At 63.5% G+C, this 56,284-nt stretch carries 55 protein-coding genes and 1 riboswitch (2 of these 56 cut by a window edge); of the genes, 34 read left to right on the plus strand and 21 right to left on the minus strand.

Translation table 11 applies throughout. From position 1 onward, the window contains the following. Both YUO_RS0138635 and ugpB read right to left on the minus strand, forming a co-directional pair. Window positions 1-901 carry the 5' portion of an aminoglycoside phosphotransferase family protein gene (locus tag YUO_RS0138635; RefSeq protein ID WP_028351889.1) on the minus strand. The gene continues 53 nt to the left of window position 1, outside the view, so the window shows 901 of its 954 coding nt (coding positions 1-901); its start codon is at window positions 899-901; its stop codon lies beyond the left edge, outside the window. Window positions 902-922: 21 nt separating this feature from the next. Continuing rightward, on the minus strand, window positions 923-2,233 hold the full coding sequence (gene ugpB / locus YUO_RS0138640; protein ID WP_283806445.1) for a sn-glycerol-3-phosphate ABC transporter substrate-binding protein UgpB: 1,311 nt from the start codon (window positions 2,231-2,233) through the stop codon (window positions 923-925). 639 nt (window positions 2,234-2,872) lie between these two features. Between ugpB and YUO_RS0138650 the strand changes: the two genes are divergently transcribed. The 11 genes from YUO_RS0138650 (at window position 2,873) to YUO_RS0138700 (ending at window position 14,421) form a co-directional block, all read left to right on the plus strand. Then, window positions 2,873-4,882 (plus strand): sensor histidine kinase, encoded by a 2,010-nt coding sequence (locus YUO_RS0138650; protein WP_156908977.1) that lies wholly within the window; start codon window positions 2,873-2,875, stop codon window positions 4,880-4,882. Beyond that, a complete protein-coding gene (locus YUO_RS0138655; RefSeq protein WP_028351893.1) occupies window positions 4,852-6,597 on the plus strand; it encodes an ATP-binding response regulator in 1,746 nt (581 codons plus the stop codon). The genes YUO_RS0138650 and YUO_RS0138655 overlap by 31 nt, the downstream gene beginning before the upstream one ends. Next, window positions 6,594-7,331 carry a response regulator gene (locus YUO_RS0138660; RefSeq protein ID WP_028351894.1) on the plus strand — a complete coding sequence of 246 codons (738 nt, stop codon included), beginning with the start codon at window positions 6,594-6,596 and terminating at the stop codon, window positions 7,329-7,331. The genes YUO_RS0138655 and YUO_RS0138660 overlap by 4 nt, the downstream gene beginning before the upstream one ends. Before the next feature lie 347 nt (window positions 7,332-7,678). Next, window positions 7,679-8,290 carry a sigma-70 family RNA polymerase sigma factor gene (locus tag YUO_RS0138665; RefSeq protein WP_028351895.1) on the plus strand — a complete coding sequence of 204 codons (612 nt, stop codon included), beginning with the start codon at window positions 7,679-7,681 and terminating at the stop codon, window positions 8,288-8,290. Window positions 8,291-8,464: 174 nt separating this feature from the next. After that, window positions 8,465-8,665 (plus strand): hypothetical protein, encoded by a 201-nt coding sequence (locus tag YUO_RS0138670; RefSeq protein WP_028351896.1) that lies wholly within the window; start codon window positions 8,465-8,467, stop codon window positions 8,663-8,665. A gap of 226 nt (window positions 8,666-8,891) precedes the next feature. Then, window positions 8,892-9,860 carry a hypothetical protein gene (locus YUO_RS0138675; RefSeq protein WP_156908966.1) on the plus strand — a complete coding sequence of 323 codons (969 nt, stop codon included), beginning with the start codon at window positions 8,892-8,894 and terminating at the stop codon, window positions 9,858-9,860. 148 nt (window positions 9,861-10,008) lie between these two features. Next, complete coding sequence (locus tag YUO_RS0138680; protein WP_028351898.1) at window positions 10,009-11,418, plus strand: cytochrome ubiquinol oxidase subunit I; 1,410 nt, start codon at window positions 10,009-10,011, stop codon at window positions 11,416-11,418. After that, window positions 11,415-12,422, plus strand: coding sequence for a cytochrome d ubiquinol oxidase subunit II (gene cydB / locus YUO_RS0138685; RefSeq protein ID WP_028351899.1), 1,008 nt, complete (start codon window positions 11,415-11,417; stop codon window positions 12,420-12,422). Before YUO_RS0138680 ends, cydB begins: the two co-directional genes overlap by 4 nt. Before the next feature lie 29 nt (window positions 12,423-12,451). Beyond that, the gene (locus tag YUO_RS46940; protein WP_198028182.1) at window positions 12,452-12,550 is read left to right on the plus strand and encodes a DUF2474 domain-containing protein; all 99 of its coding nucleotides are present in this window, start codon (window positions 12,452-12,454) and stop codon (window positions 12,548-12,550) included. A gap of 176 nt (window positions 12,551-12,726) precedes the next feature. Next, the gene (locus YUO_RS0138695) at window positions 12,727-13,326 is read left to right on the plus strand and encodes a L,D-transpeptidase (RefSeq protein ID WP_028351900.1); all 600 of its coding nucleotides are present in this window, start codon (window positions 12,727-12,729) and stop codon (window positions 13,324-13,326) included. Between the two features lie 54 nt (window positions 13,327-13,380). Then, a complete protein-coding gene (locus YUO_RS0138700) occupies window positions 13,381-14,421 on the plus strand; it encodes an amino acid ABC transporter substrate-binding protein (protein WP_028351901.1) in 1,041 nt (346 codons plus the stop codon). 232 nt (window positions 14,422-14,653) lie between these two features. Here the strand turns inward: YUO_RS0138700 and YUO_RS0138705 are convergent, their stop codons facing one another. Together YUO_RS0138705 and YUO_RS0138710 are read right to left on the minus strand one after the other, a co-directional pair. After that, window positions 14,654-15,793, minus strand: coding sequence for an acyl-CoA dehydrogenase family protein (locus tag YUO_RS0138705; RefSeq protein WP_028351902.1), 1,140 nt, complete (start codon window positions 15,791-15,793; stop codon window positions 14,654-14,656). A gap of 139 nt (window positions 15,794-15,932) precedes the next feature. Further along, a complete protein-coding gene (locus YUO_RS0138710) occupies window positions 15,933-17,117 on the minus strand; it encodes an acyl-CoA dehydrogenase family protein (RefSeq protein ID WP_028351903.1) in 1,185 nt (394 codons plus the stop codon). A gap of 162 nt (window positions 17,118-17,279) precedes the next feature. Here YUO_RS0138710 and YUO_RS0138715 point away from each other — a divergent pair, with 162 nt between their 5' ends. Together YUO_RS0138715 and YUO_RS0138720 are read left to right on the plus strand one after the other, a co-directional pair. Then, window positions 17,280-17,825, plus strand: coding sequence for a carboxymuconolactone decarboxylase family protein (locus YUO_RS0138715; protein WP_028351904.1), 546 nt, complete (start codon window positions 17,280-17,282; stop codon window positions 17,823-17,825). A gap of 228 nt (window positions 17,826-18,053) precedes the next feature. Continuing rightward, window positions 18,054-18,548, plus strand: a complete 495-nt coding sequence (locus tag YUO_RS0138720) for a VOC family protein (protein ID WP_028351905.1) — start codon at window positions 18,054-18,056, stop codon at window positions 18,546-18,548. An 11-nt stretch (window positions 18,549-18,559) separates the two neighbouring features. Here the strand turns inward: YUO_RS0138720 and YUO_RS0138725 are convergent, their stop codons facing one another. Both YUO_RS0138725 and YUO_RS0138730 read right to left on the minus strand, forming a co-directional pair. After that, window positions 18,560-19,060, minus strand: coding sequence for a DUF2938 domain-containing protein (locus YUO_RS0138725; protein ID WP_028351906.1), 501 nt, complete (start codon window positions 19,058-19,060; stop codon window positions 18,560-18,562). Then, window positions 19,053-19,916, minus strand: coding sequence for a class I SAM-dependent methyltransferase (locus YUO_RS0138730; protein ID WP_028351907.1), 864 nt, complete (start codon window positions 19,914-19,916; stop codon window positions 19,053-19,055). The genes YUO_RS0138725 and YUO_RS0138730 overlap by 8 nt, the downstream gene beginning before the upstream one ends. 92 nt (window positions 19,917-20,008) lie before the next feature. Between YUO_RS0138730 and YUO_RS43485 the strand changes: the two genes are divergently transcribed. Further along, on the plus strand, window positions 20,009-20,485 hold the full coding sequence (locus tag YUO_RS43485; RefSeq protein ID WP_051379880.1) for a helix-turn-helix domain-containing protein: 477 nt from the start codon (window positions 20,009-20,011) through the stop codon (window positions 20,483-20,485). Here the strand turns inward: YUO_RS43485 and YUO_RS0138740 are convergent. The 4 genes from YUO_RS0138740 to YUO_RS0138755 all read right to left on the minus strand — a co-directional run bounded on the left by YUO_RS0138740 (window position 20,448) and on the right by YUO_RS0138755 (window position 24,172). Further along, window positions 20,448-21,680, minus strand: a complete 1,233-nt coding sequence (locus tag YUO_RS0138740; RefSeq protein ID WP_028351908.1) for an MFS transporter — start codon at window positions 21,678-21,680, stop codon at window positions 20,448-20,450. The genes YUO_RS43485 and YUO_RS0138740 overlap by 38 nt on opposite strands. A 244-nt stretch (window positions 21,681-21,924) precedes the next feature. Next, a complete protein-coding gene (locus YUO_RS0138745; protein ID WP_028351909.1) occupies window positions 21,925-22,284 on the minus strand; it encodes a nuclear transport factor 2 family protein in 360 nt (119 codons plus the stop codon). Window positions 22,285-22,298: 14 nt separating this feature from the next. Continuing rightward, window positions 22,299-23,543, minus strand: a complete 1,245-nt coding sequence (locus YUO_RS0138750) for an MFS transporter (protein WP_028351910.1) — start codon at window positions 23,541-23,543, stop codon at window positions 22,299-22,301. A 134-nt stretch (window positions 23,544-23,677) separates the two neighbouring features. Then, window positions 23,678-24,172 carry a type II toxin-antitoxin system HicB family antitoxin gene (locus YUO_RS0138755; RefSeq protein ID WP_028351911.1) on the minus strand — a complete coding sequence of 165 codons (495 nt, stop codon included), beginning with the start codon at window positions 24,170-24,172 and terminating at the stop codon, window positions 23,678-23,680. A 94-nt stretch (window positions 24,173-24,266) separates the two neighbouring features. Between YUO_RS0138755 and YUO_RS0138760 the strand changes: the two genes are divergently transcribed. Then, on the plus strand, window positions 24,267-25,136 hold the full coding sequence (locus YUO_RS0138760) for a protein-L-isoaspartate O-methyltransferase family protein (RefSeq protein ID WP_028351912.1): 870 nt from the start codon (window positions 24,267-24,269) through the stop codon (window positions 25,134-25,136). A gap of 14 nt (window positions 25,137-25,150) precedes the next feature. On the opposite strand, the gene YUO_RS0138765 is transcribed toward YUO_RS0138760, so the two are convergent. After that, window positions 25,151-25,837, minus strand: a complete 687-nt coding sequence (locus tag YUO_RS0138765; protein ID WP_028351913.1) for a DUF938 domain-containing protein — start codon at window positions 25,835-25,837, stop codon at window positions 25,151-25,153. A gap of 35 nt (window positions 25,838-25,872) precedes the next feature. Beyond that, window positions 25,873-26,262: an ArsR/SmtB family transcription factor gene (locus tag YUO_RS0138770; RefSeq protein WP_083754902.1), complete on the minus strand. Its 390-nt coding sequence runs from the start codon at window positions 26,260-26,262 to the stop codon at window positions 25,873-25,875. Between the two features lie 217 nt (window positions 26,263-26,479). Between YUO_RS0138770 and soxC the strand changes: the two genes are divergently transcribed. The 10 genes from soxC (at window position 26,480) to YUO_RS0138820 (ending at window position 34,234) form a co-directional block, all read left to right on the plus strand. Then, window positions 26,480-27,724 carry a sulfite dehydrogenase gene (gene soxC / locus YUO_RS0138775; RefSeq protein WP_083754903.1) on the plus strand — a complete coding sequence of 415 codons (1,245 nt, stop codon included), beginning with the start codon at window positions 26,480-26,482 and terminating at the stop codon, window positions 27,722-27,724. Beyond that, window positions 27,708-28,382: a c-type cytochrome gene (locus YUO_RS0138780; protein WP_028351916.1), complete on the plus strand. Its 675-nt coding sequence runs from the start codon at window positions 27,708-27,710 to the stop codon at window positions 28,380-28,382. The genes soxC and YUO_RS0138780 overlap by 17 nt, the downstream gene beginning before the upstream one ends. 59 nt (window positions 28,383-28,441) lie before the next feature. After that, window positions 28,442-28,762: a sulfur oxidation c-type cytochrome SoxX gene (gene soxX / locus YUO_RS0138785; RefSeq protein WP_028351917.1), complete on the plus strand. Its 321-nt coding sequence runs from the start codon at window positions 28,442-28,444 to the stop codon at window positions 28,760-28,762. A 42-nt stretch (window positions 28,763-28,804) separates the two neighbouring features. Continuing rightward, window positions 28,805-29,299, plus strand: coding sequence for a thiosulfate oxidation carrier protein SoxY (gene soxY / locus YUO_RS0138790; RefSeq protein ID WP_028351918.1), 495 nt, complete (start codon window positions 28,805-28,807; stop codon window positions 29,297-29,299). A gap of 20 nt (window positions 29,300-29,319) precedes the next feature. After that, window positions 29,320-29,631, plus strand: coding sequence for a thiosulfate oxidation carrier complex protein SoxZ (gene soxZ / locus YUO_RS0138795; protein ID WP_028351919.1), 312 nt, complete (start codon window positions 29,320-29,322; stop codon window positions 29,629-29,631). Next, window positions 29,628-30,494 carry a sulfur oxidation c-type cytochrome SoxA gene (gene soxA, locus YUO_RS0138800; RefSeq protein WP_028351920.1) on the plus strand — a complete coding sequence of 289 codons (867 nt, stop codon included), beginning with the start codon at window positions 29,628-29,630 and terminating at the stop codon, window positions 30,492-30,494. Before soxZ ends, soxA begins: the two co-directional genes overlap by 4 nt. Beyond that, window positions 30,491-30,808, plus strand: coding sequence for a hypothetical protein (locus YUO_RS0138805; RefSeq protein WP_430649597.1), 318 nt, complete (start codon window positions 30,491-30,493; stop codon window positions 30,806-30,808). The genes soxA and YUO_RS0138805 overlap by 4 nt, the downstream gene beginning before the upstream one ends. 26 nt (window positions 30,809-30,834) lie before the next feature. Then, window positions 30,835-32,583, plus strand: coding sequence for a thiosulfohydrolase SoxB (gene soxB, locus YUO_RS0138810; protein ID WP_028351922.1), 1,749 nt, complete (start codon window positions 30,835-30,837; stop codon window positions 32,581-32,583). Then, a complete protein-coding gene (locus tag YUO_RS0138815; RefSeq protein ID WP_028351923.1) occupies window positions 32,583-33,041 on the plus strand; it encodes a DsrE family protein in 459 nt (152 codons plus the stop codon). The genes soxB and YUO_RS0138815 overlap by 1 nt, the downstream gene beginning before the upstream one ends. A gap of 149 nt (window positions 33,042-33,190) precedes the next feature. After that, window positions 33,191-34,234, plus strand: coding sequence for an MBL fold metallo-hydrolase (locus YUO_RS0138820; protein ID WP_028351924.1), 1,044 nt, complete (start codon window positions 33,191-33,193; stop codon window positions 34,232-34,234). A gap of 119 nt (window positions 34,235-34,353) precedes the next feature. Here the strand turns inward: YUO_RS0138820 and YUO_RS0138825 are convergent, their stop codons facing one another. The 3 genes from YUO_RS0138825 to YUO_RS0138835 are packed head-to-tail and all read right to left on the minus strand — an operon-like array spanning window position 34,354 to window position 37,009. Continuing rightward, window positions 34,354-35,187: an ABC transporter substrate-binding protein gene (locus tag YUO_RS0138825; protein ID WP_051379881.1), complete on the minus strand. Its 834-nt coding sequence runs from the start codon at window positions 35,185-35,187 to the stop codon at window positions 34,354-34,356. Further along, complete coding sequence (locus tag YUO_RS0138830) at window positions 35,187-35,969, minus strand: ABC transporter ATP-binding protein (protein WP_028351926.1); 783 nt, start codon at window positions 35,967-35,969, stop codon at window positions 35,187-35,189. The genes YUO_RS0138825 and YUO_RS0138830 overlap by 1 nt, the downstream gene beginning before the upstream one ends. Next, on the minus strand, window positions 35,966-37,009 hold the full coding sequence (locus YUO_RS0138835) for a FecCD family ABC transporter permease (protein ID WP_051379882.1): 1,044 nt from the start codon (window positions 37,007-37,009) through the stop codon (window positions 35,966-35,968). The genes YUO_RS0138830 and YUO_RS0138835 overlap by 4 nt, the downstream gene beginning before the upstream one ends. Window positions 37,010-37,144: 135 nt before the next feature. Continuing rightward, window positions 37,145-37,345: riboswitch (cobalamin riboswitch) on the plus strand. Between the two features lie 113 nt (window positions 37,346-37,458). On the opposite strand from YUO_RS0138835, the gene YUO_RS0138840 reads away from it, so the two are divergent. From YUO_RS0138840 to YUO_RS0138850, 3 genes are all read left to right on the plus strand, one after another. Next, on the plus strand, window positions 37,459-39,726 hold the full coding sequence (locus tag YUO_RS0138840) for a TonB-dependent receptor (RefSeq protein ID WP_028351928.1): 2,268 nt from the start codon (window positions 37,459-37,461) through the stop codon (window positions 39,724-39,726). A 295-nt stretch (window positions 39,727-40,021) separates the two neighbouring features. Next, window positions 40,022-40,261, plus strand: a complete 240-nt coding sequence (locus YUO_RS43490) for a hypothetical protein (RefSeq protein ID WP_051379883.1) — start codon at window positions 40,022-40,024, stop codon at window positions 40,259-40,261. A 6-nt stretch (window positions 40,262-40,267) separates the two neighbouring features. After that, window positions 40,268-40,558, plus strand: a complete 291-nt coding sequence (locus tag YUO_RS0138850; protein ID WP_028351929.1) for a hypothetical protein — start codon at window positions 40,268-40,270, stop codon at window positions 40,556-40,558. Between the two features lie 30 nt (window positions 40,559-40,588). Here YUO_RS0138850 and YUO_RS0138855 read toward each other — a convergent pair whose 3' ends face one another. After that, the gene (locus YUO_RS0138855) at window positions 40,589-40,831 is read right to left on the minus strand and encodes a hypothetical protein (RefSeq protein ID WP_028351930.1); all 243 of its coding nucleotides are present in this window, start codon (window positions 40,829-40,831) and stop codon (window positions 40,589-40,591) included. Between the two features lie 452 nt (window positions 40,832-41,283). Then, entirely contained in the window at window positions 41,284-42,558 is a 1,275-nt protein-coding gene (locus YUO_RS43495; RefSeq protein ID WP_035728630.1) for an ATP-grasp domain-containing protein, read from the minus strand. Window positions 42,559-42,725: 167 nt separating this feature from the next. Between YUO_RS43495 and YUO_RS0138870 the strand changes: the two genes are divergently transcribed. Both YUO_RS0138870 and YUO_RS0138875 read left to right on the plus strand, forming a co-directional pair. Continuing rightward, on the plus strand, window positions 42,726-43,940 hold the full coding sequence (locus YUO_RS0138870; RefSeq protein WP_028351931.1) for an MFS transporter: 1,215 nt from the start codon (window positions 42,726-42,728) through the stop codon (window positions 43,938-43,940). Between the two features lie 100 nt (window positions 43,941-44,040). Further along, window positions 44,041-45,783 carry an N-acyl-D-amino-acid deacylase family protein gene (locus tag YUO_RS0138875; RefSeq protein WP_028351932.1) on the plus strand — a complete coding sequence of 581 codons (1,743 nt, stop codon included), beginning with the start codon at window positions 44,041-44,043 and terminating at the stop codon, window positions 45,781-45,783. A gap of 102 nt (window positions 45,784-45,885) precedes the next feature. Here the strand turns inward: YUO_RS0138875 and YUO_RS0138880 are convergent, their stop codons facing one another. Together YUO_RS0138880 and YUO_RS0138885 are read right to left on the minus strand one after the other, a co-directional pair. After that, window positions 45,886-46,545: a glutathione S-transferase family protein gene (locus tag YUO_RS0138880; RefSeq protein ID WP_028351933.1), complete on the minus strand. Its 660-nt coding sequence runs from the start codon at window positions 46,543-46,545 to the stop codon at window positions 45,886-45,888. 4 nt (window positions 46,546-46,549) lie between these two features. Beyond that, the gene (locus tag YUO_RS0138885) at window positions 46,550-47,836 is read right to left on the minus strand and encodes an MFS transporter (RefSeq protein WP_028351934.1); all 1,287 of its coding nucleotides are present in this window, start codon (window positions 47,834-47,836) and stop codon (window positions 46,550-46,552) included. Between the two features lie 258 nt (window positions 47,837-48,094). Between YUO_RS0138885 and YUO_RS0138890 the strand changes: the two genes are divergently transcribed. The 4 genes from YUO_RS0138890 to YUO_RS0138905 are packed head-to-tail and all read left to right on the plus strand — an operon-like array spanning window position 48,095 to window position 52,738. Next, a complete protein-coding gene (locus YUO_RS0138890) occupies window positions 48,095-48,781 on the plus strand; it encodes an ABC transporter ATP-binding protein (RefSeq protein WP_198028183.1) in 687 nt (228 codons plus the stop codon). After that, complete coding sequence (locus YUO_RS0138895; RefSeq protein WP_028351936.1) at window positions 48,778-51,240, plus strand: ABC transporter permease; 2,463 nt, start codon at window positions 48,778-48,780, stop codon at window positions 51,238-51,240. Before YUO_RS0138890 ends, YUO_RS0138895 begins: the two co-directional genes overlap by 4 nt. Next, window positions 51,230-52,315 carry a lipocalin-like domain-containing protein gene (locus YUO_RS0138900; protein WP_028351937.1) on the plus strand — a complete coding sequence of 362 codons (1,086 nt, stop codon included), beginning with the start codon at window positions 51,230-51,232 and terminating at the stop codon, window positions 52,313-52,315. Before YUO_RS0138895 ends, YUO_RS0138900 begins: the two co-directional genes overlap by 11 nt. 30 nt (window positions 52,316-52,345) lie before the next feature. Next, on the plus strand, window positions 52,346-52,738 hold the full coding sequence (locus YUO_RS0138905) for an MAPEG family protein (RefSeq protein WP_028351938.1): 393 nt from the start codon (window positions 52,346-52,348) through the stop codon (window positions 52,736-52,738). 164 nt (window positions 52,739-52,902) lie between these two features. Here the strand turns inward: YUO_RS0138905 and YUO_RS0138910 are convergent, their stop codons facing one another. Together YUO_RS0138910 and YUO_RS0138915 are read right to left on the minus strand one after the other, a co-directional pair. Continuing rightward, entirely contained in the window at window positions 52,903-54,096 is a 1,194-nt protein-coding gene (locus tag YUO_RS0138910; protein ID WP_028351939.1) for an ABC transporter substrate-binding protein, read from the minus strand. Window positions 54,097-54,241: 145 nt separating this feature from the next. Beyond that, a protein-coding gene (locus YUO_RS0138915) for an efflux RND transporter permease subunit (protein WP_028351940.1) crosses the window boundary here: on the minus strand, window positions 54,242-56,284 show its 3' portion. Its footprint extends 1,110 nt past the window's final position; the window shows 2,043 of its 3,153 coding nt (coding positions 1,111-3,153); its start codon lies off the right edge, out of view; its stop codon occupies window positions 54,242-54,244.

Genomic DNA, 56,284 nt, shown 5'->3' on the forward strand with positions numbered 1-56,284 from the left:
GCCAGTCCTCAATACAAATGTGCCTGACCGGATCGCTGGCCCGATGCAGCAGCATCAGCGCCATCAGCAGCCGCTTCAGCTCAGGGGTGATATCAGCGGCTGAATATCCGAAGCCCTCGAACAGGCTTCGCACCCGCCTCGGCATGCCTGCGGTCATGAAGGCGCTGGGACCAAGCAGGTCGTACTCGCGCCTACCCGTCATCACGTCGCCGAAATCGATCAGCCCCGCGAGCTGCCAACCCGGACCGCGGCGGCCGAGCAGGAAGTTTTCCGGAATGTACTCGCCAGTCAGGATCACCGCGGGCCCGTCCAGCGCGACCAGCGGGGCCGCATCGCGCAGCAATTCGTTCAGGCCGTCGAGAAGTTTCTGTGGCAATCCGAGACGCGCGTGCCGGGCGCGGCATCCTTCGATCTGTCCGCGCATGAAGACATCCCACCCCGGCTCGATCTGCCCAAGCGGCCCGACGGGAACGCGCTGCACCGCCGCGATGGTCTCGCCGATTTGTGCAAGCACGCGCTCCTTGTCCGCTTCCGGCAGCGATGGCCAGGCATCCGCCCCCAACACGCCTGCTAGCCGCGTGATGACGAGGTATGGCCAGCCGTCGCGCTCGCCTTCGACGACGATTTCGGGAATCGCGACACGAAGCCGTCCGCGAAGCTGCGCGAGCGCGCCACGTTCCGAGACGAATTGGGCGCGAAGAAATGACGGGAAGATTTTGAGGATGAGTTTCTCGTCGAGGGCAATGACGAGATTGGTGCCGGTGGAGAAGACGTGCGGCGCCGCGCATGCCAGGCCGTGGCCGCGGGCGATATCGCGCGCGATCGGCAGCCATTGCGCCGGATCGGCGCGCCAGGCGCGGAAGGGCTCGTACCTTGTAAATGGCGGCAAAGATGCGGCCATGCGGGCGCTGAACTTTGTTTGTCACCGATCCGGGTTGGCCCGTTCGAACTGGCGCAGCAGGCGGTTGCCGCGCTCGACGGCTGCGTCGAGTGCCGCCTGCGCCGACCGCTTGCCGCCAAAGACGTGCTCCAGCTCGTCCTCGATGGCGTCGCGGATCAGCACAAAGGACCCAAGCCGGATTCCCTTCGAATTCTCGGTCGGCGGCTTCAACGTCATCTGCTCGATTCCGATCGCAGCACCCGGATTGCGATCGTAGAATCCCTGCGTGCGGGTGAGATCGAAAGCGGCGCGGGTGATCGGCAGATAGCCGGTGTTCTGGTGCCAGGCGGCCTGAACCTCGGGCTTGGAGAGATAGGCGAAGAACCGCGCAACGCCGGTGTATTCGGCGTGCGGCCGGTCGCGCAGCACCCATAGCGTGGCGCCGCCGATGATAGAGTTTTGCGGGGCGCCGGCGATGGCGGGCCGGTGTGGGATCATGCCGTAGCCGACCTCGAATTTGGAATTGGCCTTGATGTCGGCGCGCGTCCCGGACGAGCCGATGAATATGGCGCATTCGCCCTTCTGAAAGCGCGGCTCGGCCGATTCTCCGCGGCCGCTATAGTCGAAAACTTTCGTCGCCTGCCATTCCGCGAGTTGCGCGATGTGCCGAACCACGTCCGGATTGTTGAAGGTCAGCTCGGCATCGAGACCGCCAAAGCCGTTGCCCCGGGTCGCCAGCGGCAGATTGTGGAAGGCGGAAAAATTCTCGACATGGACCCAGGACGGCCAGGATGTGGTGAGCCCGCAGGGCGAGCCGGCCGCACGCAGGCGCTTCGCCGCGGCGCCGACCTCAGGCCAGGTCTTCGGCGCCACCTCGGGGTCGAGGGCCGCGGCGCGGAACAGATCCTTGTTGTAGTAGAGGATCGGGGTCGAGACATTGAACGGGAACGAGAGCATGTTGCCGGCGACATCGGAATAGTAGCCGGTCACGGCCGGCAAATACGCCTCCGGCGAGAACGGCTCCGACTGGTCGCGCATCAATTCGAACACCGGATAGATCGCGCCTTTTGCCGCCATCATGGTTGCGGTGGCGATCTCGTTGACCTGCACGATGGCCGGCTGGCTTCGCGATCGGAATGCGAAGATCGCCGCCGTCACCGTCGCGGTGTAGTTGCCCTTGTAGGTCGGCACGATCCGGTAGTCGGACTGCGACGCATTGAAATCGGCCGCCAGCTTCTCGAGCTGCTTGCCGAGTTCCCCCGACATCGCGTGCCACCACATGATCTCGGTGGCGGCGTGGGCGGGGGACGCAAGCGCCATGGCGGCGAGCGCTGCGAGTTGCAAGAACCTCAAGCCCGATTTCACCGGTGATCACCCTGCTCTGCCGCACGAGCGATGTACCCGTTCGCCGCGCCCCTCATAAATCCCCGCGACCGCGGTTTCAATCCGCCGGCATCACCGCAATGCACAATTAAAGATTGCAACCGGCCTATCGGGATAACCCCAGGCTAGACCCCGCACCGCCATGCTACCAATAGCCAAGCATCGGCAAATTCTGCTAAAATTACGTTGAACCTTTTCTCCCCGCCGCAGACTCCATCTCTAAGGGGATTTGTCGCCTGTGTATCGCCGCGCCAACCTTTCGCGGACCTTGGTGCTTGTTGTCGCGCTGTTGCTTACGGCGGTTTCAACGGGCGTTTTTGCGCGCGGATTCCCTGCCGCCGATCCCCGAAACGACAGGCATCGGATCGAAATGTTCCATTCCCGCCCGTTCGGCGCGGAACAGGACCGTCCCGGACAGACCTGGACCGGAGCGATGGATCTCCACCGTACCAACGTTGCATTGATCGGGACGGTGGCGCCGTTATTGATCGGGCGCCTTCGCAGAGTGGAGTGGATTTGACCGGCGCGCCGCAACAGCAGCGACCAGCGCAACGGCCGGCGAGCCTCGCCGCGCGCGGGCGCTTTCGCGTCGTCCAATGGCTCCGCGCGGTGCCGATCCGATGGCGCATTCTGTCGATCGCGGGATTGAACTCCGCCGTCGTCATGGTGCTCGCCGTCTTGATCTGGAACGGCGCCAACGTGCTGGGCTCTGCATGGGACGACGTCCGGCAGGTGCGGGAATCAGACAAGATCCTGGCGCACCTCGAAAGCGAAACCAGCCGGCTGCAGAACCTGATCCACCGCTACATCAACCAGCCGAGCCCTGAGCTGTTCGCCGAGATCCTGCTGCTGCGAGAGGCCGTGCTGGGCACGCTCACAACGCGCGCCTCGAACGACCCGATGCTATCGGGATCAGTCGAGCGGCTCGAACAGGTCACCGACCGTTTCCTCAACGGCTTCGGCGAATTGCGCGCGGTGCAGGCCACCATCACCAAGACCTATGAGCAGCAGGTGCTGGGACCGGCCCGGGAGATGGCCGGGCTGTATTCGATCATCGAAGGCGCCACCGGGCATCGCGACGCGCAGATCTGGCCCGCGCTCGGCAGATCGCGCGAGGCGTTTACGGCCATGCTGGTTGCCGCCAACGCCTATTACCTGTCGCCCGCTTCAGGCTCCGCCGAGGACGCCCGCAGGAATACCGAGACGATCGAGAAGACCATCCCGGTGATGACCGATCTGGCAGATAATGATCTGCAGCGCATGGCGCTGACGCGGTTGCAGGCCCGGACCGTGGCGCTGCGCGAGGGCATGGCCAAACTGACCGAACAACTCGCGGTCAGGACCGAACTGTTGCGCAATACCATCGATGCCAGCCAGGCCGAGGCCATTGCTGTTATCGACGAGCTATCGGACAAGATGCGCCAGCGCGAGCAAAAGGCGCAGGAGACTTTTGACAAGACGCTGTCAGGCATCTCGCGCCGGGTGCTGTCGATCGCCGTGATGTTCCTCGGCATCATCCTGTCCGCCGGCGTCCTGATCGCGCTCTCGATCCGCCTACCGCTGCAGCAGATCCTGGCGGCGATGCATGCGATCACGTCGGGCAATTACGATCGCCGCGTACAGGGCACCACGGCCAGGGACGAGGTCGGCGCCATGGCGCGTGCGGTGGACGTCTTCCGCGAGAACGCCATCGCCAAGCGCAAGACCGAGGACGAACTGCGCGCCTCGAAGGAAAGAGCCGAGAGCGCATTGCTCGAGCTCAACACCGCGCAGCAGAACCTGATCGACGCCGAGCGGCTGGCGGCGCTCGGCGGGCTGGTCGCCGGCGTCGCCCATGAGGTGAACAACCCGATCGGCATCAGCCTGACGGTGGCGTCGAGCTTTGCGCGCCGGGCTGAAACCTTCGAGTCCGAGTTGCGGACCGAGCCGCTCCGCCGCTCCAAGCTCGACGAGTTCGTCAAGAGCTCGCGTGACGCAGCAGGGCAACTGGTGGCGAACCTGCACCGCGCCGGCGAGTTGATCCAGTCGTTCAAGCAGGTGGCAGTCGACCGCTCGCACGCCGAGCGCCGGCAATTCAACCTGAGCGAGGCCACCGACCAGATCGTCGCGAGCTTAAGGCCGGTGTTGAAGAAGGCGGCGATCACGCTGTCGGTCGAGGTGCCGGAAGGGCTCGTCATCGACGGCTATCCCGGCTCCTACGGCCAGATATTAACCAATCTTTTCCTCAATGCCGCCAATCATGCCTTTGCCGACGGCCGCTCCGGCGCGATCGCGATCTCGGCCCGGGCGCGGGGCGCCGACGACGTCGAGATCATCTTTGCCGATAACGGGGCCGGAATGACGCCGGACGTGCAACGGCAGGCGTTCGACCCGTTCTTTACGACGCGCCGCAACGAGGGCGGCACCGGACTGGGCTTGCATATCGTCTATAATCTTGTCACTCAACAGCTCGGCGGCCGGATGATGCTGGAGTCAAGGGTGGGACAAGGCACCACCTTCCGCATTATCATGCCGAAAGTCGCCAAGGGCGTATCCACTGGCGGATCCACGAGTACAGACCAGACAGCAGCAGCCGACGGAACCTCGCAATGGCCGAACAGGACGATGTCCTCCACCTGATCGACGATACCGGAATGGCTCCGGAGGACTCGTCCGCGCGCAAGTGGAAGATCGCCGTCATCGACGACGATGCCGCCGTTCACGAGGGCACGCGCTTTGCGCTCAGCGACTACAGTCTCAACGGCGCGACCCTGGAGATCCTGTCGGCCTATTCCGCGGCCGAAGGCCGCATCTTGATGCGCGACAATCCGGACGTCGCGGCCGTGCTGCTCGACGTCATCATGGAGACCGACGTCGCGGGCCTGGAGTTGGTCGAATACATCCGCAACGAGATCAAGAACGAGACCGTCCGCATCATCCTGCGCACCGGCCAGCCCGGACAGGCGCCCGAGCGCCGCGTCATCGTCCAGTACGACATCAACGACTACAAGGCCAAGACCGAGCTGACAGCCGACAAGTTGTTCACCTCGCTCACGGCGGCGCTGCGTAGCTACCAGCAGCTCGAGCGCATGGTGCAGACAAGGCGCGGGCTTGAAATCATCATCGACGCCGCCTCGACGCTCTACGACTTCAAATCGATGCAGCGGCTGGCGGAAGGCGTGCTGACCCAGCTCGCCTCGCTGCTCAATGTCGACTGCGCCGGCATCCTGGTGCTGCGCGACGACGGCGCCCCGGGGAGCGAGTTCTCGGTGCTGGCGGGCTCGGGCTGTTACAGCCGGTTCATCGGCACGACGAGCTCGAAGGCGCTCGATCCGGATTTGCGGCAAATGGTGGAGGCCGCCTTCCAGCGCCGCAAGAACGAATTCGCCGACCACCGCAGCGTGCTGTATTTGCGCACCGGCAGCGGCCGCGAAGTGGTGGTGCTGTTGCAGGCCGAGCGCCAGCTTTCCGACACCGACCGCGCACTGGTCGAGATTTTCTCCAGCCGGCTGTCGATCGCGTTCGACAATGTCATCCTCTACCGCCAACTGCATGAGGCCAACACCCAGCTCGAGGACCGCGTCGCCCAGCGCACCCGCGCGCTGATGCAGGCCAACCGCCGCCTTTCGGCGCAGTGGCTGCGGCTGCAGCGCGCCAACGGCTTCAAGAACGAAATTCTCGGCACCGTGGCGCACGATTTGAAGAACCCGCTCGGCGTGATCCTCGGCCGCACCGAGATGCTGACCGAATTGATCGGCGCAGGCTCGCCGAAGGAGAACGTTACCGCGCAGGTCGAGCACATCAGGGACGCCACCAAACGCCTGACCTCGATGGTCGATCACCTGATTTCGGATGCGATGGCGGATGCCTTCGACATCACCATCCGCCGCGAACCGGTCGATGTCGCCGCGCTCGTGACTGAGGTCGCCGATTCCAACCTGCCCTCGGCGGTCAACAAGCAGCAGGCCGTCACGGTGTCAGCCCCGCCGAACATCGTGACCATGTGCGACGCCGACCGGATCCGCGAGGCGATCGACAACCTCGTCAGCAATGCCATCAAATATTCGCCGATCGGCGGCAAGATCACGGTCACTGTGAGCCATGAAGGCAGCGACACGGTGATTCGTATCGCCGACCAGGGCGCCGGCCTTTCGCCGGAGGATCTCGGCCGGCTGTTCGGCCGCTTCCAGCGGCTCTCGGCAAAGCCGACCGCCGGCGAAAGCTCGACCGGCCTCGGTCTGTCGATCGTCAAACGTATTATCGACATGCATGGCGGCCATGTGACTGCGGAAAGTGCCGGACCCGGGCAGGGATCGACATTTACGGTTACACTGCCTGCGACAGAGACGACATGACCCAGAGCCCGCATATCTTCATCGTCGACGACGAGGCACCGGCCCGCGAGATGGTCGGCGATTACCTCAAGATGCACGGCTTCGGCGTGACCTTGTGCGACGGGGGAAAGAGCCTGCGCAAGGCGATCGAGAACGCCGTGCCCGACCTCGTCGTGCTCGACCTCAACATGCCCGAGGAAGACGGGCTTTCGATCATTCGAGACCTCAAGAGCCGCATCAACGTCCCCGTCATTATGCTGACGGCGACCGCGAGCCCGATCGACCGCGTCGTCGGCCTCGAACTCGGCGCCGACGACTACATCGCAAAGCCCTGCGAGCTGCGCGAACTGATGGCGCGCATCCGCTCCGTGCTTCGCCGCAGCACGCCGGCCAAGACGGCGACGCCCGAGCCCGCGGCGGCCAAGGCGGAGAAGGAACAACTGGTGCGGTTCGGCACCAAATGGCTCGACCTCGAAGCCCAGGCGCTCCGCGACGACGAAGGCAACGAGCATCCGCTGACGGCCTCCGAATTCGGCCTCTTGAAAGTGTTCGCGGCGAATCCGAAGCGGGTGCTGTCGCGCGAGCGGCTGTTGGAATTGGCCAATGCGCGCGACGCCGAAGCCTTCGACCGCGCCGTCGATCTGCGCATCATGCGTATCCGCCGCAAGATCGAAATCGATCCCACCAAGCCCGCCGTGATCCGCACCATCCGGGGTGGTGGCTATTTGTTCTCGCCGACGGGTGAGAAGGGTTAGCTTGCTCTGCGCTTCTGCTGTTGATCCTCATGGTGAGGAGCCGCGAAGCGGCGTCTCGAACCATGTGGCCCGTATGGGCCTGCATCCCCTTCGAGACGCGCGTTTCGCGCTCCTCAGGATGAGGGTCTACTGCGCGGAACAAATCCGCATCTGAAATCTTCCAATTTTCCGCATATTGAAATTACTGGCCTTTTATCCCCGAATGTTTCGTCGCGGGCCCGGCGACGAAACAATTCTCTCCGGCACGAAACCATTTTCCCCTTTTCGAGCAGACGTCCCGAAACGGAGGCTCATTAACAATTCTCCCAACGGAACGCCGCACCCTCGTGGCGCAATGGGAGCCTGTCATGTCGAACGTCATCGCCATCAACGCCGCAGCCAAGAAGTCGATTGCCGCCGCCCGCGCGACATCGGACGAAATGCTGCTGCAGAGTATTGCCAAGGGCGACCGCACGGCGATGCATGTGCTTTACTCCCGCCATAACGTCCGGGTGTACCGTTTCGTGCTGCGCATGGTGCGAGACACCACGATGGCCGAAGACCTCGTCAGCCAGGTGTTCCTCGACGTGTGGCGGACCGCCACCCAGTTCGAGGGCCGCTCGCAGGTTTCGACCTGGCTGCTGTCGATCGCCCGCTTCAAGGCGCTGACCGCGCTGCGCCAGCGCAAGCATGAGGACATCGAGCAGGACGACGTGCTGGAGATCGCCGACGAGGCCGACACGCCGGAAGCCTCGCTCGACCGCAACAACACAAGCGCCATCCTGCGCGCCTGCGTCGCCAAGCTGTCGCCGGCGCATCGCGAAATCATCAACCTGGTCTACTACCACGAGAAGTCGGTGGAAGAGGCCGGCGCGATCATCGGCATCCCCCAGAGCACGGTGAAGACCCGCATGTTCTATGCCCGCAAACAATTGGCCGAGTTGCTTAAGGGCGCCGGCGTGGACAGCATCGCCGCCTAAAGATAAGCGATTTCAGACAGTTAGATTGGAGTTAGGGACAGAAAAACGGGGCGGTTTCGACGGACAAAGGTTACTTCCGACGAAACAAATGAAACATTTCACAACATCACCCGGAAAAACTCACCCCCTATACCGATCATCACTGACACACCAACGCCGAACAGGAGAGCGAACATGCTGAAGCCGTCCTTCCGCTTTTTCATCGTCCCGCTCGGCGCCGTCGCAACCCTAGCCACCCTGTCGGCCCAGAACGTTCAGCCTCGCGCTCAGCGCGACGCCGGTTCGACGTTCGTGCGCGAACAGGTGGTCGATTGCGGCACCAAGAATCCCAAGGAGGTCTGTGTGATCTTCTACGACAGCGAGACCCCCCGCTGAATTCTTCTTTACCTCCCAAGCTACAGACCCCCAAGCGACCTCCAACGACCCGGCCGGGATGCCCCCCAGCCGGGTCGCTCTGCTTTGGAGGACCGCTGAACGCAACCTTTGCGGCGAGTAGCTGATCGCGAATAATCTGCCGCGAGGGCTACTCTCGCCTGCCGTATTTCAGCCGTACACTTAGCCGCTTAGGTGACCACGTCGGTCATGATGCTTGCCGCCATCGATGGTTGCTGCGACTAACGAGAATGAAGTCAGGCTACGCAAGGGCACGTCGCTTAACGAGCGGCTCGCTCTCGCAGGCGCTGCCGTAGTCCTGTGTTTGATTGCCTTGCCTGGCCTTAGCCACCTGCCGAACGAACATTGGCTTGGCATCGCCGCCCTTTTTGCACTGCTGTTCGGATGCCTCCTGCTGGGCGCAGCTCTACTTGATCGCAATGTCGTCTGGATCATTACATCAGGCGAAATCCTGATCGGCGAACAGCGTCCGTTCGGGAAGTTGCACAAAAAACTGATCAGGTACGATGAAATTTCGGGGATGCATGTTCGAAAGAGCAGCGGAAGATCAATCGAGTTCAGCCTCGTATTCGAGACCGAATCGGGAGATTTGCTCACCTCGCCTCCCCTGCCTGATATCACCCAGGTGCACCAGACCACCGTCCACATTGCCCGGTTGCTTCGGCTTCCTGATCCTGAACCGGCCGAGAACCCGCTCGACGCCGTCAATGCCGGGATACGACTAGGCAAGCCGGTCAATCCCAAAAGGGTACGAGGACTCAAGGTTCTCTTCGTGCTGCTCGCCGGCACACTGAGCCTTCCACTCATCTATGCACTGTGGAGCGGCAAATTGTCCGCCCTCGGGATCGCCGTCTGGTCGCTCGGCGCGATCGTGACCTTCATGCTGCTCAGATATCTGCATCGGATAAGTGCATGCTGGATCGCCCACGATGGCGCGATCAGGATCGAACGGCTTTCATGGAAAGGCACAACAGAGGTGGAGACGATCGGCGGTGACGATGTCGAGGCCATCGACGTGGAGAGCGGCGGTCGCAAGGATAGCCTCTACGTGATCACAATCCGACTTCGCACGGGAAAGAAAATCCGCAGCCCGCCGCTGGCCGGCAAGGATCAGACGCACGCCGTCCAGGCCGAGATCATTCGGCGGCTGAGACCAAACTCATCGGGTGACGCATAGGCTTGCACGCCTGTTCCGCGCGGCATGCAGGTACAATCGTCGCATCGGGCGTGGTAAGGGTACACGTCTGGTCCGGACGCAATTTTCGAAAACTGTAGTTCCGTTTTTGAACGATTGCATCCGGCGAAACTAGTGACGGGTGGTGTCGATGTTCGAAGGCTGGGATGCGGTCGTATTGGCCCGGGCGCAGTTTGCTTTCACGATGTCGTTCCACATAATCTTCCCGGCCTTCTCGATCGGGCTCGCCAGCTATCTCGCGGTGCTCGAAGCGCTGTGGCTCGCGACCGGGCGCGAGGTCTACATCAACCTGTTCAACTACTGGCTGAAGATCTTCGCCGTCGCCTTCGCGATGGGCGTGGTGTCGGGCATCGTGATGTCCTACCAGTTCGGCACCAACTGGTCGGCCTTTTCCGACAAGACCGGCCCGGTGATCGGGCCGTTGATGGCCTATGAGGTGCTCACCGCATTCTTCCTCGAAGCGGGTTTCCTCGGTGTGATGCTGTTCGGCCTGAACCGCGTCGGGCCAAAACTGCATTTTCTGGCGACGCTGATGGTCGCGGTCGGCACGCTGATTTCGGCGTTCTGGATTCTGTCGGCCAATTCCTGGATGCAGACGCCAGCCGGCCACACCGTCAATGAGGCCGGTCAGTTCATCGCCGCCGACTGGCTGAAAGTGATCTTCAATCCGTCGTTCCCATACCGTCTCGTGCACATGGTGCTGGCAGCGTATCTGACCACGGCGCTGGTGGTCGGCGCGGTCGGTGCCTGGCACCTGTTGCGCGATCGGCACCTCGCCGGCCCGCGCGTGATGTTTTCGATGGCGATGTGGATGGCGACGCTGGTGGCGCCGATTCAGATCATCGCCGGGGATCAGCACGGGCTCAACACGCTGGAGCACCAGCCGGTGAAGATCATGGCGATGGAGGGCCACTTCGAGAGCCACAAGCACGGCGCCCCCCTGATCCTGTTCGGCCTGCCCAATCAGAGCGCCGGCAGAGTCGACTACGCGGTCGAAGTGCCGAAGCTGGGCTCATTGATTCTCAAGCACTCCCTCGACGCGCCGATGGCTGGCCTCAACACCGTGCCGCGCGAAAACTGGCCGCCGGTTCCGCTCACGTTCTGGTCGTTCCGCATCATGGTCGGCCTGGGATTTCTGATGGCGGCGCTCGGCCTGTTCAGCCTGCTGATGCGCCTGAGTGGCAAGTTTTATGACTCGCGCCTGCTCCACATATTCGCGCTTCTGATGGGCCCGGCGGGCTTCATCGCGGTGCTCGCTGGCTGGATCACCACCGAAACCGGACGGCAGCCGTTCACGGTCTATGGACTGCTGCGCACGGCTGAATCGGCTTCGCCGCTGGCGGCCCCGGCAGTCGCCTCCTCGCTGATCGCCTTCATCATCGTCTATTTCGCGGTGTTCGCCGCCGGCGTGATCTATTTGCTGCGCCTGATGGCGGCCCCGCCGCATCCGGGCGAAGAGGGACCGTCACACGAGGTCCCGATCCGCACGGCCGGCATCACGCCGGCCGCAGGCGTGACCGCCGAGGGAGCCGCCCGATGATCCCGATCGACCTTCCCATCATCTGGGCCTTTATCATCGCCTTTGCCGTGTTCGTCTATGTCGTGATGGACGGCTTCGATCTCGGCCTCGGCATCCTGTTTCCGCTATTTCCGGAGAAACGGGATCGCGACGTCATCATGAACAGCGTCGCGCCGGTGTGGGACGGCAACGAAACCTGGCTGGTGCTCGGCGGCGGCGGGCTGATGGCCGCGTTCCCGCTGGCCTATGCCGTGCTGATGCCGGCGCTCTACACGCCCATGATCGCGATGCTGCTCGGCCTGGTGTTTCGGGGCGTCGCATTCGAATTCCGTTGGCGCACGACGCGCGCGCGCAACCGATGGGACATCGCCTTTTTCGGCGGATCGCTGCTGGCGACGCTGGCGCAGGGCATCGCGCTCGGCGCCATCCTGCAAGGCGTGCATGTCGGGGGCCGCAGCTATGCCGGTGGCTGGTGGGACTGGCTGACGCCGTTCAGCATTCTGACCGGCATCTCGCTGGTGATCGGCTATTCGCTGCTCGGGGCGACATGGCTGGTCATGAAAACCGAAGGCGAGTTGCGTGACCGCGCCTATCATCTGAGCTGGGTCCTGTTGCTCGCGATGCTCGCGGCCATCGCCGCGGTCAGTATCGCGACGCCGTTCCTCCATATACAGTACACCGAGCGCTGGTTCGCCTGGCCGAACGTCCTCATGACGGCACAGGTACCGATTTCGGTTGCTGTAGTCACCGCCCTGTTGCTGCGCAGTCTCGCCAACAAATACGACTACCAGCCGTTCTTCCTGACGCTGGCGTTGTTCGCGCTGTCCTATGCCGGCCTCGGCATCAGCATGTATCCCTATATCGTGCCGCAGAGCATCACGATCTGGCAGGCGGCGGCGCCGGAAAACAGCCAGCTCTTCATGCTGGTCGGCGTCGCCGGGCTGATCCCGCTGATCCTCGGCTATACCGCCTGGGCCTATTGGGTGTTCCGCGGCAAGGTCAAACCCGAGAGTGGATACCATTGAAGCCCAACGAGCGGTCCCCCCGTCCTCTCATGCAGCGCCTGCTGTGGTTTGCCGCGCTATGGCTCGGCGGCGTCGGCACCGTCGCGCTGATTTCGTTTTTGCTGCGGCTCTGGATCGCGCCGAAATAAGGCAGGCGGGATATCCCATGAATTTGGTGGACGACGAAAATGGACGACATTTCAGTCACGTATCCGCCGCATTCGCCCTAAACTTGCCATCAAGCCAGCCCTGAGATTTGATGGTTCCGCTGATTTGCCAAAGCGCCAACCATTTGGCCGCCGCGCCAACAAGGAGAATTTCTGCGATGAAAAAATTTCGGCACCTGATCTGGATGGCGATCGCCGCCGGCGGTCTGATCCTTTCGGCCTCTCAGAGCCAGGCGCAGATGCGGCAGCCCGATGTCGGCGACCAGCCCGGCCTGCTTCCCGACGAATCCGTCGAGCTGGATCCGCAGTTCAGGAAGACCGCGGTGCTCTATCGCACCAACGAACCGCCGGGCACCATCATCATCTCGACGCAGGATCGCCACCTCTATCTGGTGCAGGGCAATGGCCGCGCGTTGCGTTACGGCATCGGCGTTGGCCGCGAAGGATTTCAATGGCAGGGGCTGCTCAATATCACCCGCAAGGCGGAATGGCCGGACTGGACGCCGCCACCGGAGATGATCGCGCGCCAGCCCTATCTGCCGCGCTTCATGGCCGGCGGCCCTGGCAACCCGCTCGGCGCGCGCGCGATGTATCTCGGCACCACTGTCTACCGTATCCACGGCACCAACCGGCCCGACACCATCGGCACCGCCGTCTCCTCCGGCTGCTTCCGGCTGGTCAATGCCGACGTCGCCGATCTCTATGAGCGCGTGCCCGTGGGCACCAAGGTGATCGTGCGGCAGAAGCCGGAGCTTTAATTGCGACGCCGCTTCTCCCGCCGATCCATTCCTCCCACTTAGTGAGTTCAAAAAATGCTACGGACATTTCGAGGCGGCCTCCTCATTGGGCTGGCTGTCGCAATCGCGATTGCGGCTGGCGCGATCACCTATGAGCGTTACGACACCAAGACACTGAAGCGGACCATCCGCCGCGGCGAAGTGCTGTGCGGCGTCAACAAGGGCCTGCCCGGCTTCTCGATCCCCGACGACAAGGGCGACTGGACCGGATTCGACGTCGATTTCTGCCGCGCAGTGGCCGCGGCGATCTTCGATGATCCCAAGAAGGCGAAGTTCGTAGCGCTGGATGCCAACGAGCGCTTCAAGGAGCTGCAGAGCCGCAAGGTCGACATCCTCTCGCGCAACACGACCTGGAGCATGTCCCGCGAGAGCAACTACGCCCTCTATTTCCCGGCGGTCGCCTATTATGACGGCCAGGGCTTCATGCTGCCGCGCTCGCGCAACATCGATTCCGCGCTGGACCTCAACAACAGCAAGGTTTGCGTGCAGGAGGGGACGACGACGGTGCTCAATGTCGCCGACCATTTCCGTGCCAACAACATGAAGTATACCGAGGTCAAGTTTCCCAAGCTGGAAGACGTGCTCAAGGCTTATGAGGGCGGCAAGTGCGACACCTTCACCGCCGACGTTTCTCAGCTCTACGCGCTTCGCTTGAACCTGATCCAGCCGAGCGATCACGTCATCCTGCCCGACGTCATCTCCAAGGAGCCGCTCGCGCCCGTGGTGCGCCAGCGCGATGACGACTGGATGATGCTCGTGAAGTGGACGCTGTATGCAATGATCAACGCCGAGGAACTCGGCATCACCTCGAAGAACATCGACGAGGCGCTGAAGTCGAAGAAGCCCGACGTGATGCGGTTGGTCGGCACCGAAGGCGCCTATGGCGAAGATCTCGGCCTCCCGAAGGACTGGGCCGCCCGTATCATCCGCCACGTCGGCAATTACGGCGAGATGTACGACCGCAATGTCGGCGAGGGATCGAAGCTGAAGATCCCGCGCGGCCTGAATTCGCTGTGGAGCAACGGCGGGATTCAGTACGCCCCGCCGATACGGTAGATGTCTCCGCCGTCATTGCGAGGAGCGAAGCGACGAAGCAATCCATACCGCGACCGCGGCCCCATGGATTGCTTCGCTTCGCTCGCAATGACGGCGCTTTGTGACGAGCCACCACCGCCTCCCCTCATCCTGAGGAGCGCGCATAGCGCGCGTCTCGAAGGATGTGGCCCCCGTGGTGGCCTCATGGTTCGAGACGCCGCTTTCGCGGCTCCTCACCATGAGGGTATAAAAATCAATACCCCTTCATCCGCGCCAACTGATCGGCGTGGTAATTGCTGTCGCCGAACAATTCCTGGCAGACGCGGGCGCGCTTCATGAAGAAGCCGATGTCGAACTGGTCGGTCATGCCCATGCCGCCGTGCATCTGCACGCCTTCCTGCACTGCCAGCGTCGCCGTGGCGCCGGCGCGTGCCTTGGCGACCGCGACCGCGGCGCCAGCGTGCTCGAAATCGCCGTCGAGGGTCTGCAACGCCTTCAGAACGGCCGCGCGGGTGATCTCGATATCAACATAGAGCTGGGAGGCGCGGTGCTGCAGCGCCTGGAATTCGCCGATCAATTTGCCGAACTGCTTGCGCTCCTTCAGATACGTGACGGTGCGGCCGAACACTTCTTCGCTCAAGCCCACCATTTCGGAAGCTACCGCGCCGCGGCCGATATTGAGCACGCCCTCCAATAACGCGCCGCCCTGGTCGACCTCGCCGAGCACCTGATCGGCATCGACTTCAACGCTGCTGAACTCGATCCGCGCCGCGTTATGCGCATCGACCATCACCGTGCGTTCGATCGCAATTCCCTTGGCTTTTGGATCGACCAGGAACAGCGTCAGCCCATTGCGTTCGCCGGCCGCGCCGCCGGTGCGTGCCGCGACGATCAGGAGATCGGCGGTGTGGCCGTCGACCACGAGCGCCTTGGCGCCGTTCAGCTTGAAGCCGTTGCCGGAGCGCACCGCCTGCAAATTGATCTGCAGCGGGCGATGTTTTGCGCCTTCGTCGATCGCGAGCGCCGCCAGCAGCGATCCGTCGGCAATCTTGGGCAGATGTGCAGACTTTTGCGCGTCACTTCCACCGCGCAACAGCGCCGATACCGCCAGCACCGCGGTCGACAGGAACGGCGACGGCATCAAGGTGCGGCCGATTTCCTCCATGACGATGCCGGCCTCAACGCAGCCGAGCCCGCTGCCGCCGAAATTTTCGGGCACCAGCAGGCCGGAAAAGCCCATCTCGGCAAACGCCTTCCAGAGCTCACGGGAAAAACCCGTCTCGTCCTTGCTGTCGCGCAAGCTGCGCAGATGCGACACCGGCGCCTTGTCGCTGATAAGGCCGCGCGCGCTGTCGCGCAGCATGGATTGTTCTTCGGTGAGGACGAGGGGCATAGGGAAATTCCGGTTCAGAAACTATCGAATGTGCATGGTTGAGGTCGTCATTCCGGGGCGATGCGAAAGCATCGAACCCGGAATCTCGAGGTTCCGGGTTCGACGCTTCGCGCCGCCCCGGAACGACGGTAAGCGAAACTCACGCCCCCGGCAGATCGAGGATGCGCTTGGCGACGATGCCGAGCATCACCTCCGATGTGCCGCCCTCGATCGAGTTGGCCTTGGTGCGCAGCCAGGCGCGCGGGCGGGCGCCGCCTTTCGAGCGCTCGCTTTCCCATTCCAGCGCATCGATGCCGACGGCCGACATCAGGATTTCGTGGCGACGCTTGTTGAGCTCGGTGCCGTAATATTTCATCGCCGAGGAGAACGCCGGATGCGATTGCCCGGCTTTCGCGAGATCAACGGCGCGCTCAGCCACGGCCGCAAACGCCGCCTCGTCGATGTCGAACGCCGCAATCTGGCCGCGCAGCACGGCATCGTCGAGCCGGCCGAAATCATCGCTGCCGACGGAGTCGGCTGCGACCTGTCCGAGCGGACGGCCGATGCCGCGCTCTCCAGTGCCCGAGATCATCGCGCGCTCATGCTGCAGCAGATATTTTGCAACATCCCAGCCGCGGTTGACCTGGCCGACCACATGCGATTTCGGCACCCGCACATTGTCGAAGAAGGTTTCGCAGAACGGCGAATAACCGGAGATCAGCAAGATCGGCTTGGTCGACACGCCCTTCGAGGCCATGTCGAACAGGATGAAGCTGATGCCGTCATGCTTCTTCGCGGTGGGATCGGTGCGCACTAGGCAGAAAATCCAGTCGGCGTAGTTCGCATACGACGTCCAGATCTTTTGGCCGTTGATGATGTAATCGTCGCCGTCGCTTTCGGCGCGGGTCTGCAGCGAGGCGAGGTCCGATCCGGCGTTCGGCTCGGAATAGCCCTGGCACCAGCGGATCAGGCCGGCGGCGATCTTTGGCAAGTGCTCTTTCTTCTGCGCCTCGGTGCCGTATTTCAGCAGCGCCGGCCCAAGCATCCAGATGCCGAAGCTCGATAGCGGCGAGCGCGCGCCCATCGCCGCCATTTCTTCACGCAGCACCTTGTGCTCGGCGGGCTCCAGCCCTCCGCCACCATATTCCTTCGGCCAGTCCGGCACGGTCCAGCCCTTGTCGCGCATGCGCTCAAACCAGATGCGCTGCGGCTCGGAGGAGAATTTGGCGTTGCGACCGCCCCAGTAGGTATCGCTTTCGGAGGTCATCGGCCGTCGCATTTCCGGCGGACAATTGGCTTCCAGCCAGGCGCGGGTTTCACGGCGGAATGTTTCCAGATCGGACATATCAGGCGCTTCCATGTGGGATGTTTGGAAGCGACCTTAGTCCTCGCGTTGCGGAATTCAATATATGTCTGACATCAGCCCATGCTGCTCTGGCGGTGGTCACGCTGCCTGATCGGGTGTATGCGCAAAGCGGTAGCGATTGAAAAACAAGAGGAAACCGGCATGCGGCTGAAGTTGCTTTCGCCTGGCGAAATGAGCGCCGACCAGAAAGAAACCTACGACGAGGCCATCGCCGGCAAGCGCGGCGCCCCGCCGGCGCCGATGATGGCCTGGCTCAACAGCCCGGAGATGGCGCGGCACGCCACGCGGCTTGGCGAGCAGCTCCGTTTCAACACGATGTTTCCGGCAAAGCTTTCCGAAATTGCCATTCTCGTCACCGCGCGGCACTGGACCTCGCATTACGAATGGTATGCGCACAAGCGCCTGGCGCTGAAGGGCGGCATGGACCCGAAAATCATCGAGGACATCCGCGACCGCCGCACGCCCGTCTTCGATGACCCCAAGGGCCGGATGATCTATGATCTCGCCAAGTCGCTGCATGAGGGCCACGGCGTGTCGCAGGGACTGTACGATGAGGCGGTGAAGGTGCTCACCGTGCGTGGCGTTGTCGAGGTCATTGGATTGTGCGGCTACTACACGATGGTCTCGATGACGCTGAACACGTTCGAGTTCGGGCTGCCGGACGGCGAGGTATCGGATCTTGTGTGATCTCTCCTCCCCCTCTCCCCGTTCTTCACGGGGAGAGGGTTGGGGTGAGGGGCTCCCTCCGCGAAACGTGACCTCCGATAGATCTGTACCCCCCTCACCCGGATTTTCCGCTTCGCGTAAAACATAGCCGAAGCCTACTTCGGCGTTCTTTATTGGACAGCCGCCGAAGGCGGCCTACGCCTCTCCCCGCAAGCTGGGCGAGGTTGAGAACAACACGCGGAGAAGCACATGCCCTCACATCCACCCATCGTCGCCGGCACGCGGATCGGGCATGTCCATCTCAAGGTCGCCGATCTCGAACGCGCGCTCGGCTTCTATTGCGGCGTGCTCGGCTTCGAGATGATGCAGCGGATGGGTTCTGGCGCGGCATTCATTTCGGCCGGCGGTTATCACCATCACATCGGCCTCAACACCTGGGAAAGCAAAGGCGGCCACCCACCGCCCCCGGGCACCACCGGCTTGTTTCACACCGCCATTCTCTATCCCACCCGCGCAGCGCTAGCGGATGCGCTGTATCGTGTGATCCAGGCCGGCATCGAACTCGACGGCGCCAGCGACCACGGCGTCAGCGAGGCGCTCTATTTGCGCGACCCCGATCAGAACGGCGTCGAACTCTATCGCGACCGGCCAAAAGAAGAATGGCCCCGCGCACCCGACGGATCGCTCGCGATGTTCACCAAGCGGCTGGATCTGGAGGATCTGCTGCGGCAGCGGGAGGCGTAAGCCAATGCGATTCACCGTAGCACCAGGTGCGTAAGCCAGCCGCCGGCATAGAGACCGCCGCCAAACACCGCATGCGTGACGAGACTGTGTAGTCGGGCGGCTGCCGGATGCGACGTGCGGCTCGCGGCAATGCCGAAACCCATGGCGGGCTGCATCACCAGGAACGGCGCGGCCACGCTGCCGATCCCGACCAACAGTGCCGGGCCGATCGTCGGATCGCGCGCCCAATCGAGGCCGAAGAACGCAAGCAGCATGCCGGCAAACACAATCCCGATCAGGTAATGCGCTGACCAGCCGATCAGTCGCTCGCCCCGCAGCGGCGGCGACGCGGCAATCCGGTCGTGGCGCAAGCGCCCGCGTGCAAGGTGGCCGAGCCAGCGCCCTACCAGACCATAGTCCAGCGACGGAATGCCAAGCAGCCGCTGCCGGATCATCGTCCAGATGTCCATCACGACGGTTGCACCCGTCCCGATCAGAACCGCCGATGTCAGATAATTTGCCGCTTCAGTCATGCATGGCCTCCGCTGGAGCCTGCGCTGCCACCATCCAGCACGCCGCGGTGAAGGAGACCGCTGGCCCGCGTATATAGGGCTCGAAGGCCATGCTGACGGTTTCGATCACCCGTGCACGAGTGCCTTCATCCGCCCCCTGAAGGAACAGGCCGACCGGTCCAAGCCAGCCGACGTAGCGGGCGAGTTCGGTCTTCTGAAAGCTGCAGACGATATCGATCGGCCGGATGTCGATCGCTGTCCAGCCACTCGCCGCCAAAATGGTCTCGATCCGGCGCTGGTCGGCGAAGGCGAACTGCCCCGGCCCTTCGGGTCGACGCGCGGGAAGGTCGGGCAGCAGCGGCTTTGCCGCCCGCTCGGCCGTTGTCATGAATGGATTTTCCGCCGCACCCCGCCAGGCAATGAAGCGCAGCCTCGCGTCAGGCCGTGCCGCCTGGCGCAGATTAGCGAACGCCTGCACGGGGTCGGCAAAGAACATGACCCCGAGACGCGAAATGATCATGTCGAAACTTGCGGGCGCGAAGGCGTGTGTTTGGGCGTCGGCGCAGATGAAACTTGCAGGTTGGCCGTCCAGCGCTGCTCGGGCGCGTGCCACGGCGATCATCGGTTCCGAGAGGTCGATGCCCGTGCAGTATCCCTTGGTACCGAGTGCCCGGGCGGCGGCGAGCGTCGTGGCACCCGTGCCGCAGCCGACGTCGAGCACGCAGCTCGCTGCGGCCTCGGACACCACCTGGACCAGCAAATCCTCGAAGGGCCTGAACATCTCCTCGAGCACGTGCCGTGCCTCGACCCAGCCACGTCCGGCGGGGCCGTTCCATAATCTTGCCTGTTCGTCATCTGGCTGCTGCGCGACATTCATGATCTCTTCCTTTTGTTATCGCTGTTTCCTGCCTTGCCAAGTGGGCGCGGATGGCTGCACTCTGCCAGTTCAAGTCAACTTGAGGTCAAGGCATGAGAGACATCGATATCGCAGAGGCGGCTCGATTGTCGGGCGTTCGCGCCTCGACCCTGCGCTTCTATGAGGAGAGGGGGTTGATCGCCTCTCACGGAAGGCGGGGCCTTCGCCGGCTGTTCGATCCGGCCGTGTTGGACCGACTGGCGCTGATCGCACTCGGGCGGGCCGCCGGCTTCTCGCTCGATGAGATCGCCAGGATGTTCGCACCCGACGGCCGGCCGCGCATCGACCGGCGGATGCTGGCGGCCAAGGCCGATGAGCTGGAGCGGACGATCCGAAAGCTCAACGCCATGCGCGACGGCCTGCGCCACGCCGCCGCCTGTCCCGCCCCGAGCCACATGGAGTGTCCCACCTTCCGCCGCCTGCTGCGGGCCGCGGCGTCAGGCGCTATTGGCGAAAGGAAGACGCGGCGGCCGCCGCGCAAATCGTTCGCCGCTACTGGACGCGAGCAGGGCCGCGCCCGCGGATCATGATCAGCACCGCCGCCGTCAACTCCACGCCGATGCACCCGTAGAACGGCAGCGTGTAACTCCCGGACAGATCCCGCAACAGGCCGACCACGCCGGGACCGAACGCATACGTGATCTGGTTGATCGCCGTGATCAAACTGATCAGGACACCGAATGAACGCGGATCGAATTCGCGCTGCACGATCAGAGCCGGCAATGTGATGAGGTTGCCGACGGAAAAGCCGAACAGCGCGCAGGCCGCCATCAGCACGTAATCGTTATGCACATTGATGACAATGAGCAGCGCCACCGCCTGGCTGACGAACGAAAGCGAGGACGCCAGCCGCTGGTTCATCCGGTCGATCACGAAGGAAAACAGCACCCGACCAACCACTGCCATCGCCGTCAACAGCGCCACCGCAATCGCCGCCTGCTGCCGCCCGATCACCGAATCCAGGAATGCGATCAGGTGCACGATGAAGCCGACCTGCGCGAACAACACCAGTGCGAACGCCGACGACACCGAGAGAAAACCGATGTCGCGAAAGGCGCGTGCGCGAATTTGCGTCGGCGACGGCGCGTCGGCAGCCTCTAACCCGCCCGCACTCAGGTGAAGCGGCGGGCGCCCGACCAAGAGCAGGATCACCGGCACCATCAACGCAACCATTACGACGGCCGACGCCGTCATCGCGCCAGAGAAACCGAAATAGCCGATCGCGGTCACGAGCAGCGGCACGCCGACGATGCCGCCAAAGCTCGCGCCATTCAGCGCCAGGCTGATCGCCATGCCACGCTTGTTGTCGAACCACAGCCCCAGCGTGTTGGTGATGATGCCGAGGCTGGTGCCGGCCCAGCCGAACGCCAGCACGGCGTTCGCAAGGTAAAGCTGCCAGGGTTCGCGCACCTCGCCAATCGAGATCGCGGCCGCGGCCATCGCGAATGTCCCCGCGATCAGGCAATTGCGCGGACCGAACGCTTTGATCGCCTCGCTGACGAACGCGACCAGCGCTGCGCCGAACAGATAGAAGAACGTGGTGCCGGACGAAATCAGCGACGCCGGCCAGCCGTGCAGCCGCTGCAACTCGGCGACATAGACGCTCTGGCCGTAGAAGCCGAGCCCCCAGCCGAAGGTTGCCAGCAGGAAGCACACGACGACGATGCGCCAGCCGTCGTAGCGGATCGAGGTCTCGTCGATGGTGGCGTAGTTGCGAGCGTCCAACGTCGTTTGCTTCTCTTGCTATTTCTCACGTCGTCATGCCCGGGCTTGCCCGTCTTCGCTAAAGCTACGCCGGACTGATATCGTATGCCCGGCGAAGCCTTGGCGTAGCCGGGTCCCGGGGGTCCACGTCCTTCCTGCAGCGATCAAGACGTGGATGGCCGGGACAAGCCCGGCCATGACGATCACCATTAGCAGATCGGGAGTTTAATTGCTTCGGCGCCGGCCGAAATGTCAGCAGATGTCACTAGGCCGGTTTCGACGGATCGTAGAAGAAGCGTTCGCGCCAAACCTTGTCGCCGCGCCATTCCTGCAGCGCGACTTCGTCGAACCGCCCGGTCTTGCCGGAATGAAAGACAAAGTCGAAAATCCAGTGAATCGCGACATGGTCGCCCTCGACGACAGAGGTCACGCAGGTCGAGGTCACGCTTTTGACCCGCTCCAACACCGCGCGCTCATGCGCCACCAGCACGTCGCGGCCGACCCGTGGCGGAGCGGCGTTCTCCTGCATGCTGGCGTCCTCGGTGTAGAAGCGCTCGATGGCGCCGGCATGATCGCCGGAGACGACGGCGGCGATGAATTCATCGAGACGGGCGCGCGACGGCATGGGACCTCCGGTAATTAGACACTCGGACCTGGAATCTCGTTGACCGCCTGCAGCTTCACGCGACGCCTTGCAAATGACGCAAACGACAGCACTACAAGGCCGAGCAGCACCGGCGGGAACACCACCATGTTTACCATCGACCAGCCGTAATGCGCCAGCAACTGACCGGACGAGAACGACCCCAGCGCCATCATCCCGAAGATCAGGAAGTCGTTGAACGCCTGCACCTTGTTGCGCTCCTGCGGCCGGTGCGTCTCCAGCACCAATGCCGAGGCGCCGATAAATGCGAAATTCCAGCCCACCCCGAGCACGATCAGCGTCGCCCAGAAATGCAGTGCGGTGATGCCGGAAAGGCCGATTGCCGCCGCGGCAGCTTCCAGGGTCAGGCCAAGTGCCACAATTGTCGGTGCGCCGAAGCGCGCGATCAGCGAGCCCGTGAAGAAGCTCGGACCGTACATCGCCACGATGTGCCACTGGATGCCGAAATTGGAATCGCTCACCGTGAGCCCGCACATCTTCATGGCGAGCGGCGCAGAAGTCATGACGAGATTCATCATGGGGTACGCAACCACGCCGCACAGCGCCGCGGCAATGAAGCGCGGTTGCCGTGCAATCTCGAACAGCGGCCGCCCGCCATGCATGTCCGACGGTGCCGGCTTCGGCGCATCGACGCCCCACAGTACCGCTGTCGCCACCAGCGCGACGAACGCCTGCACCACGAAGCTGAACGCAAACAGATAAGGCGGCCAGATATCCATGGTCCACTGCACGAGTTGCGGGCCGAGCACGCCGGCGAACACTCCGCCGGCCATCACCCAGGACATGGCTTTCGGCCGGAACGCTGTGCTGGCGCCGTCAGCGGCGGCAAAGCGATAGGACTGCGCGACTGCGCCGTAGAGGCCGCCGAGGAAGGTCGCAAAGCAGAACAACCAGAACGAGGCATAGAGAACGGCGGCGGCGGCGAGCGCACCGGTGAGGATTCCACAGAAGGTACCAATGATGAACGCGACACGGCGGCCATAGGCGCGCGAGATCGCGCCCGTCGGCAGCGTGCCGGCGGCGAGCCCCAGCACGTACATCGACAGCGGCACGGTGGCGAGCGAGATGGTCGGCGCCAGCGTCGCGCCGACGATCGAGCCGGTGGCGAAAATCACCGCCGAATTGGCGCCGGTCAGCGCCTGCGCCGCGGCGAGCCGCAGCATGTTGGCGCGCACGCGGGCGTCGTTTGATAGCTCTTCGGTGGCTGTCGTATCCAGCATCGGCATTCCCGCCCGGCAGGCCCCGGGCCGGGAGCCTCATTGATTGATTCCGCAGCACTATGAAGACGCGGGGCGGCGCGATCAACCGACGCAAACGGGCGCGCGCCATGCAGGGGGCGCAAGCAGCTACCGTATCACGACCGCTTCTTGCCTGCTCGTTTGCCAGCTTGCACCGCGCCCGTCTTGTGGACCTTCGAGCGAGGATCTCCAAGGCCGGCATGCGAAAGGTGCGGACTCCAATCAAGTGCAATCGTGGCAGCGAAGCCGAAGAAGCTGGAACGACTCATACCAAGCTCCGTGGCGCGCTTGTCGATCCGCGTGATCAGGCTCTTCGGCAGATAGACGTTCACGCGTTCGGACGGATCGGGCGGGTCGACCCCGACGATGAAGTAGGCGACGACGTCGGCACCCCTCGGCAGCGCGATCTGTTCGATCGGCGTTGGCTCCGGTAGCGACCTGCCCTGCTCCGCCATTTCGTCCACCGCTCGCGCCAGCGCGGCCTCCGCTTTCTCGATCGCCGCTTCCTGCGATCGCCCGCCGGCGACGCAACCCGGAAAATCCGGAAACCACGCGCCGAGTGCGCCGCGCGGACCGCGTTCCAGCACTGCAGGATAGAGCCGCTTCTTCACCTTGGCCTCCCCATGGTGGTTGTGCTATTTAACACACAGACTGGTGTGTCAAATCACACATCAATGCTAGCATGATCCAAGAGGAGGGGCAAAAATGGATGCGCAAGCCGAACTCCGCATCATTCGTGCGGCCTACGCCAAGCAGGTTCTTGCTGCCGCAAGCGTTGTCGATGCGCGCCTGGCTCAGGCGTTTGCGACCATACCCCGCGAGGACTTTCTTGGGCCCGGTCCCTGGCTGGTGCGGCGCTGGCTACGCGACTACGTTTCGACACCCGACGCCGATCCCGTTTATCTCTATACCGACGATCTGGTCGCGCTCGTGCCCGAGCGCGGCGTCAACAACGGGCAGCCGTCGTTGCATGCCCATCTCATTCACCGGGCCACACCCGCCGTCGGCGAGCACGTGGTGCATGTCGGAACGGGCACAGGCTATTACACCGCCATCCTCGCGTACCTGGTCGGACCGTCAGGGCGGGTTACGGCGATCGAATATGATGGAGCCCTCGCGGCCCGCGCCAGAGCCGGCCTGGCGCCCTACGCGAATGTCGCCGTGATCGAGGGCGACGGCGCACAGGTGCCGTTCGATGCCGCCGACGTCATCTATATCAATGCCGGCTGCACACGGCCTGCCACGCGCTGGCTCGACAGCCTGGCCGATGGCGGTCGCCTGATCATACCGATAACGTCAGATCAGGGATTTGGCGGTATTGCGCCGGAGCGCATGGCGAGTGCCGGCGCAGTGTTCCGAATTGAGCGAAGGGCAGCGGACTATCTTGCAAACTGGATCTCGCCAGTTGCGATCTTCCCCTGCGCCGGCAGCCGCGACGAGGCGTCCGAACGAGCTCTAGCCGAAGCCTTCGCCCGTGGCGGCTGGCAGAAGGTCACGCGACTGTACCGCGACCAATCCATTCCGGATGAGCGCTGCTGGCTTCGCGGAGTTGGGTGGTGCCTCGCCTACAGTTGAGCTGCGGAAAGGCGTTATGCCGACGCGTCCGATCGTCCGAAGACGAGGATCATGTTGTTGGCGGGCATTTGCACGGTTTCGAGCAAGACAAGACCCACCGATGCTGCGAGCTTTTCGAGATCGGCGACGTCGCGCACGCCCCATTCAGCATCCTGCTCGCGCAGGCTGGTGTCGAACACGGCGTTGCTGATCGCGGTGTGCTTGCCGTCGCGCTTGAACGGGCCATAGAGAAACAGCCGCCCGTCATCGCGGAGATAGCGCGCCGCGCCGGCGAACAAGCCCTCGGCGACGCGCCAGGGCGCGATGTGGATCACGTTGGCGCAGAACACCGCCAGCAGTTTGCCCGGCCCGCTGCCGTCATGCATCGCCGGACACCAGGCCGGATCGACGAGATCGACCCGCAACACCGGGCGCATGTTCGGCAGGCCGGCATGCGCGCGCCACGCTTCGATGCTGTTGAGATGTCGTTCATTAAGATCGCTCGGCCACCAAATGATGTCGGGCGTGCGCTTTGCGAAATGCACCACATGCTGGCCGGTGCCGCTGCCTGCCTCCAGCACGTCACCGGATTTGCCGGTGAGGAATTTTTGCAGCACCGCCCAGATCGGTTCGTGGTTACGGTGGAATGCCGCCGCGTCGAGCCGGCCGTCGGGCTCGACCGGCCGGCCATCCTTGCCGAATTCCATCGCATGTTCAGCCATCGCAGTTCGGTCCCCGAAAAATCAGTGGCGCAGCGTCACTTCAGATCGCCGCAGAAGATCTCCTTCAACACCTCAAGTAGACGCAGTGTGCGCTGATCGGCGACGCGATAATGCAGCGTCTGCGAGGTTCGCCGGAATTCCACCAGGCCGTCGGCGCGCAATTTCGCCAGATGCTGCGACAGTGCGGACTGACTGAGATTCACGACAGTGACCAGCTCGCCCACCGTCATCTCGCCGCGCACGGCAAGAAAGCAGAGGATCAGCAGGCGTTTTTCATTGGCGAGCATCTTCAGGAGCTGCGCGGCGTCACCGGCCTGCTTCGCCAGCTTCTTCAGCGCCGCCGCGTCGTCGGCGCCGGGGACAAAGGCGGTCTCTTGCGTGGTCTGTTGCTCTGTCTCTTGGGCTGCCGGGGCGGCTGCTCTCATCGCTGCAAATCCGGTATCTTTTCCGCGCCTGCGAAGCACACATAACACACTAGCGCGTCAGCCTTTCTTTAGCATTGACTAAATTAGCAAATGTGGATAATCGTTGCAAAAAGCAAAAAATGATGCGGCGATGCGGCCGCAAGGGGAAGAAAACGTGCGGCCAGACCCGTTACGCAGCAAAGCTGTTCTCTCCGATCCCGCCGCCCCGGATATCCCGATGGGACGCCGCCGCTTTCTCGGCCTCGGCGCAGCCCTGACCAGCAGCCTTGCCGTCGGCGGCAAACAGGCCATAGCGGACCCGGCGCAGGAGTCTCCCCCCGCAGACGCGCCCTGGTCGCAATCGATCGGCGCCGGCGTGGTCGACCGGCCCTATGGCCGCCCCGCCGATGCCGAAGCTTCCGTCATCCGCCGCAACGTGCCCTGGTTGACCGCGAGCGCGGAATCGTCAGTGAGCTTTTCGCCGCTGCAGGACCTGCACGGCATCATCACGCCGAACGGGTTGTTCTTCGAGCGCCATCACGCCGGCCGCCCTGATATCGACCCGGCGCAGCACAAGCTGATGATCCACGGCCTCGTCGAGCGCCCGCTGCTTCTCACCATGAAGGACATCATGCGCTTCCCGTCCGTGTCGCGCATCCATTTCATCGAATGCCCGGCCAATGGCGGCATGAACTGGCGCGCCGCGCAGATGAATTCGCTTCAGTTCAGCCACGGCATGGTCAGTTGCGCCGAATGGACCGGGGTCAAACTGTCGACGCTGCTGGAGGAGGTCGGCATCAAAAAGCAGGCGAAGTGGGCGATGGTCGAAGGCGCCGACGGCGCGCATATGAATCGCAGCCTGCCGCTCGACAAATGCCTCGACGATTGCCTCGTGGTCTATGCGCAAAACGGTGAGGCGCTGCGGCCCGAACAGGGCTACCCGCTGCGGCTGGTGGTGCCGGGCTGGGAAGGCAACGTCAACATCAAATGGCTGCGCCGGATCAAGCTTGGCGAAAAGCCGTGGCACACCCGCGAGGAAACCTCGAAATACACCGACCTAATGCCGGACGGCACCTCGCGCGGCTTCACCTGGCTGATCGACGCCAAATCGGTCGTCACCTTTCCCTGCCCGGAGAAGCCGCTCGATGGGCCCGGCCTCTATGAAATCCGGGGACTGGCCTGGACCGGCAACGGCAAGGTCAAGCGCGTCGATGTCTCCATGGACGGCGGCGTCAACTGGCAGACCGCGCGGCTGCACGAACCGGTGCTGTCGAAGGCGCTGACGAAATTCACCGTGCCCTGGCGCTGGGACGGCCGGCCCGCGCTGGTCGCATCCCGCGTTATCGACGTGACCGGTTATGTGCAGCCGACAATTGCACAACTGCGCGCACAGCGCGGCTCAAACTCGGTCTACCACAACAATTCGATCCAGATCTGGCAGGTCAAGCCCGACGGAAGCGTCTTCAATGTACAGCTCGCGTAAGATTTGCCTGCCGATCGTAGCCATCCTGCTCGCCGGCGCCGCAGGCCTCGCCGGCGCGGCCGAACCCGGCTCGTTCGGTTACGGCAGCGTGGCCACGCCGGCGCAGATCGCCGGATGGGACATCGACGTGCGCGGCGAGGACGGAACGGGCCTGCCGCCCGGCAAGGGCACCGTCGACCGGGGCGCGGAGGTTTATGCCGAACAATGCGCGGCGTGCCATGGAACCTTCGGCGAAGGCGAGGGCCGGTTTCCGAAGCTGGTGGGCGGCATCGGATCGCTCCGGGACGAGCGCCCGGAGCCGACGGTCGGCAGCTACTGGCCGTTCGCCCCGACCCTGTGGGACTATATTAACCGCGCCATGCCGATGCAGGCGCCGCACACATTGTCAGCGGATGACGTTTATGCTTTGACCGCCTATATTCTGAACCTTAACGATCTCGTTCCCCATGAATTCGTTGCCGATCGCAACAGTTTGCCGAAAGTCAAAATGCGCAATCGCGACAATTTCATCTGGACCGATCCGCGCCCCGATACGATGACAAAACCCTGCATGAACGATTGCGTCAACGCCGCCGATGTCAGGATATCGTCGACGGCCGAGGGCAGGAATCTGACGCCGCGCACGACCGGGCCACTCGATACGATGCAACAGAAGTAGAAATTACGGAAACGCCTGTGACCGATCATTTCCCGACGAAATCCGCAAAGCTTCCGGCGTTGGCGCTGCTCGTCGCTCTGGCGTCCGCGGGCGCCGCGCAGGCGCAGTCCGCGGTGGATGAAGGCCGCAAGCTGGCCTTCGACCGCAGCAAGGGCAATTGCCTGACCTGTCATGTCATCAAGGGCGGCAACCTTCCCGGCACGATCGGTCCCGAACTGGTCGACATCAAGAGCAAATACCCCAATCGCGAGGATCTCGTCGCCATCCTCAACGACGAGACCCTGCGCAATCCGCTCACCGTGATGCCGCCCTTCGGACGGAACCGGCTTCTGACCGAGAAAGAAATCGAGGCGGTGGTGGATTTCCTGCAGACGTTGTGACGCAAGTTTGAGACGTGCTGACGCACGCTTAGGAGATTTTCGATGAATACGACTGACGTCAGATTTTCGGCCACCCGCCGCCTGATCCTGCAAGGGGCAGGCGCGGTCGCGCTGGTTGGCCTCGGCAACCTTCCGTTTGGCCTTACTCCGGCGCTGGCCGCGGCCAACGACAAATATCCGGAAGAGGCATTCAAGCAGAAGAGCGACGCCGACGTCATCAAGACGCTCTACGGCAAGACCGCCGAGCCCTCGGACAAGGTGAAGATGGATGCGCCTGAGATCGCCGAGAACGGCGCCGTGGTGCCGATCTCGGTCTCCACAACGCTTGCCGACGTAACCTCGATCGCGTTCCTCGTCAGCGAGAATCCGAACGTGCTGATTGCAAAGTACAACATTCCGGCTGGCACGCTGCCGAACGTCGCCAACCGCATCAAGATGGCCAAGACCAGCAACGTGACCGTGCTGGTGGAAGCCGGCGGCAAGCTCTACAGCGCTTCCAAGGAAGTCAAGGTCACCGTCGGCGGCTGCGGCGGTTAGGGCATCGAGGGAGAACTCACATGGCATCCACCATTCGCGTGCGCGCTTCTTCGAACGGCGACATCACCGAGGTGCAGGCGCTGATCCAGCACCCGATGGATTCCGGCTTCGTCAAGAACGCCAAGGGCGAGACCATTCCAGCGCACTTCATCCAGCAGCTCACCTTCGAGCATGACGGCAAGAACGTGTTCACGGCCGACTGGGGCGGCGGCATCTCCAAGGATCCCTACGTCAAGTTCGCGTTCAAGGGCGCCAAGAAGGGTGACGAGTTGAAGATAAGCTGGGTCGACAACAAGGGCGCGACCGACACCACCACGGCGAAGATACAATGAAGCTGCGATCCGCGATCTTTCTGGCATCCGCCGCGATTGCGCTGGCCGCGCTGACGCTGGCGGGCGCGCCGCTATTGGCGGCCGACGACAAGATCGATCCTGTCGCCGACGCCAAGGCGTTCCAGAAGTTCTTCAAAGACAAATTTCCCAAGGTAAAGTTCGAGGACTTCGTCAACGGTCCCTATTCGATGAACGAGGACCTTTATCGGCAATGGCAGGACAAGGAACAGTTCCCGCCCTACGAGTTCTCGCTCGAACTGGGCAAGGAGATGTTCTCCAAGCCGTTCAAGAACGGCAAGACCTATGCCGACTGCTTCCCGAACGGCGGCATCGGCATTCGCCAGAACTACCCCTACTTCGACGAGAAAGAAGGCAAGGTCATCACGCTTGAGTTGGCCTTGAACCGCTGCCGCGAGGCCAATGGCGAACCGCCGTTCTCCTATGTGAAGGACGAAATGGCGGCGCTGACCGCCTACATGGCCTTCACTTCGCGCGGCAAGCCGATGGACATCAAGATTCCGAACGATCCGCGCGCGCTCGCGGCTTACCAGAACGGCAAGGAATATTTCTACACGCGGCGCGGCCAGCTCAACTTCTCCTGCGCCACCTGCCACGTGCAGAGCCCGGGCGAGCGTATCCGCGCTGAGGTGCTCGCGCCCGCGCTTGGCATCGTCAACGCAATGCCGATCTACCGCTCGGAATGGAGCGGCATGGGCACCACCAGCCGGCGCTTCACCACCTGCAACAGCCAGATCCGCGCAGTGCCGCTCAACCCGCAGGACGACGAATATCGCAACGTCGAATATTACCTTTCCTATGTCAGTAACGGACTGCCGATTTCAGGTCCGGGAGCGCGGCCATGAGGAACCTGATGCAGAAATCCGCATTAGTTCTGGCGCTATTTGCTGCGGACGCTGCGCCCGCGCTCGCCGCGGGCTCCGAGGACGAATTCAAGGCGGCCTACGCCGCGGCTGAAGCCGCCAACAAGGAGGCCGGCAAGCTACGCAACCAATGGACCACCACGGCGAACACGCTGGCGGCGGCGAAGAAGGCGGCGGATGCGGGCGATTTCGACAAGGCCACCGCGTCGGCCAAGGAAGCGGAGGCGCTGGCCAAGGCTTCGATCTTCCAGGCCACCAGCGAGAAGACGCGCTGGAAGGATCTGGAAATACGCTGACACCGTTACGACGCGCGGAGACCCGCATGACCATCCGCCGCCGCGATTTTCTGACGCTAGCGGGCGCTGCCACCCTGTCCGGCAGCCTGCCACGGTTGGCGCGCGGCGCCGACAATGGGGGCGTTTACGATCTCGAGCGCTTCGGCAATGCACGTATCCTGCACATCACGGATACGCACGCGCAGCTTCGGCCGGTGTTCTTCCGCGAGCCGAGCGTCAATCTCGGCGTTGGACCGATGCAGGGCAACCCGCCGCATCTAGTCGGGCACGCCTTTCTCGATCGTTTCGGTATCCGCCCGGACAGCGCCGATGCCTATGCCTTCACCTACGTCGAGTTCGAGAAGGGCGCCGGCCGGTTCGGCAAGCTCGGCGGCTTCGCGCATCTGAAGACGTTGATTGATCGCATGCGAAGCGAAGCCGGCTCCGGCCGCTCGCTGCTGCTCGACGGCGGCGATCTCTGGCAGGGCACCGGTCTTGCCAATACCATGCGTGGCGTCGACATGGTGGAGGCCGCCAACCTGCTCGGCATCGAGGCGATGACCGGCCATTGGGAATTCACCTATGGCGAGAAGGCGCTGCGCGCCAACCTCGAACGCTTCAAAGGCGAGTTCCTGGCGCAGAACGTCTATCTCACTGAAGAAGCCGCCTTCAATGACGCCAAGGCGTTCGATCCGGCCTCGGGCCGCGTGTTCAAGCCGTCCGTCATCAAGGAAATCGGTGGCTATCGCGTTGCCGTGATCGGACAGGCGTTCCCCTACGTGCCGATCGCGCATCCGAAGCGCTTTACGCCGGACTGGAAGTTCGGCATCCGCGACGAGGAGCTGCAGAAACTCGTCGATACGCATCGTGGCACCGACAAGGTCGACGCCGTCATTCTGCTCTCGCACAACGGCATGGATGTCGATCTCAAGCTCGCCAGCCGCGTCACCGGCATCGACGTCATCCTTGGCGGCCACACCCATGACGCCGTGCCGCAACCGATTGCCGTCACCAACGCACGCGGCACCACGCTGGTCACCAATGCCGGCTCGAACGGCAAGTTTCTGGGCGTGCTCGATCTCGATATCGGCAAGGGCAAGGTCAAGGATGTCCGCTATCGGCTGCTGCCGGTGTTCTCGGAACTGCTAAAGCCCGATCCGGCGATGCAGGCGCTGATCGATGAGATCCGCGAGCCGCAGGCTGTTGCGCTCAGCGAGAAGGTCGGTGTAGCCGACCGTCTGCTCTATCGCCGCGGCAATTTCAGCGGCAGCATGGACCAACTCATTTGCGACGCGCTGCTCGGCGAATTGAACGCGGAGATCGCGCTGTCGCCGGGTTTTCGCTGGGGCACCACGGCGCTGGCCGGCCAGCCGCTGACGATGGAGGACGTGATGGCGCAGACCGCCGTCACCTATCCGGAGACCTACGTCCAGACCATGACCGGCGGCCAGATCAAGGACGTGCTGGAAGACATCTGCGACAATCTCTTCAACACCGACCCCTATTACCAGCAGGGCGGCGACATGGTCCGCGTCGGCGGGCTCGCCTACACCTGCACGCCGGCCGAAACCGTGGGAAGACGGATTTCCGAACTCAAGCTCGACAACGGCCGCGCGCTGGAAGCCGACAAGCACTATAGGGTGGCGGGCTGGGCTTCCGTCAACGAGCAGACCGGCGCGCCGGTCTGGGATATCGTCGCAAGGCATCTGAGGTCGGGCAAACCGCCCAACCGCTCGCCGCCGGGCGTGACACTGAAAGGCGTTGAAGGCAATCCTGGCATTGCGGGACAGGCATGATGGGCTTTTCGACCATGCTTCGCGCAACCGCCGTGGCGCTTCTGATCATAGCCGCCGCGCCACATACCCGCGCCCAGCAGGCACCGCTGCAGGACAAGCCGTTCGCCGAACACAAGATCGTGCTGCAGCTCTCCGACAACGATCCGCGCAAGCAGGGCCTCGTGCTCAGCGTCGCCAGCAACCTGATGAAGCATTACGACCCCGACAAGGTGGCGATCGAGGTCGTCGCGTTCGGCCCCGGCATCGACCTGCTGCGCCCGGAAAATCCCAACCGCAAGATGGTCGAGAGCCTGGTCGCGCAAGGTGCGCGTTTCGACGTCTGCCTCAACACCGTCGATACGCTCGAACGCGAGGCCGGCAAACGGCCGGAATTCATCGCCGCGGCAACGCCGGTGCAGGTCGGCGTCGCGCAGATCCTGTTTCTGACGGGGAACGGGTATACGTTGGTGCGGCCGTGAATTCATTGCGAGCGCTCCTCGCAATGACGGGGAGAGAGTCGTCCTAATTTCATCGCGCCCTCAGGCGTGGTAGAGTGATGGAATTGCAGGAGCAGGGCTGGAGCTACGTCGGGCCCTGACCCAACCTGAGTTAACGCGGACGTGTAGCCATGATCTTTCGTCAACTCTTCGACAGCGTATCCGGCACCTACAGTTATCTGCTGGCGAGCCGCGCCGGCGGCGAGGCGTTGATCCTCGATCCCGTGCTGGAAAAGGCCGATCGCTACTGCCAGCTTCTGCGCGAGCTGGATTTACGGCTGGTGAAGGCAGTCGACACCCATCTGCACGCCGACCACGTCACCGGCCTCGGCGAACTGCGCGACCGCACCCAGTGCATCACAATCATGGGCGAGCAGAGCAAGGCCGACGTGGTGTCGATGCGGGTGTCCGAGGGCGACAAGGTGACGATCGAGGGGCTCAGCCTGGATGTCATGTACACGCCCGGCCACACTGATGATTCCTATAGCTATTTGATGGGCGACCGCGTCTTCACTGGCGACACGCTGTTGATCCGCGGCACCGGGCGAACCGATTTCCAGAACGGCTCTTCGCGCGCACAATATGAATCGATCTTCAACCGGCTTCTGAAACTGCCGGACGAGACGCTGGTATTCCCCGCCCATGACTACAAGGGCGACACGGTTTCCACCATCGGCGAGGAGCGCCGCTATAATCCGCGGCTGCAGGTACGCAGCGTCGACGAATATATCGAGCTGATGGCGAACCTGAAGCTGCCGAATCCCAAGATGATGGACGTCGCGGTGCCCGCCAACATGCATGTCGGCCTGCACCAGGAGGAGCTTGCCAAGCAGGGGCTCGCGCTCTGTGCCCGCGATGCGATTGCGAGCCTTGGCCGGCCCGACATCCTGCTGGTGGACTTGCGCGAGACCAGCGAGCGCGCCAAACATGGCACCATCTCGGGCGCGCTGCATGCGCCCTACCCCGGCATCGCCGAGAGCCTCAAGCCCGGCGGCATGCTGCGCGAAGTCGCCGCCGCCACCGGCCGCCGGGTCGTGTTCTTCTGCGCCTTCGGCGAGCGCTCGGCGATGGCGGTGACCGCGGCAAAAAACGCGGGGCTCGCCAACACCGCCCATATCGAAGGCGGGCTGGACGCGTGGAAGAAGATCGGCGGGCCGGTGGTGCACGAGTCGTAGCTCGTAGCGGCCCGTAGGGTGGGCAAAAACGCGCAGCGCCGTGCCCACCATCTGTCAACGCATCGGCTCTGGATGGTGGGCACGCTTCGCTTTGCCCACCCTACAAAATCGAGCAAGCCTCACCGCCCCACCCGCTTCAACTCGGCCGTCAGCGCATCGAGCGCATCCGCCAGCGTGACGCCGCCGCATTCCGTGAGCCGCTCCGGAATCACGATGCGTCGCTCGGGCGGGTAGAAGCGCTGCAGCGCCGGATGGACCAGAAACGCCTGGCCGTCGTCGCGCGCATAATCACCGGCTTGCGAAACCACGATGATGTCGGGCCTCACGGACACGATCGCTTCCAGTGAGGCAAATCCGCCGAATGTAAAGCCGAGATCGCCGGCGGCGCTGCTTAGCCCGACTTCGCTCAGCAGCGAACCGAGAAAGCCGTCGCTGCCCGCCACCCAGCCGCGCCGCGACAGCGGCAGCACGCGATAATGCCGTTCAGCAGCGGCACGGCGGGCGCGCGCCAGCGCGGCGTCGAGCCGCGCGATTTCGGCGGCCGCGCGATCGGGGTGCCCGGTCATCTCGCCGACCTCGCGGATCTGCGCGCGGGCTTCTTCGAGGTTTCGCGGCACGGCGAGCTCGACAAGATGAAGGCCCTTCGCCTTCAACAGCTCCCGCGTCGAGCGCTTGTCGAACGCGCTGGCGATGACCAGGTCCGGCTTGAGCAAGAGCACGTCCTCAGCCGCGCCTGACAATACCGGATAACGGCTGATGTCGCCCGCCTGCGATTGCCAGCCGTCGCGTGCGAAGCGGCTGAGGCCCAAAATCTGCTCGGGGTCGGCCAGCGCCAGCAGCAACTGATCGCTGCAGACATTCATCGACACCATACGCGGAGGGCTGGCCGCGAATGCTGCGCCGCCTGACATCGCCAACGCGGCGATGGCGACAAGAAAGCCGAACCGGCGCATCAGATATCCGCCCAGGGGACGATGACTACCTCGCGCTGATACTCCGCGCGGTAGGCGCTGATCCGAAACACGTCCGCCATCACCTGCTCCGATAGCCCCTCGTCCGGCGTGCCCCACGACACTAGATTGCCTTCCTTCAGTACCAGCACATGGTCGGCAAACCGCGCAGCAAGCCCGAGATCGTGCGTCACCACGATGACCAGCACGCCCGTGTCCGCGGTCGCGCGCAAATTCTTCATGACGTCGATCTGGTGCCGCGGATCGAGCGAGGCGGTGGGCTCGTCGGCCAGGATGATCGGCGCCTCCACCGCCAGCGCGCGCGCCAGCGCCACGCGGCTGCGCTCGCCGCCGGACAGCTCGGTGACGCGGCGATCGCTGAACTCCATCACGTCGACCGCCTGCATCGCGCGCAGCACGGCCTCGGCGTCCTTCGGCGACAGCCGCGCCGGATCGGTTGCGCCATGCGGGTAGCGGCCGAGCGCCACGATATCGCGCGCCGGCAGCGGCCAATGCACGAGATGCCCCTGCGGCAGATAGCCGAAGCGTTTGGCGCGCTCGCGCAGCGGCAGCGAGGCCAGCGCATCGCCGCCGACCGCGATCTCGCCTTCGGAGGGGATCAGCCCGGCCAGCGCCCGCAGCAGCGTAGTCTTGCCGGCGCCGTTCGGGCCGACCAGCGCCACCAGATGTCCAGCCGACAGCGCCAACGAAACGTCCTTCAGCACGACGCGGCCGGCGAGCCGCACGATGATCCCCCTTGCGGTCAGTAGCGCCGTTTCGCTCATGCGACACCTCCGCCGAGCGCACGGCGTTCGCGCATGATCAGATAGAGGAAGAACGGCACGCCGATGATCGACGTCAGCACGCCGACCTTGATGTCCGACGTCGAGGGAATGATGCGCACCGCGATGTCGGCAGCGAGCAGCAGCGCCGAGCCGGCGAATGCGCTCGGCACCAGCAGCCGCCCGGGGTCATGGCCGATCAGGGGCCGCATCAGATGCGGCGCGACCAGGCCTATGAAACCGATGGTGCCGGTGACAGCGACCGCGCCGCCGACGCCGAGCGCGACGCCTGAAATCACGAACAACCGCAGACGCCCCACATCGACGCCAAGGCTCTGCGCAGTTTCCTCGCCCAGGCTCAGCGCGCGAAAGGCATGGCGCTGGCTGAACAGCATGATCGCACCGGCAATGATGAAGGGAAACGCCAGCATCACATGCTGAAAGCTGCGATCCTCCAGCGAACCGAGCAGCCAGAACGCGATCTCCAGCACCAAGAAGGGATTGCTGGAGAGGTTCATCACCAGCGCGGTGGCGGCGCCGGCAAAGCTCGATATCGCAAGACCGGACAGGATCAGGATCAACAGCCCGGCATTGCGGCCGGCGATCGAGAGCAGCACGAACACCGAAGCGAATGCCGCAATGATCGCCGCGACCGGCAGCGCATAAGAGCGCACATCGGCAAGCCCAAGCGCGATCACCAGCACCGCGCCGAACGCGGCCGATTGCGGCGCGCCGAACAGCGAGGGCGAGGCCAGCGGATTGCGGAGCAAACCCTGCAGCGACGCGCCCGATAGCCCGAGAATGGCGCCGATCGCGAGCGCCAGCAGCGTGCGCGGCAGGCGGATCTCCCGCACGATCACCTGCGCCACCTCGCTGCCGCCGCCGAACAGCGCTTCCGCCACCGCAAGCGGCGACAGCCGCACCGGCCCGATGCCGAGCGAGATCAGCATCAAGAACACCATGAGGGCGGCAAGCGCCGCGGTCGCGCCGATCCGCCGGCGCGCGGCTTCCTCATTGGTCAGGGTTACGGCCTCAACACTCATCGATCGTCCTAAAGCAGGTTTACCCGCCCCCGGTACAGGCGGCGGGCAGGCGTGCTCATGCGGCAAAAATAGCGCACTCGTCCAGTGAGGATCGCCGGACGCCCCGGGGCGCATTGACTCGGACTTTGACAAACTTCTACCATAGTTCCCGACGGTTCCCGTTTGGGGATCAAAAGGGAATGCGGTGCAGGGAAAATTCCCCAATTCCGCGGCTGCCCCCGCAACTGTAAGCGGCGAATCCTTCGTCATAAAGCCACTGGGCATCTCGGTCCTGGGAAGGCGACGATGGGGTAACGACCCGCGAGCCAGGAGACCTGCCGTCAGCCGTGGTCACACGCGAAGATGTCGGTCGGGGAGTACAGGCATTAGCTTCACCTGAGCTGCTGAGAGCACATGGTGATACTTGGTTCGCTGTGACGTGCCACTGACGTCATACCGAGGTCTGAACCATGTCTTCCAACAATAGAGCCACGCGGCAGCGCCGCCTTTGGCTCGCCTCCAGTTTCCTGCTGCCGATCGTATCGCTAGGTGTTTCCGGCGCAGCGGCGCAGCAGACACCATCCGAGCAATTGCCGCCGATTGAGATAACTTCGCCTACTGACCCGAACCGGACCCGCGCCAAACCGACCTACGATGAAGGGGCGACCTCGCGCCGCGTCGTGCCGGCAGCTGCACCGTCGACCGGCAGGCGGCCCGCATCCGGGACCGGCTCGGACGTTTCATCGCAAGGTGCGGGCGGCAGCGGCGGCCGGCAGTTCTCCGGCATCGTCGGAGCGTCGGCGACGGTGATCACGGCGGATGAAATTTCGCATTCGCCGGCCCAGACGCTGTCCGAGATCATCGCGCAGGTGCCGGGTGTGCAGTTGACCAGCCTTTATGGCGGCGTGAACGGCGCCAAGACCTCGGTCGATTTGCGCGGGTTCGGCGCGTTCGCCACCGCCAACAGCCTCGTCCTGATCAATGGCCGCAGGCTCAACGATATCGACATGGCCGGCGTCGATCTCTCGACCATTCCGCTCACTTCGATCGAGCGCATCGAAATCACCCGCGGCAACAGCGGCGCGGTGCTCTACGGTGACAACGCGGTCGGCGGCGTCGTCAACATCGTCCTCAAGAACGGCGTCGGCGGCCCACCGGTCACGATCCGCAGCGAAGCGGGCGTCGGCTCGTTCAACCAGCGGCTTGCGAATATCTCGGCCGCGACCAACTACGGACCTTGGTCGACGTCCTTCTATGGCAACGCCATCAAGTCTGATGGTTACCGGGTCAACAACGCCCTCGATCAACGCAACGGGATCGGCAATCTCAATTATACCACACCCGACCTCAAGGCCTTCCTTACAGTGACCGGTGACGACCAGAAGCTCGGTTTCCCGGGCGGACGTACCGTCGATCCTTCAATCGGACTAAATCAACTCGTCACTGATCGCAGGGGCACCAATACGCCGTTCGATTACGGCAACCAGCAGGGCGCCAGCGCAACCACCGGCTTTACCAAGACAATCATGAACGGCGTCGATCTGATCGTCGACGGCGGCGTTCGGAAGAAGGATACGCAAAGCGGCTTCTTCGGCGCGGTACCGTTTGCTTCGCCGCTGCCGAGCTTCTCCTCGACCTATAACGACGCATCATTGCAAACCTGGTCGATCACGCCGCGACTGAGCGTCAAGAACTCGATCTTCGGAATTCCCTCACAGATCCTGACCGGCATCGATTATTACGATGCGACGTTCAACCAGGAACGCGGGGCGTTCAAAGGCCTTCCGCCCACCCACATCTACGATCTGTCGCAACAGACGGTGGCGGGCTATTGGCAGCAAACCGTCGGTCTGTTGCCGACGACGGATTTCTCTTACGGCGCCAGGATTCAAAACACCAGCCTGAGTGCCCGGGATCGGTACGACCCCAACGCGCCCGGTTGCGCCATGTTCTTCAGTTGCAGCCCAGCGGCCTCTCCGTTGGACAGCAACGAAACACAATACGCGCTCCATGCTGGCCTCGAGCATCGATTCAACAGCGCGTTCTCGGTATTCGGCCGCGCCGCGCGCGCATTCCGAACCCCGACCGTCGACGAGCGCGTCTCCAGCGGCCCCTTCTTCGTTCCAGGGACTTTCCAGTTGAAGACCCAGACCTCGCACGACATCGAGGGTGGATTCCGCATCAAGAGCGGTGGCTTCCAGATGCAATCAAGCATCTACAACATGGACCTCGAGAACGAGATCCATTTCATCCCGGCGCTGTTTTTCAACGTCAACCTCGGTCCGACCCGCCGCTACGGCTCGGAGACCAGCGCTTCGCTGCGCGTCAGTGACACGGTGACGCTCCGCGGCGGCGCGGCCTACACCCGTGCCGCCTTCCGCGAGGGTGCATTCGCGGGCAATGACGTGCCGCTGGTGTCGCGCTACACCGCGAGCGGCGGCGTCACCTGGAACATCTGGCAGAACTATCTGGTGTTCGACGCCACGGTGCGCGCCTGGAGCGAACGCGTGATGGACAATGACCAGGCCAACACCCAACGGCGCATTCCGGCGGACGCCACCGTCGATTTGAAATTGAGCGGCGCCTACGATCGCTTCTTCTGGTCGGTGGGCGTGAACAATCTGTTCAACGCGCTCTATTACGACTACGCCATCGCGAGCTCGTTCACGCCTGGCCGTTTCTCGGCCTATCCGCTGCCCGGCCGCACCTTCATGGTAAAGGCCGGCGCGACGTTCTGACTAACGTTAGAGCGTTTTCAAGCGAAGTGGACACCGGTTCGCGTCAAGAAAACGCGTCAAAACAAGAATCTGGAGCCCGGTTCTGATTCAATCAGAACCGAAAAGGCTCTAGCCGGTTCGGCTTGCTGCCGGACCGGCTCGACCTGCCGTGTTCCCCGCCAACATTTCATACCAAGGCAGATTCTGTCAGAAACTGCGCCATTTTCGACCGAAAATAACATCCTCTGCGCGCCGATCCGTGGTAAATGGGCCACAGACCGCTCGACGATATCAGTCGTGATTTCAGAGGTATGACATGAATGATGAGCCGAAGAGCGCCGCCGAGCTGAAAGAAATGAGGCTCAACCGCAAGCGCGCCCAGGAAGTCGACGGCATCAAGGCGATGGCCGAGATCGCGGCTGCCGATATCGCGATCCGCCAGCGAACCGAGAAGCTGCGCGCGCTGCGCCTGGCAAAAGAAGCGGCCGACCGTGCAAATCCGCCGGAATCGAAGGTCAAGGGCAAGACCAAAGCCAGGATTGCGAAAAGAGGCTGACTTGAAATGACGAAAGAGGATCGCGATCGCGCCCAGGCGCGCTTCGACAAGGCGGCCAAGGCCGTTCAGGACGCAAACTCCGGCAAGGCCGAACGCGACGCAGCGGCGAAAGCCGTGCTCGACAATATGGCAAAGCTGAAGGCGTTACGGCTCGCGCGCGAAGCAGCCGAGCCGCAACGTGCGCCCGCCGCAAAGGCCGCAAAGAAGGCGCGCAGCAGCACAAAGCGGCCCAACGAGAAGCCGGTGGCCCTGTCTGAGTGGCTGGCGAGCCAGCAGAACGGCGGGCGGCGAACCTGAGATCGGCCGATCGAGCTCAAAGAGCCGGCGTTACGCCGGCCCCGGCCAATCGATCATCGATCGCGTCTTGTTCTCGGCATCGTAAACCTGCACCTGAAGCATCTGGAAGCGGTTCTTCAACGCCATGCCCGCTTCCTCAGCCGCCTCCACCGTATCGTGATGCGACTTGAAGTGGCCATCCACGACCAGCGAATAACCGGTGGTCGGTGCCTTGTCGGCGCGGAGGATCTTGCGCTGTTGCGGTTCATCGAGCGCAATGCGGGGCTTCTTCATACTGGCTCCATGTGATGCCCTTCGAGCTGAAGCCGCAAAAAGGGCGGGAAGAATCGTTTGACCGGCGCTAGGATACCTTCCGGCCGCGATTAGATTGAGGTCATGCCGTTACCCTGAGTCGGCATGCAGCGCAAACGCCGATTGATCCGGCAAAGATGCATCACTTTGGTGAAATCATATGGGCGGAACAGGCAGGAAGAACAGCGAGCCTCCGAAACAAGGCGATGCCAAACCGAAAAAGCCGCCGAGCCCGCCGGTTGAGGAGGAAGAGGACCACGAGGACGGCGACATCGCTACGCCGAAGCGGGACCGTTATGGCCCTGATGATGAGCCGTTGTAGCGCGGCACGCGATTTGTAGGGTGGGCAAAGCGAAGCGTGCCCACCATTCAAGACGAGATCGCGGTGCAAATGGTGGGCACGGCGCGAAGGGCGCCTTTGCCCACCCTACGATTCACCTCGCGGGCGATGACGGGCTCTGTTGGTAGAAGCCTTCGCTTTCAATCGCCCGAATACTCGCTGCATCGAGCAGATGCGCGCCAAAACCGCCGAGCGCTAGTTTGATCGCCAGCTTCGGCGAAGCCAGCAGCACGGCTGCCGTGATCGTCAGCGGCACGGCGCTGATCCAGTCCGACTGCACCGGGGTAAGTTCTTCGCTGCTGCCGGCATAAGGCCCGCGCGCCGCAGCGAGATCCAAACATTCCCTGAGAATGTCGGGCCGCGTTCCGCCGCGTGCCGCACATCCCAGGAACGCCTGCATCGCCAAGTGCGTGAGCACGCCCTCGCGGCTGGCAAGCAAGGGAGCCGGCGTCTCGCCCAGCGAGATCAGAAGCAAAAGTCCGACGAGGTCGACGCCGGAGCGATAGGCATTCATCGGCTCGACCAGCCGCGGATTGCAATCGATCAGCAATGGCGCGGTATCGACGTCCGGCATGATGTAATCGACCGACAGCGCGCCGTGCCAATCGAGCGCCCGGCCGACCTGCTCGACGTAAGCGCGAACGACCGGCCGGCTCACGCTCTGCTTGATCGCCTCGCCGCCACCAACACCCGCCGCGATCTGCCGATAGGCATGAAAGCCCAGCATCCGGCCGCGGCAGAACACCGATTGCGCCTTCTCGGTAGTGCCTGCGACGAGGTCTTGCACCAGCACCTCACCGACGAATGCGTCGCTGTCCTCGAGATCGTGCAGCGCGCGCATCAGGTCGTCCGCGCCGCGCACGAACCAGATGCCCCGGCTGGCGGTGCCGACTGAAGTCTTCACGACGGCCGGAAAGCGAACCGCATCGCGCACCCCTTGCGCGGATTGCACGATGCGCGTCGACGGCTGCGGCAATTTCAACCGATCGAGCAGCCGGCTGAAGCCGGCCTTGCTATGCGCCTCGCGGTAGCTCTCGAAGTTCGGCAGCGCGAGACCGGCGCGGCCTTCGATGCGCTGCGCGACCCGCGCAAACAAAAATCCCTGCTCATGCGTCGGCAGCAGCACGTCGAACTTCCCGCCGGCCAGTCGCTGCTCGACGAAGGCCAGGTAACCGGCTGGGTCGTCCCGCAGTCCAGGGCAGCGATGAAATTTGCGGACGAAGCGCGAGAACCGCGACAGACACCAGGGCGAGGGATCGCAGACCTCGACGTGATGGCCCGAAAGACCGAGAATCGTAATGGCCTCTCGGGCCGAGGTCGAGGAACCTTCGGAGACCAGTACCCGGAGCGGTGTTGCGGGATCAGGCATGCCGGATCATTGCCGCGTCGACCGCCTTTGTCTCCCAATTTAATGGCGGCATTCGTGCGCCCTGCCCTGCGCCGGGGCAGCCATGCAGTGGCATTCATGGACAAATAACGGCCTGCCTATATTTTCGGCCCTGCCGGGCCGCAAGTTACACAGGATTTTGAGCTGACATGGTCGATATTCTGGCCGCACCGCAACAAGCCAAAGCGGACACTTCGCTGCGCACGCTTGCGGCGATTTCGGTCGCCCATTGGGTCAGCCATTTCCATCTGTTCGTGCTGCCGATGCTGTTTCCGTTCCTGAAGGAGCAGTTGGGCGTCGGCTACATCGAACTCGGCTTCGCGCTCACGGTGTTCGGCGTCGTCTCCGGCCTGACGCAGGCCCCGATCGGCTATCTCGCCGACCACATTGGCGCGCGAAAAGTGCTGCTGATCGGCCTCACCGTCGGCGGCCTGGCGCTGGTCATGCTCGGCCTGCACCTGAGCTACGTCTCGCTGATCCTCTCGGCGGCGCTGCTCGGCCTTGCCAACAGCGTTTATCACCCCTGCGACTATGCGATCCTGTCGACGCATATGGATGAAGCGCGGATGGGCCGGGCATTTTCGGTCCATACCTTTGCGGGTTTCCTTGGCGGCGCGGTGGCGCCCACGATCATGCTCATGCTGGTGACAGCCGTCGGCGGGCTCGGCGCGCTGATCGTGGCTGGTGCGGTGGGGCCAGTGGCAGCGCTGCTATTGATCGCGGTCAGGATTCCCGATGCCAGTTCGGCCGATCGCAAGAACGATGACCCCGCAGCGCCGCAGCAGAGCATCGTGACGCCTGCGATCATAGTGCTGACGATCTTCTTCATGCTGCTGGGTCTGTCTAGCGCCGGCATCAGCAACTTCGGCGTCGTTGCGCTGATGAGCGGTTATGGCGTGACGATCTCGGCCGCCAACTTCGCGCTGACCGCCTATCTTGGCGCCAGCGCGGCCGGCGTGCTCGCCGGCGGCTATCTCGCCGACCGCACCAAGCGGCATGGCAATGTCGCCGCTGCGTGCTTTGCCATCAACGCCGTCATCATAACAATCATTGCGGCGATCAATTTGCCGTCGGTGGTGTTGACCGCCGCGATGGGGCTGGCCGGATTCCTCGGCGGCGTCATCGCCCCCTCGCGCGACATGCTGGTGCGCAACGCAGCCCCGGCGGGCGCCGCGGGCCGCGCCTTCGGCATCGTCTCCACCGGTTTCAATTTCAGCGGCATACTCTCCCCATTGTTGTTCGGCTGGATCATGGACCAGAACCTGCCGCATTGGGTGTTCGGCGCCTCCGTCGCCTTCATGGTGCTGACGGTCCTGCTGGCGCTGGTGACGGACCGCAAGCCGGCGGAACCCGCCAGGGCATAACTGCATCGGCGATGCATTCCTGAGCCTCATCCCCGGTGGTTGACAGCATCTGACCGCATCGGATGATGCGCCAACAAAAACCAGATCCGGGATGGAAGCCATGACCTCGACCCCCGACATCGTGATCCGCGGCGGCACTATTGCCGACGGCAAGGGCGGCGACTTGTTCGAAGCCGACGTGGCGATTGCAGGCGGCCGCATTGCCGAAGTCGGCAAGGTCGCGGCAAAGGGCAAGGAAGAAATCGACGCCAGGGGCAGACTGGTTACGCCGGGCTTCGTCGACGTCCACACCCATTATGATGGCCAGGTCACCTGGAGCCAGGACATCACGCCCTCCTCGCAGAACGGCATCACCACAGCGATCATGGGAAATTGCGGCGTCGGTTTCGCGCCGTGCCGTCCGGCCGACCATGTCCGGCTAATTCAGTTGATGGAAGGCGTCGAGGATATCCCCGAGCCGGTGTTGAGCGCCGGCATCCCATGGGCCTGGGAGAGCTTTCCGGATTACATGGAGTGGCTGTCGAAAAGAAGCTTCGACATGGACATCGGCGCGCAACTGCCGCACGCGGCTTTGCGCGTCTATGTGATGGGCGAACGCGGCGCGCGCCGCGATCCCTCGACATCAGACGACAACAAGGCGATGGCGGCATTGGCTGCCGATGCCGTGCGGGCCGGCGCGCTCGGCTTCTCGACCTCGCGCACGCTCAACCACCGCACCTCGACCGGCGATTTCACGCCGACGCTGAAGGCCGGCGAGGACGAACTGACCGCGATCGCGGCGGCGATGCAAGCGCAGGGCCGCAGCGTCTTTCAGTTCGTGCTCGATCTCTCCGGCATCGACGAAGACCTGCCGATGATGCTGAGGGTGGCGGAGAACACAAAGATCCCGGTATCGTTCTCGATTACGCAAAACGACAAGGCGCCGCAGCGCTGGCGGCAGACGCTCGACACCATCAGAGAGGCTTCCGCGCGCGGCCTGTCGATCACGGCGCAGATCGCCGCCCGCCCGGTCGGACTGATGCTTGGACTCGAACTGTCGCGCAACCCGTTCCAGACTCATCCGAGCTACCAGGCAATCGCGCATTTGCCTCACGCCGAGCGGCTCGCCCGCCTGCGCCAGCCCGAACTGCGCAAGGCGATCCTGAGCGAGCACGCCACCGCGACCGACGATCCGCTGTTCTTCCGGCCGAACTACGACAAAATGTACCTGCTCGGAAATCCGCCGGACTACGAGCAGCCGCCGGAGAATACGTTGGGTGCACAGGCCCGCCGCCAGGGCAAGCAACCGGAAGAACTCGCCTATGATGCGATGCTGACGGATGACGGCCGCGGCATGCTCTATGTGCCGTTCCTCAATTATGCCGACGGCAATCTCGATGCGGTCAGCGAGATGCTGCGCGATCCCAATGCCGTGCCGGGGCTCTCCGACGGCGGCGCGCATTGCGGGATCATCTGCGATGCCAGTTTCCCGACCTATCTCTTGACGCACTGGACGCGCGACCGCACCCGCGGCGAAAAACTGTCGATCCCGTTCGTCGTCGCCGCGCAATCGCGCAAGACCGCGCTCTCGGTCGGCCTCTACGACCGTGGCGTGATCGCACCCGGCTTCAAGGCCGACGTCAACGTGATCGACTACGACCGTCTGCATCTGCATCCGCCAAAGGTGCATTACGACCTGCCGGTCGGCGGCCGTCGTCTGATGCAGCAGGTCGATGGCTATGACGCCACCATCGTCTCCGGCGTAGTGACGCAGCGCGCCGGCGAAGCCACCGGCGCGCGCCCGGGCAAACTGGTGCGCGGCACGCAGGGAAGCAAGCCGCAGTTCGACGCGGCGGCGAGTTGAGCGTAGCCCGCGTGGAGCGAAGCGTAACCCGAGAACCTCACACGCGGATCGGCTGAACCCGGGTTGCGCTTCGCTCCATCCGGGTTACGAAACTCTGCAGGGTTATGCGGGTCGGATCATCGAGACCCGCAGATCGGATCCCACCGGCATCAGCTCGTACGGCAGCTTCCAGCCTGGCAGCGCCGCGAGGCGCTCACGCCAGGCATGGAGCGCCGGAAAATCCGCCGCGATGTCGAAGCCGGTCTCCTCCTTGGGGTAATACACATATCCCGCCATCGAAAAATCCACGATGGTGGGCTTGTCGCCGAGCATGAAGGCACGATTGGCGAGATGCTTTTCGGCGATCGCAAAGCTCGCCTCGGTACGCGAGCGCAGGAACGACAGGATGGCCGGATGCACCGGCTCCGGCATGAATGACCTCTGAAACCGGTGCATCGCATGGTTGTTCGTGAACTTGTGATTATCGAACATGATCCAGCGCAAGGCCTCGTATCGCTGGTCAGGGCCGGGCGCAAACTTGCCGGTGGTTTCCGCGAGCCAGATCAGGATCGCGCCCGACTGCGACATAAGCTGCCCGTCGACTTCGAGCACCGGGACCTCGCCCATGGCGTTCGTAGTTGCCCGCCAGGCCGGATCGCGGGTCTGGCCGCCGGCAAAATCCACCCCCACCGGCTCCCAGTCGAGGCCGGCGCAATTCATATAAAGCGCCAGCTTGTAGGAGTTGCCGGAGGTGCCAATGCAATGAAGCCGATAGCGCGCCATTGCGTCACGCAAACTTCGGCTGTGCCGTGGCTTGCGCCATCAGCCTTGCGCGTTCTGTGTTCGGCCACAGCAGCAACAGGCCGAGTAACCCTGACGCCGCCATGATCACGGCGTTGATGGTGAAGCCGGTCATGTAGCCGTCGAGCGGCACCGCCGCATTCTGAATCACGGCGCCCATCACGAACGGCGCGATCATTCCCGCCAGCGTATAGATCGCGCCATAGATCGCGATCACGGCGCCGCGCTGCTGCACCGGCGTGAATTCGCCGAGCATCGGCGGACAGACCACATAGATCGAGCCGCAGAGCCCGGAGCCGACCACGAGGAACGCGATCTGCCACCCAGCGCCGTTGACATAGGGCAGTACCGCGAGGATCAGCCCGCCGACGATCAGCGGCACCGAACCGAGCACACCCCGAGCGCCGCGCGTCGTGTAACCGCGCGTCAGCATCACCTGCGAAATCCAGCCCGTCAGCAGCACGATGGCCGCGCCGAACACCCAGGGCAAAACCGAAATCCAGCCTGCATCCTTTTGCGGGAAGCCGAGCCCCTTGACAATGAATGGCGTGAACCAGGTGAGCCCGAGCGACAGCGCCCAATAGGCGCCGAAGGTCGCGGCGACGCAGCCGATAAAGGTTCGCGAAGTCAGAAGCTGGAGATAGGGAACGCGCGGATCGATTGCAGCCGTTGTAACGGCGTGAACCAGCGGCCCTTCCTTGCCCATGACCAGCCACGCCGCTACCCACATCAGGCCGACGATGCCGAGCGCGCCGAACGCATAGTGCCAGCTATGATTGACGATGATCCAGTTCAGTGCGGGCACCGCGAGGATCACGCCGAACGCCGAGCCCTGCGAAAGGATCGCGGTGGGTAGCGTCCGCTTTTCGTCGGGAAACCACTTGTAGACCGCGTGCGCCGCTACCGCGAATGCAGGCCCCTCCCCTGCACCAAGGATGATGCGGCAGATCACGAGCGTCGTAAAGCCGACGGTGCCGACCATCGGAAACTGCGCCACCGACCAGATCACCGCCATCGCGAGCAGCACCCAACGGGTATCGATGCGATTGACGATGAAGCCGACGACGATGGCCGAGATCGAAAACAAGAAAAAGAACGAGGAGCCGAGAAAGCCGAACTGCTCCGGCGAGAGCTTCAGCTCATCCATGATCGGCGCGCCGGCAAGCCCGACGACGATCTTGTCGGCAAAATTCACCAGCATGAACAAAAACAGCAGGAAGGTGATTGTCCAGGCGCCCTTGGGCGTCCCCTTGGGCGTCGCTTGCGCGGTCATGGCTGGTTTCCCCGTATCTTTGCTGATTCTGTAGGATTGGCCGGTTCCGATGCTACAAGGGGGCTTGCGGGCAAGGCAACCGGGATTTCCGCAAATGCCCGCCGTGCAACTGCCGACTGGTGCGACAGGGGCACGCCACAACCGGATCACGATCGCGGCGCGGCGCGATTGAGGCCGTGATCGGGGACGCGTGCCCTGATATGTTGCATGCCATCATGTCGGGGGATTTTTCATGGTCAGATCGGTCCATCATCGCGCATGACCAAAGGCATTCCCAGTGCGACCGGCCCCGTGCTGCACGTGACCGGCCTGACCAAGAGCTACCGCACCGCCGGCGAAGAGGTTGCGGTGCTGCGCGGCGTGAACCTTACGGTCGCTGCCGGCGAGAGCGTGGCACTTACCGGCGAATCCGGCAGCGGCAAGAGCACGCTTCTGCACCTGATCGCAGGGCTCGATGCGGCCGACGGCGGCGAGATCAGGCTGGCGGATGCCTCAGTTGCCGAACTCAGCGATGCTGAGCGTGCGGAATTGCGCCGCGACCGGCTCGGCCTGGTGTTTCAGCAATTCAACCTGGTCCCGAGCCTTACCGTGGAAGACAACCTCGCTTTCCAATCTCGCATCGCCGGCCGTCACGATGCGGCCTGGCACCACGAATTGGTGGAGCGGCTCGGGCTCGGCCGCTTCCTGAAGCGCTATCCCGAGCAATTGTCCGGCGGTCAGCAACAACGCGTCGCAATCGGCCGGGCATTGGCAGTCAAGCCGCTATTGCTGCTCGCAGACGAGCCGACCGGCAATCTCGACGAGGACACGGCGGACGAGGTGCTGGCGCTGGCGCGCGACCTGGTGAAGCGCAGCGGCTGCGGTTTTCTGATGGTGACGCACAGCGCGCGGCTCGCAGCAACGCTCGACCGCCAGGTCAACCTCCATGCCGGGGTGATCGCGTGAAACGCGTACTGTGGACGCTGGCCGTCCTGCTGAGCCATTGGCGGCGGCACCCGATGCAGTTGGCGACCCTGCTGATCGGGTTGATCTCGGCGACCGCGCTGTGGAGCGGCGTGCAGGCGCTCAATCAGCAGGCGCGCACCTCCTACGATCGCGCTGCCGCTACGTTTGGCGGTGCGCGCACCGCCATGCTGGTCGCCCGCACCGGCGTGAGCTTCCCGCAAGAGCTTTTTGTCGAGTTGCGCCGCGCCGGCTGGCCGGTCTCGCCGATGCTGGAAGGTCGCATCCAGATCGAGGGACGGTCGTTCCGGCTGCTCGGCATCGAGCCCGTTACGCTGCCCGCCGAAGTCGGCAGCGCGCCGACGATCGGCAAAGCCGGCCTGCAATCCTTCATGACGCCGCCGGGCGAGATGCTGGTGGCGCCGGAAACGCTTTCCGACCTCAAGCTCGCGGAAGGCGCGCGCCCACAAGGTGATGGCGGCGCACCGCTGCCGCCGCTTCGCGTGCAGACGAACCTGGTGCCCGGCGTACTGGTCGTCGACATCGGCATTGCGCAGAACCTCCTGAAAATGCCGGACCAGCTTTCGCGGCTCCTGATCGGCAAGGCGACAGGGAGGCACCCGCCGCTCGAAAGTGTTGCCGGCGACAAGCTTCGGCTGGTCGAAGCCGATGCGGAGACCGACCTCGAACGCCTCACCGACAGTTTTCACCTGAACCTGACCGCGTTCGGGTTGCTGTCGTTCTTTGTCGGCCTGTTCATCGTCAATTCGGCGATCGGGCTCGCTTTCGAGCAGCGGCTGCCGACGTTGCGCACCTTGCGCGCCTGCGGCGTGTCGGCGCGGATGCTGAACGCCGTGCTGGTGCTTGAGCTGGTGTCGCTGGCATTGGCTGCGGGGCTGATCGGACTCGTGTGCGGTTACTTCATCGCCGGTGCGCTGCTGCCCGACGTCGCCGCATCGCTGCGCGGGCTCTATGGCGCGCAGATTCCGGGACATCTCACGCTCAAGCCGCAATGGTGGGTCGCAGGTCTCGCGATCAGCATTTTGGGCGCGCTCGCGGCGGCCGCCGTCAGCCTGACCAAGGCGCTGCGGCTGCCCTTGCTCGCCACCGCCCAGCCCTTCGCCTGGCAACAGGCGCAGCGGCGCTGGCTGACTTACCAGAGCGCGGTGGCGCTCGTGGCGTTCGCAGCGGCCGCCGGCTTTTTGTGGTTTGGCGATTCCCTGATTTCGGGCTTTGCCGTGCTCGCTGCGTTGATGCTCGGCGCAGCGCTGATCCTGCCGATGTTTCTGGAGATCGTGCTGTCGCTTGGCCAGCGCTATGCACGAGCCCCGCTCGGAATCTGGTTCTGGGCCGACAGCCGCCAGCAATTGTCGGGATTGTCGCTCGCGTTGATGGCGCTGTTGCTGGCGTTGGCGGTGAATGTCGGCGTCTCCACCATGGTCGAGAGTTTTTCCCGCACGTTTCTGGTCTGGCTGGACGGACGGCTGTCGGCAGAAGTTTATGTCAGCGCCGCCAACGACGCGCAGGCACACGAGATCAAGGCGTGGCTGCGCGAACGCCCCGAGGTCGAGGCGATCCTGCCCGGCGGCCGCGCCGATACGCAATTGGCGGGCGCACCGCTCGAGGTGCTGGGCCTGCCCGATCACGCCACCTATCGCGACAACTGGCCGCTGCTGCAATCGACCGAGAATGCCTGGGTCAAGCTTCGCCCCGGCGATGCGGCCCTTGTCAGCGAACAACTGGCGCGACGGCTGCACCTTTCCCTCGGCGACCGCATCGAAGTGCCCGCGTCAGGCGGAAACTGGACGCTCAACGTGGTCGGCATCTATGCCGATTACGGCAATCCCAAGAGCCAGATCGCCGTGAACTTCGCCGCGCTGACGCGGCGCTTTCCGGAAATCCCACTGACGCGCATGGGACTGCGGGTCGCCCCGCCAAAAATTCCGGCGTTGATCTCGGCCCTGCAGGAAAAGTTCGGCCTCGACGACCGCAACGTCGCCGACCAGGCGAGGATGAAGGCGGAATCGACGCGGATCTTCAACCGGACTTTCTCGGTCACGGCAGCGCTGAACGCCTTCACGCTCGGCGTCGCCGGCGTGGCGCTGTTGACGAGCCTCTTGACGCTTGCCAATTCCCGCCTGCCGCACTTGGCGCCGCTATGGGCGATCGGCGTTACGCGGCGGCGGCTCGCGGCCATCGAGCTGTTGAAGACGACCTCGGTGGCGTTCATCACCACCATCTTTGCGCTTCCGCTGGGTTTGCTGGTCGCGTGGTGCCTGCTCGCGATCGTCAACGTCAAGGCGTTCGGTTGGCGGTTGCCGTTTCATGTCTTTCCGCTGCAATTGCTGTGGCTCACCGGCGTCGCTATGGCGGCTGCGGTTGCGGCTTCCGCGCTCCCCGTCATCAGGCTGGCGCGCATGCAGCCGACCAGCCTGATGAGGATCTTTGCCAATGAGCGGTAGCGGCCTCATTACCCGCCGCGGTTTCGTCGGCGGCGCGCTCCTCACCGGATTCGGCGGCGAGGCACTCGCGCAGGGCTTTGCCGGACTTGGCGAAAGCGCGGATGGATTTGCACCGGTCGTGCCGGGCAGGACATTTGCTTTTCCCGCCGACCACGGGCCACATCCGGAATTCCGCGTCGAGTGGTGGTATGTAACGGCCAATCTCGTTGATGTCAGCGGAGCGGGCTACGGCGCCCAATGGACGCTGTTTCGCCAGGCGATCGCGCCAGGCGGGCCGCAGCAGGGCTGGGCCAACCAGCAGATATGGATGGGCCATGCCGCCGTCACGCGCGAAGATACCCATCGCTTCAGCCAGACGTTCGCGCGCGGCGGTGTTGGCCAGGCCGGCGTCGAGGCCAACCCGTTTCACGCCTGGATCGATGCCTGGGAGATGCGCGCCCTCGATTCCGTGAATGACGACAATATCGCACCGCTGGAACTGAAAGCATCGGGTGCCGACTTCAGCTACACGCTGCGCCTGGACGCGGATCGGCCGCTGGTGCTGCAGGGCGAAGGCGGCTACAGCCGCAAATCGCTGCGCGAACAGGCCTCCTATTACTACAGCCAGCCGCATTATGCGGCGACGGGCATCCTTACCATTGACGACAGACCCATCGACGTCACCGGCATGGCCTGGCTCGATCGCGAGTGGAGCAGCCAGCCGCTCGCCGCGGATCAAAGCGGATGGGACTGGCTCTCGCTGCATTTCAACGCTGGCGACAAATTGATGCTGTACCGGATGCGCCAGACCGACGGCCAGCATTATGGCTCGGGCAAATGGATTGCGCCCGACGGCACGGCCGAGCAACTTGCCTCCGCGGATATCGCCATGACGCCACTCGCGTTCACCGAGATTGGGGCGCGAAAAATTCCGACCACATGGCGCATCGAGGTTCGAAGCAAGGCGCTCAAGATCGAGTGCACGCCGCTCAATCCCCGAAGCTGGATGGGCACGAGCTTCCCCTATTGGGAAGGCCCGATTCGCTTCGCAGGCAGCCACACGGGGGTGGGCTATCTGGAAATGACGGGCTATTAAGCCCGCGCACGAAAAAGGGGAGTTTCAGCGATGTATCATCTCACCGCGCTCATCAGCTTGCTGGCGATCCTGGTCTACTTCTATTCGTCCGTTCGTGTGGCACAGGCGCGCGGCAAATTCGGCGTCAAGCTGCCGGCGATTTCGGGTAATGAAGATTTCGAGCGCGTGTTTCGCGCGCAGATGAACACGCTGGAATGGCTGCCGATCTTTTTGCCGGCGCTATGGCTGTTCGCGATTTATATCAGCGACGGCATCGCCGCTGCGCTGGGGCTGGTCTGGGTGATAGGCCGCATTCTCTATATATTTGGCTACGCGAAGTCGGTCCCACAACGCAGCCCCGGCTTTGCGACTCAGGCGCTAGCGACGATCGCGCTGTGGCTCGGCGCATTCGGCGCGATCGTGTGGCGGTTGGTGCAGGGGTGACGGTGCGCTAACCCCATCCCTCGTCGTCCCTGCGAAAGCAGGGGCCCATAACCACAGGTGTCTGTGGTTATGCTGAGCTGGAGCTCCAGCGCATTTCAACAATCGAGATTTGTGGTTATCGGTCCCTGCGTTCGCAGGGACGACGGAGACTACTTCAACGGAGACTACTTCACCAGCGGGCAACCGGAATCCTTCGCCGCCGGGAACGCCTTGTCGCCCGGCACCACGGCGAGCTGCTTGTAGTAATCCCACGGCTTCTTCGATTCTGAAGGCTTCTTGACCTCGAACAGATAGAGGTCGTGCACCATGCGGCCGTTTTCCAGCACCTTGCCGCCCTGCGCGAAGTCATCGTCGACCGGGAGTTCCTTCAGCTTCTTCGCCACCGCCTCGGTATCCTTGGTGCCCGCGGCCTTGACTGCCTTGAGGTATTGCAGCGTCGCCGAATAGGTGCCGGCCTGAATCATGTTCGGCATGCGGCCGGTGCGCTTGAAGAAGCGTTCCGCGAGGTTGCGGCTCTTGGCGTCGCGATCCCAGTAGTAGCCTTCGGTCAGCACCAGGCCCTGCGCGGCGTTGAGGCCGAGGCCGTGCACTTCGGCGAGCGTCAGCAACAGGCCGGCGAGCTTTTGGCCGCTCTTGACGATGCCGAACTCCGCCGCCTGCTTGATCGAGTTGGTGGTGTCGAGGCCGGCATTGGCGAGGCCGATGATCTTGGCTTTCGAACTTTGCGCCTGCAGCAGGAAGGAAGAAAAGTCCGACGAGTTCAGGGGAATGCGGACTGCGCCGAGCACCTTGCCGCCCTTCGCCCTGACGAAATCTCCGGTGTCTTTTTCCAACGCATGGCCGAAGGCGTAGTCGGCGGTCATGAAGAACCAGCTATCGCCGCCGGATTCCACCAGCGCGCCGCCGGTACCGTAGGCGAGCGCGTGGGTGTCGTAGGCCCAGTGGAAGCCGTAGGGCTGGCAGGCGTCGCCGGTGAGGCGCGAGGTCGCAGCACCCACGACGATGTCGATCTTCTTCATCTGCCTGGAGAGATCGTGAATCGCGAGTGCAACCGAGGAGGTCGTCAGTTCCGTGATCATGTCGACGCCCTCGACCTCATACCAGCGCCGCGCGATCGCGGTGGCGAGATCCGGCTTGTTCTGATGGTCGGCGGAGACGATTTCGATCTTGTGGCCGAGCACCTCGCCGCCAAAATCCTCGATCGCCATCTTGGCCGCCTCGAACGACCACTTGCCGCCGTAATCGGCGTAGACCCCGGACTGGTCGTTCAGAATGCCGATCTTGACGCCCTGCGCCGATGCCGGTGCGGCGAGCAAAAGACCAACTGCCGCAACGGCGGCCAACAATCCCGACTTCATTCTTTTCTCCAGGAATTTTTTGTCAGAGGAACCTCGCGACTTTATTCAATAACCCCGCGAGTGCCCATCCATTTCAGATCAGCCAAAAGTATTGGGGAACCTTGATCGAAACTGCGCCGTCATTCCGGGAATGACGAGCGCGAATTCACACCGCCGTTCGCTTCTTGCCCTTGCCTTCGGCGAGGTTGCGCACGATGACGTAGAAGATCGGCGTGAACACCAGGCCGAACAGCGTGACCCCAATCATGCCGAAGAACACGGCGACGCCCACCGCCTGCCGCATCTCCGAGCCCGAGCCCGACGAGATCACCAGCGGCAGCACGCCGAGGATGAAGGCGAATGACGTCATCAGGATCGGCCGCAACCGCAACCGGCAGGCCTCGATCACCGCATCCAACCGCGCCTTGCCCTCGAGCTCGATGTCGCGCGCGAACTCGACGATGAGAATGGCGTTCTTGGCCGCAAGCCCGACCAGCACGACGAAGCCGATCTGGGTCAGGATGTTGACGTCCTGCCCCATGAGCCGCACGCCGACGGTGGCGGCGAGCAGGCACATCGGCACGATCAGGATGACGGCAAACGGCAGGCTCCACGAGCCATATTGCGCTGCCAGCACCAGATACACGAACAGCACGCAAATCGGGAACACGAGGAGGCCGGCTTGGCCGCCGGTGACCTGCTGATAGGACAGATCGGTCCATTCGAACGAGAAGCCGCTCGGCAACGTTTCCTCGGCCAGCTTCTTCATGGTCTCGATCGCGGTCGCCGAACTGGTCCCGGGCGACGTATCGCCCTGCAGCTCGGATGCGGGATAGAGATTGTAGCGCGCGACGCGGTCGGGGCCGGAGATGTCGCTGAAACTCACGACGCTGCCGAGCATTACCATGTCACCGGCGGCGTTGCGGGTGCGCAGGCGTGAGAGATCGGACGTCTCCTTGCGGAACGGCAGGTCGGCCTGCGCCGTGACGCGGTAGGTGCGGCCGAACAGGTTGAAGTCGTTGACATAGGACGAGCCGAAGTAGGTCTGGATCGTCTCGTTGATATTGGCGATCGGTACGCCGAGCTTCTGCGCCTTGACGCGGTCGATATCGACGAACAGCTGCGGCGTGTTGGCGGCAAAGGTCGAGAACACCTGGGTCAGTCCAGGCGCCTTGCGCGCGGCGCCGATCAATTCATCGGTCGCGGCCGCGAGCATTTCGGAACCGCGGCCCTGACGGTCCTGGATGCGCATGGTGAAGCCGCCGCCGGTGCCGATGCCGGGCACCGCGGGCGGCGGGATGACGATGATGAAGGCACCCTGGATGCTCGCCAGCCGCGCGCGCAGATTGTTGGCGATCGCGCCTGCGGAAAGCCCCTTCTTGTGGCGCTCTGCCGGATCTTCGAACACGGGGAATAGCGCGGCGGCATTGCCCGCCTGCGTCCGCGTTGCGCCCGAGAAGCCGGCAAATGCCGCGACTCGAATGATGCCTGGCGTATCCAGCGCAATCCGCTCGATCTCGCGGACCACCTCGGTCGTTCGCGCCAGCGAGGCCGCACCCGGCAATTGCACGGAGACGATCACGTAGCCACGGTCCTGCGCCGGAATGAAGCCTTGCGGCGTCGTCATCAACAGCCATCCGGCGCCGCCGATCAACGCCACGTACACCAGCAGCATCACCACCGAATGCCGGATCACGAAATCGGCGGTGCTGGCATAGCCATGTGCCAGCCGGTCGAAGCCGCGATTGAACATGCCGGTAAAGGCGCCCCAGCCGCGGGCGATGAAGTTCCAGCGTGCCGGCGGCCTCTTGTCTTCGTGCGGCTGCAGAATCAACGAGGCCAGCGCCGGCGACAGCGTCAGCGAACAGAAGCAGGAAATCGCGGTCGCCACCGCAATGGTGACGGCGAACTGCTGGAAGAACTGCCCGGAGATGCCGCCAAGGAAGGCAGTCGGCACGAACACTGCGCACAGAACCAGCGCGATCGACACCAGCGCGCTGCCGACCTCCTGCATGGTGCGGAGCGCGGCGTCGCGCCGGCTCATGCCATGTTCGAGGTGGCGCTCGACATTTTCGACCACCACGATCGCGTCGTCGACCACGATGCCGACCGCCAGCACAAGGCCGAATAGCGTCAGATTGTTGATCGAGAATCCTAGTGCCGCCATCACCGCAAAGGTGCCGACCAGCGACACCGGAATCGCCATGAT

This window comes from Bradyrhizobium murdochi (genome assembly GCF_000472965.1).
Lineage (GTDB): Bacteria > Pseudomonadota > Alphaproteobacteria > Rhizobiales > Xanthobacteraceae > Bradyrhizobium > Bradyrhizobium murdochi.

Coding starts and splice junctions, on each gene's coding strand:
- YUO_RS0138840 (WP_028351928.1), top strand. CDS start 37,459: ATGTCTTCCAACAATAGAGCCACGCGGCAGCGCCGCCTTTGGCTCGCC.
- YUO_RS0138825 (WP_051379881.1), bottom strand. CDS start 35,187: ATGCGCCGGTTCGGCTTTCTTGTCGCCATCGCCGCGTTGGCGATGTCA.
- YUO_RS0138710 (WP_028351903.1), bottom strand. CDS start 17,117: ATGTCCGATCTGGAAACATTCCGCCGTGAAACCCGCGCCTGGCTGGAA.
- YUO_RS0138805 (WP_430649597.1), top strand. CDS start 30,491: ATGAGGAACCTGATGCAGAAATCCGCATTAGTTCTGGCGCTATTTGCT.
- YUO_RS0138835 (WP_051379882.1), bottom strand. CDS start 37,009: ATGAGTGTTGAGGCCGTAACCCTGACCAATGAGGAAGCCGCGCGCCGG.
- soxZ (WP_028351919.1), top strand. CDS start 29,320: ATGGCATCCACCATTCGCGTGCGCGCTTCTTCGAACGGCGACATCACC.
- YUO_RS0138885 (WP_028351934.1), bottom strand. CDS start 47,836: ATGACCGCGCAAGCGACGCCCAAGGGGACGCCCAAGGGCGCCTGGACA.
- YUO_RS0138830 (WP_028351926.1), bottom strand. CDS start 35,969: ATGAGCGAAACGGCGCTACTGACCGCAAGGGGGATCATCGTGCGGCTC.
- YUO_RS0138655 (WP_028351893.1), top strand. CDS start 4,852: ATGGCCGAACAGGACGATGTCCTCCACCTGATCGACGATACCGGAATG.
- YUO_RS0138670 (WP_028351896.1), top strand. CDS start 8,465: ATGCTGAAGCCGTCCTTCCGCTTTTTCATCGTCCCGCTCGGCGCCGTC.
- cydB (WP_028351899.1), top strand. CDS start 11,415: ATGATCCCGATCGACCTTCCCATCATCTGGGCCTTTATCATCGCCTTT.
- YUO_RS0138760 (WP_028351912.1), top strand. CDS start 24,267: ATGGATGCGCAAGCCGAACTCCGCATCATTCGTGCGGCCTACGCCAAG.
- YUO_RS0138770 (WP_083754902.1), bottom strand. CDS start 26,262: ATGAGAGCAGCCGCCCCGGCAGCCCAAGAGACAGAGCAACAGACCACG.
- YUO_RS0138870 (WP_028351931.1), top strand. CDS start 42,726: ATGGTCGATATTCTGGCCGCACCGCAACAAGCCAAAGCGGACACTTCG.
- YUO_RS0138780 (WP_028351916.1), top strand. CDS start 27,708: ATGTACAGCTCGCGTAAGATTTGCCTGCCGATCGTAGCCATCCTGCTC.
- YUO_RS0138715 (WP_028351904.1), top strand. CDS start 17,280: ATGCGGCTGAAGTTGCTTTCGCCTGGCGAAATGAGCGCCGACCAGAAA.
- YUO_RS0138705 (WP_028351902.1), bottom strand. CDS start 15,793: ATGCCCCTCGTCCTCACCGAAGAACAATCCATGCTGCGCGACAGCGCG.
- YUO_RS0138815 (WP_028351923.1), top strand. CDS start 32,583: ATGGGCTTTTCGACCATGCTTCGCGCAACCGCCGTGGCGCTTCTGATC.
- YUO_RS0138720 (WP_028351905.1), top strand. CDS start 18,054: ATGCCCTCACATCCACCCATCGTCGCCGGCACGCGGATCGGGCATGTC.
- YUO_RS0138680 (WP_028351898.1), top strand. CDS start 10,009: ATGTTCGAAGGCTGGGATGCGGTCGTATTGGCCCGGGCGCAGTTTGCT.
- YUO_RS0138900 (WP_028351937.1), top strand. CDS start 51,230: ATGAGCGGTAGCGGCCTCATTACCCGCCGCGGTTTCGTCGGCGGCGCG.
- YUO_RS0138820 (WP_028351924.1), top strand. CDS start 33,191: ATGATCTTTCGTCAACTCTTCGACAGCGTATCCGGCACCTACAGTTAT.
- YUO_RS0138850 (WP_028351929.1), top strand. CDS start 40,268: ATGACGAAAGAGGATCGCGATCGCGCCCAGGCGCGCTTCGACAAGGCG.
- YUO_RS0138855 (WP_028351930.1), bottom strand. CDS start 40,831: ATGAAGAAGCCCCGCATTGCGCTCGATGAACCGCAACAGCGCAAGATC.
- soxB (WP_028351922.1), top strand. CDS start 30,835: ATGACCATCCGCCGCCGCGATTTTCTGACGCTAGCGGGCGCTGCCACC.
- YUO_RS0138905 (WP_028351938.1), top strand. CDS start 52,346: ATGTATCATCTCACCGCGCTCATCAGCTTGCTGGCGATCCTGGTCTAC.
- YUO_RS0138765 (WP_028351913.1), bottom strand. CDS start 25,837: ATGGCTGAACATGCGATGGAATTCGGCAAGGATGGCCGGCCGGTCGAG.
- YUO_RS0138730 (WP_028351907.1), bottom strand. CDS start 19,916: ATGAATGTCGCGCAGCAGCCAGATGACGAACAGGCAAGATTATGGAAC.
- YUO_RS46940 (WP_198028182.1), top strand. CDS start 12,452: ATGCAGCGCCTGCTGTGGTTTGCCGCGCTATGGCTCGGCGGCGTCGGC.
- YUO_RS0138880 (WP_028351933.1), bottom strand. CDS start 46,545: ATGGCGCGCTATCGGCTTCATTGCATTGGCACCTCCGGCAACTCCTAC.
- YUO_RS0138890 (WP_198028183.1), top strand. CDS start 48,095: ATGACCAAAGGCATTCCCAGTGCGACCGGCCCCGTGCTGCACGTGACC.
- YUO_RS0138910 (WP_028351939.1), bottom strand. CDS start 54,096: ATGAAGTCGGGATTGTTGGCCGCCGTTGCGGCAGTTGGTCTTTTGCTC.
- YUO_RS0138665 (WP_028351895.1), top strand. CDS start 7,679: ATGTCGAACGTCATCGCCATCAACGCCGCAGCCAAGAAGTCGATTGCC.
- YUO_RS0138700 (WP_028351901.1), top strand. CDS start 13,381: ATGCTACGGACATTTCGAGGCGGCCTCCTCATTGGGCTGGCTGTCGCA.
- YUO_RS0138695 (WP_028351900.1), top strand. CDS start 12,727: ATGAAAAAATTTCGGCACCTGATCTGGATGGCGATCGCCGCCGGCGGT.
- YUO_RS0138725 (WP_028351906.1), bottom strand. CDS start 19,060: ATGACTGAAGCGGCAAATTATCTGACATCGGCGGTTCTGATCGGGACG.
- YUO_RS43485 (WP_051379880.1), top strand. CDS start 20,009: ATGAGAGACATCGATATCGCAGAGGCGGCTCGATTGTCGGGCGTTCGC.
- soxA (WP_028351920.1), top strand. CDS start 29,628: ATGAAGCTGCGATCCGCGATCTTTCTGGCATCCGCCGCGATTGCGCTG.
- soxC (WP_083754903.1), top strand. CDS start 26,480: ATGGGACGCCGCCGCTTTCTCGGCCTCGGCGCAGCCCTGACCAGCAGC.
- soxY (WP_028351918.1), top strand. CDS start 28,805: ATGAATACGACTGACGTCAGATTTTCGGCCACCCGCCGCCTGATCCTG.
- YUO_RS43490 (WP_051379883.1), top strand. CDS start 40,022: ATGAATGATGAGCCGAAGAGCGCCGCCGAGCTGAAAGAAATGAGGCTC.
- YUO_RS0138875 (WP_028351932.1), top strand. CDS start 44,041: ATGACCTCGACCCCCGACATCGTGATCCGCGGCGGCACTATTGCCGAC.
- YUO_RS0138745 (WP_028351909.1), bottom strand. CDS start 22,284: ATGCCGTCGCGCGCCCGTCTCGATGAATTCATCGCCGCCGTCGTCTCC.
- YUO_RS43495 (WP_035728630.1), bottom strand. CDS start 42,558: ATGCCTGATCCCGCAACACCGCTCCGGGTACTGGTCTCCGAAGGTTCC.
- YUO_RS0138660 (WP_028351894.1), top strand. CDS start 6,594: ATGACCCAGAGCCCGCATATCTTCATCGTCGACGACGAGGCACCGGCC.
- YUO_RS0138675 (WP_156908966.1), top strand. CDS start 8,892: ATGGTTGCTGCGACTAACGAGAATGAAGTCAGGCTACGCAAGGGCACG.
- YUO_RS0138750 (WP_028351910.1), bottom strand. CDS start 23,543: ATGCTGGATACGACAGCCACCGAAGAGCTATCAAACGACGCCCGCGTG.